Below are 56486 nucleotides of genomic sequence, written 5' to 3' on the forward strand. Positions count from 1 at the left end.
CCGCACCGCTTACGTGCTTGGCGTCACCGCCAGATGGAGGCAGCGCTGCAGCGGCGCATTGAAAAGGAAGTGCGCTCTGGTAAGCGGCGCAAAGAAGCTGCGGCGGAGGCCAGCGAATTTCTGGAGTCCTTCGAATCCGATGTGGATCAGCTCAGTGCAGTGGTAGCAGAAGGCGATGATACGGACTTCGGCGTGGACCTCACCGGTGATTCCTACACCGAGGAGGAACAGGCCTCCCAGGAGGAATCCCAACGCCTCCTTGATGCCATTCTGGAAGATGACAAGCTTACGGATGAACTCATTGATCGCCTCATGAAGCGCTATGACTCCCGCGACTAGCCCGCGGTTCTTTAGCGCGGCGGCTTAGCGCCCAACCGCGCCGCAAACCTGCGGGTCCGTGATATAGCCTTGCTCGCAGCCATATTGGGTCTGGATTTCTCCGGAGCTCTTATTCCGGTTGCCGTTGGCATCGTTGCCATAGCCGCACAGGTAGGCCGGACACTCCGCACTCGGCCCATTGGGCGCTTGTACTGGCGGTTGAGCGTTTGATTCCTTGCACAACGCGGCAAACTCCACCCAGGTGCCGTCCGCGCATTGGTACTGCGCGGTGTTTTCCTGCTGCCGGTTTTCGGTAGGCGGTTGCACGGCTTCCTGATTTTCTGTTTGTGGTTCGGCGTGCTGCGCGGCATCTGTAGTTGCTACTTCCGTGGTCGTTTTTTCTGTGGACGTTTCCTCGGTGCTGGATTCTGTAGAGCTCGTTTCATTGGCCGTTTCCGTAACGGTTTCTTTCACCGTGGAAATGGTGGTGGCGGTCTCGTCGCTGCCGCCGCAACCGGTGGCAAAAAGGGCTAGGGAAAAGAAGGGAATAAGGAATGATTTCTTCATGCCCCATACCGTAGCCAAACAAGGCGGCGGGTGCCGGAGTCTGTGCAGGGCATAGGGGGAAACGGGCTGTGCGAGGGGGAGTGTTTGCATGGTGGCTGGCAGTGAACTGGCATCTAGTTTTCAGGTGTGCGCACTAATCTAGAGACATGAATCTGAAGTATTACTTCTACGAGCTGTGGAGCATCTTCGTTGACCACGGCTTACCGCTTATCGCGCTGCTGCTGATCGGCATTTTGATCCCGCGCATCGGCAGGCTGGCGATCCGCATCATAGAGCGCCGCCTCGATGAAGATGAAGAATCCACCAAGGCGCGCCTGGCGCTGACCGGTGCGCTGGTCTACATCGTGCAGGCCATCGCGTACTTCCTCATCATTTGGGCGGCGCTGACCAATATCGGTGTTCCTGCGGTAGGCGCGGCGGTGCCGGCGACGATAGTTTCGGCCGCCGTGGGTTTTGGCGCCCAGTCCATCATTGCGGATTTCCTCTCCGGCTTTTTCATCCTTTCGGAAAAGCAATTCGGTGTAGGCGATTACGTCAGCTTTGATGGCGTAACCGATGTGGAAGGCACCGTGGTGATGCTGACTTTGCGCACCACCAAGGTGCGTACGCCTACTGGTGAGCTGGTCACCGTGCCCAATAGTTCTGCCGGCGCGGTAACGAACTATTCCCAGGAATGGTCGCGTGCCGTGGTCAACTTCGACGTGCCCGTGCAAGAAGGAGAGACCCTTCCGGAGATCACGCGCCGGGTGCGCACCATCTCCGAGCAGGCCATCCAAGAGCCATCCATCGCCGTGGATGTCAACGGCGAGCTCGAGGTGCTGCCGGCTACCCAGCTGGTTGCCCCGCAGGCCGCCGGCCAGTCGTGGCACGTGACCTACCGCGTGCTGGTCACCGTTAACCCGGCCCGCCAATGGGCGGTGGAACGCGCCATTCGTTCGGCGCTGCTCTCGGAGTTCTGGGATCACTACAACGTGACCGATCTCGATGAACTGCAGCGCCCGCTGACCCCACCGCAGGGAAATACTGCGGCTCAAGAATCCGTGAAAGATGCTTCCACCGCAGGGGAGGGCCACCACCCTGAGACGAAGGTGGAGCGCAGTGCCGCCACCGCGGATGCTGAGGTGGATGGCCCGGCTAGTGACGGCCCCGGAAAACCCGCGCTGTCTGATGCGGACGACCAAGAACCAGAGCCCTCCCAGGGCATCTGGCGTGGCTTGGAGGCCAATAGCAAGTTCCAAAAGATCGCCACATTCGGCGGCCGAGTCCGCGCATCTACCACGGGGCTTATCCTCGCGCTGCTTGTTGTCGGCGCCTTGACCCTGGCTTCGAGTAATCCCGAAAACGCGGACGCGGGCTGGCTCTCGCCCGAGCACTGGCGCGATAGCGGCAAGGAAACCTCCTCCTCACAGCTTTCCGACGCCCCTTCAAACCAACCCACCCCAGCAACCACCGAGACCGGTACACAGTCCGAACCAACGGAAGATAGTGCCGCTCCCACGGAGACCGACTACCCACAGGGCACTAATGACACTGGCGTGACTGATACGCCCGCCGGCGGCAGGCAGGGAACAGGCGCTACTGGTAATGCCTCCCCGGCCCCGAGTGCCCCCAATGGCGCAGACAACGCGGGGACAGATTCCGGGACCGGCGCCGGCACTGCGCCCACTGCGGGAGGCGACGCCGGCGACGGCGCCCAAGCTTCCGGAACGGCCGGTAGCGCAGGCACAGAGATTCCGGCAGAGCCTCGTCAGTAGGATGTGCCCTCCATTTCGACCACTGCTTCCTTTCGTGGTTGGCAAAGCAGGCATGATCGCTCATGTCGTAGCTCTTGACGTGCAGGAATGATTTTGTGTGGCAAAGATGAAATAGTGCGAGCCGGCTGCGCGTTGCACTTGGCATGACTTCACTATTTGAACCTCTGGAACTTGGCCGATACACGATAGATAATCGCGTGACCATGGCGGCGTTGACCCGCCAGCGCGCGGGTGAAAGCGGAATACCTACTGAGCTGCACCAGAAGTACTACTCGCAGCGTGCCACGGCCGGGCTGGTTGTCACGGAGGGCACCTTCCCCGCGTGGACCAACCGCGCATTTCCAGGCCAGGCAGGCATTGCCACCGAGGAGCAGGCGGAAGGCTGGCGTGCGGTAGCAGACCGCGTTCACGAGGCCGACGGCACCTTGTTCATGCAGATCATGCACGGTGGCCGCACCAGCCACCCAGATCTGATTGACGGTGCAGATCCAGAGGCCCCGAGCTCCTTCGATTGGGGCGGAACCGTGCGTGGCTTTTCCGGCAAAATGGATGCGCCGGTCCCGCGGGAGCTGAAGAAGGAAGAGCTGCCGCGCATCGTGGAGGAATTCCGCCAGGGTGCGCGCCGGGCTATCGATGCCGGCGTTGACGGCGTGGAAATCCACGGCGCGAATGGCTACCTGCTGCACGAGTTTATGGCGGCCTCGTCCAATAAGCGCGAGGATGAATTCGGCGGCAGCCCGGAAAATCGCTGGCGCCTGCCGGAGATGGTTATCCGCGCCGTGGCGGAGGAAATCGGCGCCGACCGCGTAGGTGTGCGATTCTCGCCGGCCCACAATGTGCAGGAGGTCATCGAGGATGACCAGGACGATATGCTGGCCACCTACGGCGGACTGCTCGATGCCCTGGCACCGCTGAACCTGGCTTATGTGTCCCTGCTGCACGGTGAGCCGGAAAGCGAGCTTATCGCCACGCTGGCGCAAAAAGCCCGCGCAAATGGCGTGACCAAGGTGCTGATGAATGACGGCTTCCCTACGGTGACTTCTAAGGAAGACGCGCAGCGTGAAATCGAGCTGGACTACGTGGATGCCGCAGTGGTGGGCCGCCAACTCATCGCCAACCCGGACCTAGTGCGCCGCTGGCGTGAGGGCTTGGAGCTCAACGAGCCGGACCAGGATACGTTCTACCTGGGCGGCGAGCGTGGCTACATTGATTATGAATATGCCGCGGACTAGGGAAAAATCCGCGGCATAAAGGGGGGCCGAGAGGCATCAGAGTGATAGGTAGTGAAATTCCCCAGAGAGGGTCTTTCACTATGCCTATCGAAGGTGTACTACCCGTTCGTTAACACCAAGTGCCTGTCATGTGACAGAACTTACAACTACTTGGTATAGCCCTTGCCTGGGCGCCAGGTCATGGTCACAGCCTCGCGCACCGGGGACTTAGCGGACAGCAGGTTATCCACACGCAGCCAGTGCATTTCTGCGGAATCCGGGCGCACGGTTACAAAGCTATAGCCGTGGTGGTCCAAGTCCACGTGGCGGGTGTGCGGGTTGGCACCTAGCAGGTAACGCTCAGCCAGCTTGGAAAGCTCGTTGCCTTCCGGCAGCTTGAGCTGCTCGTTGACATTGGGCGCAGAAACGGAGGCGCAGACCAGCTCGGCGCCAAAGATGCGGCCATCCTTGCTGATATTATGCGCCCACTCGGAATGGATATCGCCGGTGACAAAGAGGGTGTGGGCATCGTGCTTGGAAAGGGCGTCGATAAGCAGGCGGCGCTCTGCAGAGTAGCCATCCCACTGGTCGCCATTGACCGGAATGCCGGTGATGTTGGAAGACAGCGAGGAAGAAACCGGCTTGGTCTTGTCATCCTTTTGCAGGGTAGCCAGGTTCATGGGGGAGAACATGACGGAATTGCCCAGCATATTCCACTTCGCAGAAGAGGTCTCAATCTTATTGAGCAGCCAATTATATTGCTCGGATCCGAGCATCGTGCGGCCTTCTGCGGCCATCTTGTGCGGGCCAAAGCGCACCTGCTCATCGCGGTAGGTGCGCAGGTCCATCATGGTTAGTTCCACCAGGTCACCAAAAGTCAGGCTGCGGTAGAGGTGGCCCTGCTCGGAAGGATTGGTTGCGCGCACCGGCATCCACTCGAAGTAGGCCTGCATTGCGGCCTTGCGGCGGTCGAGGAAGGCGCCCTCCTTGCCCTCGGTGTGGTTTTCGGCGCCCTCGCGCCAGTTATCGTTGGCCACCTCGTGGTCATCCCACACCACAACCCACGGCAGTGCCCCGTGTGCGGCTTGCAGGTTTTCATCGGTGCGGTAGCGGCCGAAGCGAATCCGGTAATCCTCTAACGAGATAATCTCGTGCGCAGGGTGGTGCAGGCGCACCGGGCCATTACCGGCGTACTCGCGCTGCGGGTATTCGTAGATATAGTCGCCCAAGAAGATCATATAATCCAGCTGGTCGGCGCGGCCGCGCTGGGCAATATCGCCATAGGCGTTAAAGAAGCCGGACTCCCAGTTTGCACAGCTAGCCACACCGAAGGTGAGCTCTTCTGGGGAGGCGCTCAGCGCCGGGGCGGTCTTGGTACGGCCAATGGGCGAGTACTTATCCTGCGCCTTAAAGCGGTAAAAGTACACGGTCTCCGGCTCCAAGCCGTGCGGGTCCACGTGCACGGTGTGGTCCTGGTTGGCATCGGTGGTCACTTCGCCCTGCTTGACGACGTCCCCAAAGCCCTCATCCTTGGCAATTTCCCACTCCACCCGGGTGGCCTCGCCCAGGCCGGATCCCGGCATGGCATCGGCATCCGGGGTTACGCGGGTCCACAAAATGACCGAATCCGGAATAGGATCGCCCGAGGCAACGCCGTGGAGGAAGGGGCGCTCGCCCAGTTGGGGCTCTACCATGTGCTGCTCCACGCGCGGGGAGAGGCTGCTTTGGGCATTGGCAGAGTTGGCGGCGGCGGTGGACAAAGCGATGGCGGCGCCGGCGGTGCCGGTGGTTTGCAGGAAGCGGCGGCGATTGACGTTTCCGCGGGCAGAAGCGGACTGATTCTGAGAATTATTAGGCATGATTTAAAGCTTCGTCATGTTTGCCGCCTGTGCAAGCGATCCTAGGCCAATTACATAAAGAGTTCTTTTTGTCTTAACTGGCGGTTAACTTCCTTGCCCCTCGCCCGGCCCTAGAGTGCGGGCCTTGGGCGGGCTTGGCTCAGTAGGCTGGAGGGCATGAGTGAATTTAGCCAGATCAGCCAATGGCCCGCGGATACGGTGGCCGGTGCTTTGCTGCACCGCGGCGAGGTCATAGAAACGGTAGGAGACACCGCCCGCGAGTTTCCAGTGGCATCGGTGACCAAGCTGGTTGCGGCCTATGGCGTGATGCTTGCCGTGGAAGAAGGCGCGGTGGAATTGGGGCAGCCGGCCGGTCCGGAGGGCTCGACCCTGGAACACCTGCTTGCACACGCCTCTGGCATTTCCTTTGACTCCCGAGAGCCGCAGAAGCCGGTAGGCGAACGCCGCATCTATTCCTCGGCCGGTTATGAGTGGGCCGCAGATACCGTGGCCGATGCCACGGGCATGGACTTTGCCGAGTACCTACGCGAGGGTGTACTTACCCCGTCGGGCATGGATTCCACTCGTCTCGAAGGTTCGGCCGGTCACGGCTTGGTCTCCACGGTGAAAGATTTGGCGGCCTTTGCTGCGGAAGTCCAGGATCCGCAGCTGCTGCACCCATCCACCGTGGCCGATATGCGCCGCGTCCATTTTGGTGGCCTGCGCGGCATTGTCCCGGGCTACGGCAATTTTAAAGATTGTACCTGGGGCCTTGGTTTTGAAATCCACGGCGACAAAGAACACTGGATGGGCGCCCTGCCTGCCGACGCCGTCGGTCACTTTGGCATGTCCGGCACCTACCTCTGGGTGGCCGGCGAGTATGCCATGGTGGCGCTCACGGACCGTGACTTTGGCGAATGGTGCAAGCCACTCTGGCACGATACGAATACCTCCATCTGGAACGCCTTGTAGGCGTCCGGACTCGGCGGAGCTAGCGCCTCCAGTGCGCTAGCGCGTGTCTATAACCTTTTATCGGGGAAGCGGCACGGTGGAAGGCTCCCCCGCAGGGTGGGAAAATCGAGGATTTTTGTGCGGTAGGAGCCATAAAACTTGGGATCGCGGCGTGCCTGTAACTAGCCGCTGTTGGAGGTAAGTCAAATAGGGTTTTCGCGCCCATGAGCAGGCCGTCTGGTGGAGAATATAGAACAAGCCTAGGAAGTTCACAGAAAAGGCCAAGTTTCACATTAATAACACTGGTTTCACCTGCAACTTTAGCCCCAGTCTGTACCTGGGGTTGAGGTTTAGCAAACGGGGGTTGAAGTGAAAGTTGAGGGTTGTAGGGGGAGGTGTGACGCAGGAAAATTGTGTGCAGACGCATCAGACAGTTCGTTGGGGAAGACGAAGCTCGTCTTGCATCGCGCCGGGCCGGCAGGCCTCGTGCGGTGGTGATCTATGTCGAGGGAGAATCGGCTATGAATACGTGCGTTAACCCTGCGCCGGTTGAACAGCCGGCCTCCACCTCCGCGTGGCCCTCCGTCAACGGTGGTGCCACCGTGGTTACCGGTGTGCTCAAGATTTCCGGGATGCCGCGCTCGCTGCGCTCGGAGATTGAACGCGCCATGGATCGGTGCATCCGTACCGAGTCGGAATTTATCATTCCGGGCGATGACCCACTGACCGCTCAGTGGTGCACTCGCTGGTTCCGGGATGGGCTTTCTGTCGCGGCGCTTGCTCGAGGCGGCAAAGCCTGTGCCCACTCAGACAGCGGTATTGGCTGCCACCAGGTGCTGACCGGCACCCGCGAAGAGCTAGATGCGCTGGACTGCGTCGTGCGCTACCTTGCACAGCGCCACGGCTTTACTGCTGCCGTGCGCCTGCCGTAGAAAGCACAGGGAGGGTGGACCAACAGCTGCTGGTCCACCCGCCCTTTTCCTTCTGCCATAAGTAGGGCCGGTTGAGGGCGGCCTATTCCTCCTCGGCGAAGGGATCAAAGATTTTGTCCGGCAGCTCGGCCACCGATTTCAGCACGGCAGAAGGGCGGTAGGGGTAGCGAGAAATCTCTCGGTCATCGGAGATGCCGGAGCGCACCAATACAGTGCGCATGCCGGCCTCGAGACCGGCCTTAACGTCTGTATCCATGCGGTCACCAATCATTACGGTGTGCTCCGAGTGGGCACCAATATGATTGAGCGCCGAGCGCATCATGACCGGGTTGGGTTTGCCCACGTAATAAGGCTCGCGGTTGGTAGCGGCGGTAATCAGTGCAGCCACGGCACCGGTGGCCGGCAATACTCCTTCCGGGGCAGGGCCGGTGACATCCGGGTTGGTGGCGATAAAACGAGCACCATTGCGGATGAGGTTAATCGCGTTGGTGATGGCCTCAAAAGAATAGGTGCGGGTCTCACCAAGCACCACAAAATCAGGGTCATCGTTGGTAAGGATCCATCCAGCCTCGTGCATGGCGGTGGTAAGGCCGGATTCACCCACTACATAGGCCTTGCTGGAGCTTACCTGGCTGGAAAGAAAATTCGCGGTGGCGGTGGCGGAGGTCCAGATGCGCTCGGCAGGAATATCCAAGCCGGTATTGCGCAGGCGGGCAGAAAGATCCCGTGGAGTAGACATGGAGTTATTGGTCAGCACCATGTACTCGATGTCATTATCCTTGAGCGCTTGGATAAATTTATCGGCGCCAGGGATCATCTCGCCTTCTTTGATGAGTACGCCGTCCATATCGGATAGATAAGAAATCATTGGTGGTCCTCCACATACTCGGCAATATCGCCGATGGTTTCGCAGTTGAGCATCGTTTCCTCAGAAAAACGCACCTGGAAGGTCTCTTCCGCGCGCACGGTCAGCTCCACTAGATCTAGCGATTCGACGCCAATATCCTTCAGCCGCGTATCCCGGCTCAGATCTTCCTCGGTACCGGTGACCTTGTTTATGAGCGCGAGGAGCTGGCCGAGCGTATCGCGCTCCGGCTCCTTTTCCGGCGCGCTCGCGTTGAACTTTGCCTGTAATTGGGCGCTGAGGTCGTTTGCCATGCCCACCAGTCTAGTATTGATCCCGTTATGGCATTGAGAAAACGTTCTTCCGTTGTGGCGCGTAGTTGGCTCAAGCGCCTGCGCCCCTCGCACCGCGCTGAGCTAGAAAAACTCTATGGCGGATTGCATGATCCCTCCACCGAGCCGGGCCTTACCCAGGTCAGCGCTTCCGGCACTGTGGAACACGATGGCCTAGATATTGCCTGGTACGAGGTGGGGCGCGAAGACGCGCCAGTAACCGTGGTCTTCATTCACGGCTATTGCTTATCCGCGGAAGCCTATTATGACCAGGCCAATTATCTCCGCGGTCGCAATGCGCGTGCACTCTTGGTGGATTTGCGCGGGCACGGCCAGTCCTCCACGGTCGCCCCAGAGGAGTGCACCGTTGATACGGCGGCTGACGACGTCCTCGCCGTCATTCGAGAGCGCGCTCCCCGTGGCAACCTGGTCATCGTCGGCCATTCCCTGGGCGGCATGGTTGCCTTAAACCTCATCCGCCGTGCTCCAGCCGAGGTTTATGAGCGCATCAAGGGCGCGCTGCTAATTTCAACTTCGATGCGCCGCTTTGCAGCAAAGGGCGTAGCGCAGATTCTGCAGTCGAAATCTCTGCATGCGCTCTACCGCCTCTGTCTGCGCCTGCCTGGTCGCGTCGATAGCGCGCGCTTTGAGGCCGCCCGGTTCATTGCGCCACTTTTTGCTGCGACCTTGGCCGGCTTTCCACAAATGGAGAAGCTGCAATTTCACGTTGCCATGCTTCTCGATACCCCCTTGGCCTCCTACTCCGGCTTCTTCGACGACCTTTTGGAACACGCCGAGTACGGCGCCGCCCCACGGCTGGCGAAGCTCAAGGGCGAGGTGGTAGTCGGAACCGCCGATATTGTCACCCCGCGTTCACAATCCGAGGTGCTCTGTAAGCATTGGCCCGCCGCGAACCTGCAGACGGTGGAAGGCTCCGGACACATGGTGATCCTCGAAGACCCCGAGGCTATCTCCGCGGCCCTTGGCCGCGTCCTTGATGCGATATAGACGGGCCGGATGCATAAGCCCGTTTGCTGGGTACGCAAAAGGCGCCGCGGCGCGGAAGCCGGCGGCGCCTTTCTTGTAGCGCGTGGCGCGGGCCTAGCCAGCACCAAAGCGGGGATTAGTCTTCGATGTGGGTGGTCACGGTCGGATCATCCAGCTTGAGATCCTTGGCTGCCTTCTCCACAACGGAGCGCTCAATCTTGCCCTCGCGAGCCAAGCCATCGAGCACTGCGACGACGATGGACTCGGCGTCGATATTGAAGTAGCGGCGAGCGCCCTCGCGCGTATCGGAGAAGCCGAAGCCGTCCGCGCCCAAGGTGATGTAGGTGCCTGGGACATACGGGCGGATTTGCTCCTGCAGCTCGGTGGTGAAGTCAGAGACACCAACGAACGGACCCTCGTAGCCCTTGAGCTGGGAGGTAGCAAAAGCCTCGCTCGGCTCCTCGCCCTTGCGCAGGGCTTCCTTGTTACGGCGGGCGCCGTCGCGGGCCAGCTCGTTCCAGGAGGTGACGGAGAAGATGGAGGCCTTGACATCGAAGTCGTCGGCAAGCATCTGCTGTGCGCGCAGCGCCTCGTGCACGCCTACACCGGAAGCCAGGATATTGGCAGCAATGGAGCCGCCCTCTGCGGTATTGAAGTGGTAGATGCCCTTGTGCAGGCCCTCCACGTCCAAATCCTCCGGCTCGGTCGGCTGGTGTACCGGCTCGTTGTAGACGGTGAGGTAGTACATGATGGCCTCGTTGTCCTTGCCATACATGCGCTCAATACCGCGGGAAACCAAGTGGGCAACCTCGTAGCCGAAGGCCGGGTCATAAGAAACCACGGCCGGGTTGGTCGCAGCCAAGACAGGGGAGTGGCCGTCCATGTGCTGCAGGCCCTCACCGGTCAGGGTGGTGCGGCCGGCGGTTGCGCCAATGATGAAGCCGCGGCCCATCTGGTCGCCGGCTGCCCAGAAGGCATCGCCGGTGCGCTGGAAGCCGAACATCGAGTAGAAGATGTAGAGCGGAATCATGGCCTCGCCTTGGGTAGCGTAGGACGTTGCCGCAGCGGTAAAGGAGGCAGCGGCGCCGGCCTCAGAAATACCCTCGTGCATGATCTGGCCGTCAGTAGCTTCGCGGTAGGAGAGCATGAGGTCATGGTCAACCGGCACATAGTTCTGGCCACGCGGGTTCCAGATCTTCATAGTCGGGAACCAGGAGTCCATACCAAAGGTGCGTGCCTCGTCCGGAATGATCGGCACGACGCGCTTGCCTAGCTCCTTGTTGCGCATAATTTCCTTGAAGGTGCGTACCAAGGCCATGGTGGTGGCTACTTCCTGCTTGCCAGAGCCCTTGCGTACGGAGCGCAGCTTGTCCAACGCCGGTGCCTCGAGAGGGGTGAAGTCCTCGCGGCGCTCCGGCAGGAAGCCGCCCAGTTCTTTGCGGCGCTCCAGCATGTACTTGATCTCCGGGGAGTCCTTGCCTGGGTGGTAGTACGGTGGCAGGTACGGATCCTTTTCCAGCTCCGCATCGGAGAAAGGAATTTCCTGCTTATCGCGGAAGCGCTTCAGGTCATCCAGGGTCAGCTTCTTCATCTGGTGGGTAGCGTTGCGGCCCTCGAAGTTGTGGCCCAAGCCGTAACCCTTAATGGTGTGCGCGAGGATGACGGTTGGCTTGCCGGTGCCCTTGTTCTCCAGCGCGCGAGCGTAGGCGGCGTAGACCTTGCGGTAATCGTGGCCGCCGCGGCGCAGTGCCCAAATCTCATCATCGGACATGTCTTCTACCAGCTTGGCCGTGCGCTCATCGCGGCCGAAGAAGTGCTCGCGCACATAGGCGCCATCGTTGGCCTTGAAGGTCTGGTAGTCACCGTCAGAGGTGGTGTTCATGACGTTGACCAAGGCACCTTCGGTGTCCTTTTCCAGCAGCTTGTCCCAGCCACGACCCCAAATGACCTTGATGACCTCCCAGCCGGCACCGCGGAAGAAGGATTCTAGCTCCTGGATGATCTGGGTGTTGCCGCGCACCGGGCCATCGAGGCGCTGCAGGTTGCAGTTGACCACGAAGGTGAGGTTATCCAGCTCGTAGAGGGAAGCGATCTGCAGCAGGCCGCGAGATTCTGGCTCATCCATCTCGCCATCGCCCAAGAATGCCCACACGTGCTGCTTGGAGGTGTCCTTGATGCCGCGAGTCTCCAGGTACTTATTAAAGCGTGCCTGGTAGATAGCGTTAATCGGGCCCAAGCCCATGGACACGGTGGGGAATTCCCAGAACCATGGCATCAGGCGTGGGTGCGGGTAGGACGGCAGCCCCTCGCCCTCGCCACGGGATACCTCCTGGCGGAAGCTATCAAGGTCCTTTTCAGTCAGGCGGCCTTCCATGAAAGCACGTGCGTACATGCCCGGGGAGGCATGGCCTTGGAAAAAGACTTGGTCGCCGCCCGAAGGATCATCCTTGCCCTTGAAGAAGTGGTTCAAGCCCACCTCATAGAGCGGGGCAGCACCCGCGTAGGTCGAGATGTGGCCACCTACACCAATTCCTGGGCGCTGTGCACGGTGCACCATGATGGCCGCATTCCAGCGGATCCAGCGGCGGTAGCGCTTTTCCAGTTCCTCGTCACCAGGAAACTCTGGCTCCATGGAGGTTGGGATGGTGTTGACGAAGTCCGTGGACGTCAACGAAGGCAGTTCAACGCGCTTAGCGGTAGCGCGCTCGAGCAGGCGCAGCATCAGGTAGCGTGCGCGCTCCGGATCGGAGTGCTCCAGCAGACCATCGAGGGAATCCATCCACTCGCGGGTCTCTTCTGGATCATTATCGTGAAGATACGATGCAACGCCGTCGCGGATGAGCGGGAAGTTGGAGTCGCCCTTGGTGGCGTCCTTCTCGGCCATTTAAACCTCCTGTATAAGGGTCTGCACAGTTTGCTTACTAGGATACGCGCTCACAGATCCACAATGGTTGTGAAGCCCGACTTAAGGGGACGTGCGGTACGTTACATCGCCATAACCAGTATCTTTGCCGGGTTTATTGGGGTAAAAGAGGGTAGTTTGCAAACTCTGCGGAACTGGGCGAAGTGGCGGGAGGGCCTGCAAAATGGGGGAATTGCGCCCCTTAGGCGGGTAAAAGGGGCCGGTGGGCGTTAAAATACTTCTATTAAGCCGCGATTTACCCGCAGGATGCGGGGGATGCGCGGACCGGACATTCACCAAATTAGGAAGGAAATGCATAGTGGCTGACGCTGCAGTCAAGCTCGGAATCAAGGAAGGGCAAATCGCCCTAGAGCTTGGTTGGGACGAGGATTGCGATACCGCGATCTCTGAATCGATCGAAGCCGTGCTCGGCGATGATTTCTTGGAAGAAGAAAATGACGAGCTGTGCGATGTAGTCCTTCTTTGGTGGCGCGACGAGGATGGCGACCTTGTGGATGGACTCGTTGACGCGAGCCGTCCGCTGGCCGATAACGGTGCGGTCTGGCTGCTTACCCCGGGTGCCGGAAAGCCGGGAACCGTCGAGCCTGGGCTCATCTCTGAGTCCGCTCAGCTGGCAGGCCTAGTGCAGACCAAGGCGGAGCGCCTAGGCGAGTGGCAAGGCTCGTGCTTGGTGCAGCGTGGCTACACCAAGAAGTAGGACTTTACCTGCCGATTTGTGTTGCTTCAGCAACCTGCGCTACTGTTTCTAACAGCGCAAGAGCGCATGCGGCTTTAGCTCAGCTGGAAGAGCAATTGGTTTACACCCAATAGGTCGGGGGTTCGATCCCCTCAGGCCGCACCAGGTCAGACCCCCTTTTCGAGAAATCGGAGAGGGGGTCTTACTCAACCCTACGACAAAAACGCTGCATCCGAAGAACTACGCCACACCCCACGACAACCCGTGCAGCCCCTCATCTATACGACCTGCCACCTCATCCAAGTCACCATCAAGCAAATCCGCATACGTATCCAGGGTGAGCATTGCCGACTTGTGCCCCAACTGCTTTTGCACAGCCTTCACCGACGCACCAGACGCCACCATCAACCCCGCCGCCACATGCCGCAAACCATGTGGAGTAAGACTGTCCGAAATCACCCCATCCTGGACACACCGCTTCACCGCATGAGCAAAGAACGACGTATGCCCCAACGGACGTAAACACCCGCCAGAAGGCCGCTCCCACACAAACTCATCTGGCCCCTTACCCTCAATAGCTTTCACAATTAGAGGCATAATCGACGCAGCAACCGCCACCGTCCGCTGCTCCCACGACTTAGGCTCCATCGGCACCCACTCACCAGAATCATCACGAGCAATCGCCTGCGCCACCGTCAAACAACGCCGAAGAACATTCACATCCCTCACCCGCAGACCAGCCAACTCACCCCACCGCAATAATGTCACCACGCGGGCCGCTTTCCCGCACCAAGGCGTTAAGCTGCTCCTGCGTGGGATACACCGTCACCGGGCCGGGCTTCTTCGATAGTTTGACCCCCTTAGCGGGATTTTTACGTAGTAGCCCGTCGTTGACTGCGACTTCGAGAATCTGCATGAGTACCGCATGAGAGTTCAGGATTAGGGTTGCTGATGGTGTGGTGTCATGCTCGCGCCCATGGCGCCGCTTTTCTATCGACCCCACCCACGCCTGCACTTCTGATGGTTTGATGCTGTTTACTTTCCTGTGCCCCCCAGTGGGGTTTAACGTGGTGCTCCCACGCGGAATTAAGTTGACGGCGATAGTTGGGTTTGCGTGGTGTGAGGGGTGCCCACTATGCGGGGTGAAGTTCCCCCACGGTTACTTTGCCAGCATTAGGGTCAATTCAGTCGCCAGTGCGGATGGTGGTGGCATTCTTGTCTGCCCAGGCTTGTGCCTCGTTTGGTTCGGAAGCCTTGTTTGTGCGGTTCTTACCATGGGGAAGCGGGGCCAGGCCCGTTAGGTTTTGAGCGTAGTTGAGAATATTTCATTGTTCGGTGATTTTGTGGCGTAGTGTATGGGTATGAGTAAGTTTAGTGAGCGTTTAACTGCTGGTGTTCTTGGTGGGTTTATGTCGTTTGCTGGTGTGTCACATTTGACTCATCAGCGTGAGGAGTTTCAGGCTCAGGTTCCTGATTGGTTTCCTGGTTCCAAGGATGCTGTTGTTGTGGCGTCTGGTGTAGCGGAGATTGTGTTGGGTGTAGGTTTGTTGATTTCGCGTCGCCGTCGTACTGCTTTTGGTGTTGCGTTGGCGGCTTTTTATACCGCTATCTTCCCTGGAAATATTGCTCAGTATGCGGAGCGGCATAATGGGTTCGGGTTGGATACTGATATTAAGCGTTTTGTGCGTTTGTTGTTTCAGCCGGTGTTGATTGCAGGGGCTTTGCATGCGGCGGGGCTACCAGCTAAGAAGTAGCGGTTTTGCTGGCCTTGGTGTCTTCCAAGGCCTTTTATTTTTGGGCTAGAATCATGCCTTGCTCGTTCATCGCATTTTAGATTTGAAGCTCTGTTTAGCCCACCAGGCCCTGAAGAAGTTGAAGCGGGCTATGAGTCTGTCTCGGTCACCTGGGCGTAACGCACCACGAGGCAGGAGTTCTTAATCCTTAAGTCAACAAATACTCCGACGCGTGTTGAGGGTATAGCTTGTCGTCGCGCAGATTATTGCACGGTCGTGACATGTGTCTACCTAACGGGGCTAGGTCCCGTCGTCAATGCCCCGCACGTCGGTGAGGTGCAACGCCATCGAGTTGTACCTTTGGTTGTTGTGCCGTTTTTCTTCATCCACTAAGACAACGCGCACGCCTACCACAGACTCTGCATTGGAACGTGGATTGACCGTTCCGGGGACGTTTATATCGCTTTGAAGATTATAAACGCCCCAGTTTTACCCCCCTTCATCTGCGTGGACCCCACCCGCACAGACGAACTTTCCGTCGCATATCCTGGCAGGGTTGGGGGGCAAGGCCTCGAGAGCCAACTTGTGGACGCGTTATGCCCCAAGAGGAGAGGGCATAACGCATTAACGTGGCTGTTCCTTGGGGCCTAGGCGGATGTTCAGGCAAAGGCCTAGGCAGAGAGTGGCTAGTAGCGCTCGCGGCGGCGCTTGTTTAGCTTGGCGTAGTGATCTGGTTTGGAGTCGCCGTAGCGCGAGCGATTGCGGCGGCCGGCGGCATGCGAGGAGGACGCGGCGGGAACGGCCGTGGCGGCATCGGTGGCGTCGTCAGTGACCGCGTGGACATCGTGCTGGGAGGTCGCAGGGGACGGGGCTTTTACGGGTGCGGAGCCTGAAGCGGAGGCGTCCTCGGGCTCGGATGGGGTTGAGGCATCGGCATCGAGGGCGGCCAAGGCCTCTTCCTCCTCGCGCAGGCGGCGGCGCTCACGGATTTCGGACCATACGAAGTAGCCCAAACCCAGCGGGGCCATGATGCCGAAGGCAATCCACTGGTAGCCGTAGGAGAGGTGGTTGCCGCGGTCGAGCTGCGGGATAGGCATGGCGTTGAGCACGCCGGGCTGGTCGGCGGAGAGTTGGATGTAGTCGTGGGCCAAGGGGGCGTCGATAATCGAGGCAACCTGCTCCGTATGGATGGAGTAGACCTGCTGGTAGCCCTCCTGCTTAATGGGGGCGGACTGGTGCTGAGCCTCATCGGCGCGGATCATTCCGGTCAAAGTCGTTTCGCCAGAAGGGGCGGCGGGAATATCCGGCACGGCGTTGGCCTCGCCGGCCTTGACCCAGCCGCGGTTAACCAGGATGGTCAGGCCGGAATCGGTGTGGAAGGGAACCAGAGATTGGTAGGACGGACCGGAATCGACCGGGCGCAGGCGCAGCAGCACTTCATCCTGCGGCAGGTAGCGGCCGTGCAAGGTGGCGCGGGACCACTCATCGTTTTTGATAGCACCGTGGTCATCCACGAGGTCTTCTACCGGCTGGGGATCTGCCTCATAGGCGTGGGTGATGAGCTCGTTGCGTTCCACAATGTCATCGTCCTTGCCCAGTTGCCACGGGGCAAGGACGGTAAAAGCGAGGTAGGAAAAGGCCACGACGAACAGCAGCAGTAGAACCCAACCTGGCTTAAGGAACGTCTTTAGCATGGGGCCTAGTTTAGTCGTGGTGAGCGCGAATCCAATCCAGCAGGCCAGGTACGGCGGCCTCGATATTGTTGCGGGTGGTTTCGAAATCGGCGGCAGAACCGTAATACGGGTCTGCTACGTCCGCGTCTTCCGGGGAGCTGGGATCGAAGCTGCGCATCAAGCGGATCTTGTCCGGGTCGATGCTGCGCTCAATAAGGGCGTCGCGGTGGCCTTTGTCCATGGCGATGAAGAGATCAGCATCCATGTGCTCGGGCCCCAGCTTGGCCGCGCGGTGGGAACCACCATCGTGGCCGCCGCGGCGCAGCTCGGCAATGGCGCGCGGATCCGCTCCTTGGCCCACATGCCAGCCGCCGAGGCCGCAGGAGTCCACGGTGGCGACAAGGTCAAGCATGTCCTTTTCCATCTCATCGCGCGCGATGATTTCTGCCATGGGGGAGCGGCAGATATCTCCGGTGCAAACAAAGACGAGGTAGAGGCCGGAGCGGGCAGCGGATTCGGTCATGCGGAAAACCCCTTCGCGCGAATAGTACTGTGGTGCGGAAGATAGGATATAGCAGTAGTAACTATTCCATGAAACGAGCATAAAGGAGTACCTCCATGTCCGCTGTGAGCGTGGGCGATGTCCGCCGCGTACTCGATGAGGCCTACCCGCCGCACCTGGCGGAAAAGTGGGACGCCGTGGGGCTTATCTGCGGTGATCCGACCGCGGAGGTCAAGCGCGTGGCTTTTGCCTTGGACTGCACCCAAGCGGTAGCGGAGCGGGCGGTTGAACTCGGCGCGGATATGCTCGTGGTCCACCATCCATTGCTCTTGCGCGGGGTGGAGTCCGTGGCGGCCGATACGCCCAAGGGCAAGGTCATACACACGCTGCTGAGCAATGGTGTTGCGCTTTTTGCGGCCCATACCAATGCCGATAAGGCGCGGCCGGGCGTCAACGACAAGCTCGCGGAGCTGGTGGGCATTAACCCAGGCCGGCCCATCGTGCCGGAGCCCCAGGGCGTGGATAAGTGGGGCGTGCACGTGCCGGTTGCCGCGGCCGAGGAGGTGAAGCAGGCGCTTTTCGACGCCGGCGCGGGCCACATCGGCGCCTACTCTCACTGCTCCTTCGATATCGCCGGCACGGGCCAATTCCAGCCGGAAGAGGGAGCAGACCCGGCGGAGGGAGAAATTGGCGCCCTGCACCGCGGCGAGGAAATCCGCGTCGAGTTTGTCGCGCCGGCCGCGCTTCGCTCCGCCTTGTTGCAGGCCCTGCACGCCGCGCACCCTTATGAAGTACCGGCCTATGACATTACGGAAACCGCTGGCCACCAAGACCTGGATAAGGCGCTCGGCCTCGGACGCGTAGGAGAGCTGCCACAGGAGATGACCCTGCGCGAGTTTACCCAGCAGGTGGCCAATGCCCTCCCCGAGACCGCCTGGGGCATCCGCGCCGCCGGGGATCCGGAACAAAAGGTGCGTACCGTAGCGGTTTCTTCCGGCTCGGGAGATTCCTTCCTCTCCGCGGCCGCGAAGCTAGGCGTAGACGTGTATGTCACGTCGGATCTGCGCCACCACCCGGTGGATGAGCACTTGCGTGCCGGCGGGCCGGCCGTCATCGATACCGCCCACTGGGCCAGCGAATTTCCGTGGACGGCCCAAGCGCGCGATATCGTAGAGAATGCTTTAGAACTGGATACGGAAATTATCAGCCTGCGCACCGACCCGTGGACTATCTCTGCGCACCCAAAGGAGTCATAAGTGAAACTATCGCAAGAACTACAGCCGGTATTGCTGGAGCTGGCCAACCTGGAACGCTCGCAGGGCCATGGCGCGAAGAAGGAAATCCCGGAACAAGCCGAGTATGACAAGGCTAAAGAAGAACACAAGCGCCTACTGGATGCATCCGGCTCCGCGCAGATGGCCGTCGATGACATGGAGACCGAAATCTTGCGCATCCAGGCCGATGAGCGCAAGCTGCGCCAGCGCGAGCGCGATGATAAGCGCCAGCTAGGTGCTGCCGTAGATCCAGAAACGCGCAAGGACCTAGAGCACGATCTCTACGCCGCCAAGTCCCGCATCGCAGATCTCATGAGCGAGCTACAAGAAGCACATAATGAGGTGCACGCGCTGCGTTCTAACCTGGACGTGCACGGTGCGCGCGTTTCTGAGTCCGAGCGCAAGCTGGAAAAGCTGCGTCGCGCGGCCGAGGCGGCACAGGAGGCGGCTGCCAACCAGGAAGACCCGGCCGTGCGCATCGGCGAGTTGCGCCATCAGCTGCCTGCCGGGGTACTGAGCGAGTACGATACCCAGCGCGAGGAAAACGGCGTGGGCGCCGCCCAGTTCAAGGCCAACCGCGCTTGTGGCGGCTGCTTCATTGTCCTGCCGCCGGCGGAGCAAAACGCGGTGCGCAATGCCCCGGCCGATGAATTGCCGCAGTGCGGCGATTGCGGCTCCTACCTGGTGCGTTTGGTCTAATGAAGGTCATTATCTATGCCGATGGCGGCTCCCGCGGCAACCCTGGTGTGGCCGGTTCCGGCACCGTTATTTATGACGGCAGCGGGCAGCGCATCCTGCGCGAAATCGTCTACGTAGTAGGTACCAAGTCCACCAATAACGTCGCTGAGTACAACGGCTTATTGCGCGGCCTGGAAGCCGCCACCGAAATGGGCGCTACCGAAGTGGAGTTCCACATGGATTCCAAGCTGGTGGTAGAGCAAATCAACGGCCGCTGGAAGATAAAGCACCCGGACATGCAGAAGCTGGCCCTGCGCGCCCGCGACTACATCAACGGCTTTTCTTCCTTCAGCTTGGACTGGGTGCCGCGCGCTAAGAATAAGGTGGCAGACGCCCTATCCAATGACGCCATGGACGCCGCGGCCGCCGGACATCCTGAAGGCATCGTTGCCGGGGAGGAAGATACTGCCGAACCGGCACAGGCTACGGAACACGACACCACCGCGCCGCATCCCACCGATTGGCTTGGGGACCGCGGACCTACCACTCGCTTTATCCTGCTGCGCCACGGGCAGACGGACATGTCGGCCGCTAAGCAGTACTCCGGGCGCGCCAACCCGGGGCTTACGCAGCTCGGGCAAAAGCAGGCGCTGGCCGCAGCCCAAGCGCTTGCCAACGCCCACTTTGATGCCATCGTCTGCTCGCCCCTTCGCCGCTGCCAAGAGACAGCGGCGGCCGTGGCCAATGGCCGCGATATCGAGGTAGAGACCGTGGAAGGACTCATCGAGGTGGACTTCGGCGCATGGGAAGGCAAGACTGCCGCCGAGGCCCACCAGCGCGATCCGGAACTGCACGAGGAATGGCTGCATGACGCGAGCGTCGCCTGTCCGGGCGGGGAATCGCTGCAGGCGCTAAACCGCCGCGTGCGCACTACCCGCAAGGAGCTACAAGAGCGCTTTGCGGGCAAAACCGTGCTGGTAGTAAGCCACGTCAATCCGATTAAGTCCTTTATCCGCCAGGCGCTTGATGCCGGGCCGGCTACCTTTGGTCATCTCTTTTTAGACCTGGCTGCCATTTCCCAGGTGGAATTCTGGGAAGGCGGCTCTATGGTGCACGGATTTAACGATGTGGGCCACCTGGCAGGCCTGCGCTAGAATAAGGAACGCGAATGAGCCGGCCGGGTGATCGCGTCGCTTCATACGGGCAGCGAGCTGCTGCCGCGTGGGCGCCGAGGAAAGTCCGGACTCCATAGAGCACGGTGGTTGCTAACGGCAACCCGGGGAAACCCGCGGGCAAGTGCAACAGAAAGTAGACCGCCTTGTGCCTCCGCTTGAGCTTCGGCCCAAGTTGGAGCAACAAGGTAAGGGTGAAACGGTGCGTTAAGAGCGCACCAGCACCGTCAGTGATGGCGGTGGCTGGGTAAACCCCACCGGGAGCAAGGCATCACGGCCCCGCCACGTTGCGGGGCCCGATCAGGCGTTTTAAGGCTGCTCGCTCGAGCCTGAAGGTAGCTGCTGGAACCAACTGGCAACGGTTGGTCTAGATGGATGTTCACCGCACGGTGCTCCCTTGGGAGTGCCGCGATTAGACAGAATCCGGCTTATAGGCCGACTCATTCGCCCCAAGACGTTTATGGTGGTGGACATGAAGCTCTACGCCGCCCCGCTCGATTTCCGCGCCATTGCCGCAGAATTTTCGGTAGCCACCGATTTTCCGGCTGCGGTCACCCACCAGGCCGCCCACGCGCAAGACCGGTATGCCGACTCGCGCCGCGACGCCCGCGATATTCCCTTCGTAACCCTCGATCCCGCCGGCTCCATGGACTTGGATCAGGCGGTTTACCTGGAAAGGCGCGATGGTGGCTACCGCGTCTTTTATGCCATTGCGGATGTCGCCGCCTTTATTGAGCCCGGCAGCGAGCTGGAGCGCGAGTCCTTCCGCCGCGGCCAGACTATTTATCTTCCCGATGCGCCAGCTCGCCTGCACCCGCCCGAGCTTTCCGAAGACCGTGCCTCACTGCTGCCTAAAACCGATAAACCGGCCGTGCTGTGGACCTTTGATCTAGATGACGCCGGTGAGGTGGAGTCTTTCCACGTCGAGCGCGCGCTCATCTACTCCCAGGCCCGCCTGGACTATGAGGGCGCGCACGCGGACTTGGCGGCCGGTAACCTGCACCCGTCTATTGCATTGCTGCCGGAGGTGGGACGATTGCGCCAGGAGTCCTCCCTGCGCCGCGAGGCCATTTCCTTGCGCCTGCCCTCCCAGCGCGTAGTGGAAAATTCTGATGGCACCTTTGAGCTCATTATCGAGCCTCGCTATGAGGTCATGGACTATAACTCGGAGATCTCTCTGCTTGCCGGCATGTGCGCGGGACGCCTCATGCAGGAAGCGGGCGTGGGTTTTCTGCGTACTTTGCCCGCCGCCGAACCGGAGCACGAGCGCCAATTTCGCGCCGAGGCCCAAGCCCTGGGCTTTGCGCTTGGCGATGCCCCCATTCCCCAGTTTCTCCTCACCGTCGACGCCGATTCCCCACGCGGCATGGCAGTCATGCGCGAGGCCCAAAGCCTCCTGCGAGGCGCCGATTATGCGTGGCTTGGAGAACAGGAAGCGCAGGTGCATGCCGGGATAGGCGGCTACTACGCACACGTGACCGCGCCGCTGCGGCGCCTGTCCGATAGGTTTGCAACCGAGGTCTGCCTAGCCCTCTGCGGCGATTACGAGGTCCCCGGCTGGGTGGGGGAGCGCGCCACGGAGGTCATTGGCGCAATGCGTTCTACCTCGCAGCTTGCCTCCCAAGTGGATAAGGCCTGCCTCAACCTCACCGAGGCCACCGTGCTGCGCCCCTGGCTCGGCACTAATTTCCCGGCCACCGTCGTAAGCGGCGATGCAAAGCGGGACAAAGCTCGGATTTTTGTGCCGGAGCCACCCGTCTTCGCTCAATCTGTAGGCGCGCCAGAAACCGGCAGCGAAACCACAGTCTCGCTGGTGACAGCGGATACCGATTCGCGCGAGGTACTCTTTGCGTGGCCTGCTGACTAGCTGGTGAGGCTACTAGCTCTCGCCGCGTGCGGCCTCGCCCGGCTGTAATTCGACTACGAGCAGGCCATCGTCTGCCAAGTCGGCCGCAAAATTATGCGCGCTCTTCGCCGGGACGTAGGCAATAACTGCGTTCGATGTGCCCGCGTGTGCCGAACGCCCCGCTACGGCACCGCGGACCGTGACTAGCTCGGCGAGTTTTTCTGCCGAGTCCAAGCCGTAGATATTGGCTAGGGAGGACTGTGATTGCAAAAGGATGGGGAAGAGCTCCGCGCCGCGATGCGAGCGCAGGAAGCGGGTGAACTTTTCTACCCGCTGGGTTTCTTCCTCATAAAAGGCCATCCACTCGGTGGCGGCGCTGATGCTCGGGTGGCCTTCCTCGCCGTAGACCTTGTGGACGGCCTTGAGCCAATCGAGGACGCGCTGTTGGGCGTCTGGAAGCAAGCGCAGCGAATCGGTGCCAAAGGAATGGCAGGCATCATCAATAAAGCGCTGTCGCTGGCGGATATCGGCGATGGCCTTTTCTTCCTGCGCGGAAAAATCTTCCGGCACCGCCACCGCGAACGCAGCTATCTCGCGACCAACAAGGTGCGGTGCGTGGGTGACAGAACCGTCGGCGTAATCCATGATGCATACGCCCTCACCCGTGCTGCGCAGAGCCGCGCTATGGCGGGCACGCAAAGGCGGCCGCGCACCAAAGGTAGTAACGGCCTGGGTGCATACATCTGCCACCCGAGCCCTTAGCGGCGCATCCAGGTCCGCATCCGCCCCCATGAGTGCCAGCGCTACCGCGACGTTCGCAGCGGCATCCGCACCCAAACCAGCACCTTCCGGAATATCGGAGGCGATAGTGATATCCGCGCCGGCTGTCTCACGAGAGAGCAACTGGCGGTTAATCATCGTGTGGACAATGCCACCCACGCGGGCAGCCAGCCCTCCCTCTGGAGCCGGCGGAATGATTGGCTGGCCCTCTGCATCTGTGGTGGGTTGTTGCGCTGTTGCCAGCTCTGCGAGCGCTTGCAGGCTTATCGAATCATGGGCAGGCTCACCTTCTGCCGGGTGGAAATGTACCGTTACCACGCCATCGGTGCGCGAGCTTACTGCCGCAGCGGCGCGTAGCTTGTCCACGCACATGGCAACAATGCCGCCGAAGTGGTCAATGTGTTCACCAATAAGGGACCACGTTGCCGGCGCGCTAGCGGTATGAGTTGGAGCGCTGCCCGTGAGATCAGTATGTGCTTGGGCGGCGCGCTCGGCTACAGGCTCTGCAGGCGTTGACCACAGTGGCATGGGTGCTAAAGCTCCTTTTCCAGGTTCTGGGACCAGTAGTCTTCGTTGCCACTCGCACGCGGCGGTGCGCTTAAAGCAACGAATGCCCGCCACCTTTTGGTGCGGCGGCGGGGAATACGACATGGAATCGTATAAAAGAAATGTGCTGCCCCACATTCTAGCGGGCATCGCTTAGACGGCGTGGGTAGTGTGGACACAAACCATACCAGCGGCAGCGATCAGCCGGTGCCGCTGGCGCTACGACTGAGAGGATAGTTTTATGAGCGATGCAGACCAGAAGTGGTTCTTCGATCCAGCCACCAAGGAAGTCAGCCAAGGCAAGACCTCTGGCTGGGAAAACCGAATGGGCCCGTATGACACCCGTGAAGAAGCAGAAAACGCTATCGAAATTGCCCACGCCCGCAACGATGCGGCAGATGCCGCAGACAAAGAAGATGACTGGAAGTAAATAACCTCCAGCCATCTTTTTCTACGCCGTGTTTCCCGGTAACTGCCTGGGAAGCGCGGCTACTTTAGTTTCTTACGCAGCGGCTTAAACGCCGCCTTGATGTCTTTGAAAGACTCGGCGTAATCATCCAGCGCCTTCAGCCCGATGGTGCGCTCGCGTTGATAGAGCAGGCCATAGCCAAAGGTATTTTCGCCACGGCGGCGAGCGGAATCTGCCAGTTCGAGCAGCTTATCGCGCGAGGTCACGGAATCTTGGAAATCACCGAGCACCGACTGCATCTGCTTGCAGGCCTTATAGAGACGCTTGGTCTTAAGGTTGGTGGCAGAACCAGCTGCTTCTGCTGCATAACGCAGCTTCTTTGCAGCCTTACGCATATCGTGGAAATAGTCCTCGCGCTCGTGCAGGGACAGCTCCGGGTTATCCCAATTCTCTACGGCCTTCTTATGGCGCTTGACCAGCTTGTTATAGGCCTTTTCAAGGTGCTGCGCCATCACAGTGTCCATGTCCGCGGACTTGTCCTTGGACTTCTTCTCTGGCTTCTTTTTGGCCTTCTCTGCAGCAGCCGCGTTATCCTCGCGGGACTCGGAAGAAGCAGCGCCTTCCTCCGTAGAGGACTGTTCTTCCGTCTGCTCCGCATCATCATTTACCGGAGCGGATTCTTGTTGCTTATCGGCCGTTGGCGGATCCGCGAGCAAGCGGTCGAGCGACTCTAGCAGCTCGAGGTAACGCTCGGAATCAAGGGCGGCGATAACGCGACGGTGCGCACGGCGGTAGGCGGTGCCCATATCCTGCGCAATGTGCTCGCGGGTGGAATCATCCAAGGTGTCAGAATCTTCGGACTCCAACAGCTTCTGCCAGCGCTCTTCAACAACCTCCGCATCGCGAGCAACCCCCAAAATGCCAGCGAGCTCCTTCAGATCGGCTTCAATTTTTTCGATTTCTGGTCCGACCACGATGCCATGGAAGGTCTGAAGGTGGCTGCGCAGCTCGCGGGTAGCTACACGCATCTGATGCACCGAGTCCCACTCATCGCGGCGAACACGTGGATCATAATCAACCAGCTTGTCGCGGTTAGCTTGCAGTGCGGTGATCACGGCGGCGGCAGGGGAATCCGGGTCCACGTCCGGCGATACCAGGGCCGGGGGAAGCGGGGCGTTGGCATAAGAATCACCCAAGGCCGATTTCAGCTTGGATGGGGAAGAAGATACGCGTGCACCGGCACCGATGAGAAGAGAGGTAGCACGGCGAATGAACTGCGTTCCTTCCTCGGTACCAGGTAGCTCACCTGCGAGCTCTACTTCCCATTCGCGCCACGACTGTTGCTCGCCGCCGGGAAGGAAGGAAAAGGCGGTGACATGGTCATCGCAAAACTCTGCCACTGGCTTATTATCGGCATCTGCCAAGACCATCTCGGTGCGCTTGTTGTCTACCTGAGCAATTGGGGTGAGCTCGTTGTGGCGGACAATGGAGCGAACCTGATGGAGCAGCTCGCTAGGAACTTCATAGCGGCCATCGACAGGCTCTCCCAATTCTGCGTGGATTTCGGTACGGCCAGCCTCGCTAGGGATCTTGATATGCCAGCCATTATCATTTCCTCCGGTGCGGCGGCGGAGGGTGACCTTAGCGTGGGTGAGGCGGAGGTCTTCAGTGTCGTAGTAGATGGCCGAAAGTGCGTGGTGGCGCGTGTCTGCGACGTGGTCAACTCTCTCAAGGCGGGTCAGTTCAGGGAGCTGAGTGGACTCGGCTACGGAGAATTTCGCTTCAACTTCGAGAAAAGACTGTGTAGACATTCACGTACCTTCTACTTTCTAGACCTAATCAATCTCATCGGTGATCTTACCTGTAATGACCTCGTTGCGGTGCCATACTCTGCCCCCGTTCGCTAGCAGGGAACGGGGGCCAGGAACCGTATCAAACAGGGGAAATTACCGTGTAATTTCTGGAACTGAACCGAGCCCTGAGGCGTCACCTCCCAAGTGAGATTTATCGGCAGCGGCAATGCCATCGTTGATGCCGTGCAGACTGTTCATTGATAGCGACATCTCTGTGAGATTGGGGAAGAGGCGGTTGCGGGTATCGATGGCGTGATCGGTGCGTGCTTGCAAAGCGGGAAGGGTTTGGGTGGCTACAGCCTCTGCATGGTGAGAGCAATACTGAGACTCACGCAGGTTTTCAGCAATTCCGTCCTCATTAGCTTGGGTGAGCAATTCACCGATGCGGGCAGCATAAGACAGGCGGAAGCTGCGGCGATATGCGGCAGTGGAATTGGTAGCGCGGGCGATTTCCGCGCCATCGCCGTTACGCATAAACCAGTCGCATTGGCGGTTGAGGGAGGCAAAGAGGTCGGCGCAATGGGCGGCGTCGGCAGGAGCACCAATCACACAGGCTAGGCCTTTGTCATGGATGAGGAGCGTGGTGCATCCATTGGCGTCAGAAATGGTGCTGAGTAGGGAAGCCTGGTGCTTGATATAGGGCGGGTGGATGTGCACGCGGTGGGAAATGAGATTGGGGAGCTCGGAAGTAAGTAGATCCTCGATGCGATACTTCTGTTGCAAGGACTGCGCCTTAGAAATCAGAACCTCGGCCTCGTCTTCAAAACTGGTGGACTCAGCCTTGCGTAAAAGGCCTAGGACCTTTGCGCGAATTTTGCGCTGTTTATCGCTAAGCCCGTCTTCTCGCAAGGATTCGCCAGAGGCCAAAAGTTCAGTATCGCGCAGCCTAGGAAGCTGAATTAGCTCTTTCATAATGGCGCGCAGCTTATCGCGCGGAATGAAATTTTCGTCCGGCGGTGCCATTTGTAGCCAAGCCTTGCGTAAGGCAGGGGAGGTAATTCGTGCCGGCACATGGGGGCTAGCACGGTAGATAATGGGGTAAGCATGCGGGCCTAAGACGTGCTCTAAATCCGCCGGTGCCCAACCATGTTGCGCGGCGGTGATGAGGCGTTCGATTACGTGAGCAGAAAGGTCATCGCAGTGGGTGGTCATAAAGATTCGTCCTTTAAGAGGTGTACGTGTGTTCGCTTGCCCACCTAGCAAAGCATGCGCTGAAGCTGGCTCCTGGAGGAAAGGCCCCCGCTAGCCACCCCCTGGATACTCTTGCGACCTGCACATTTCGCCTTGGAAAATCTGTCGCCTGAACTGCACATACCTCGGGGGAGAGCCGGTAAGGTCTAAAGCATGAATAGCCAACACGAATTTGTTCTGCGCACCGTTGAGGAACGCGATATCCGCTTTATCCGCCTGTGGTTTACGGATATTCTGGGCGCCCTCAAATCCGTGGTCATGAGCCCGTCCGAGCTGGAATCGGCCTTTGAAGAAGGTGTTGGCTTCGATGGTTCTTCCGTAGAGGGCTTTTCTCGCATCTCTGAGTCTGACACCATCGCCCTGCCAGATCCCTCCACCTTCCAAATTTTGCCCTTTGATATGGATGAGCCGGACCTGCAGTCGGCCCGCATGTTTTGCGATATCGCCCAGCCAGATGGCCAGCCCTCCATGGTGGACCCGCGCCATATCCTGCGCCGCCAGGTCACTGAGGCCGCCAACGATGGATTTACCTGCATGGCCTCGCCAGAAATCGAGTTCTATCTTTTCGAGCGTGGCCGCGAACTTACAGACTTGGTGCCCACAGACAACGGCGGTTACTTCGACCAAGCAACGCACGATACCGCCCCGCTTTTCCGCAGGAAGGCAATGCTAGCGCTGGAATCGCTGGGAATTGCCACGGAGTTTAGCCACCACGAAACCGCGCCGGGCCAGCAAGAAATTGATCTGCGCCATGCGGACGTGCTCACCATGGCCGATAACATCATGACCTTCCGGCACGTGATCAAGCAGGTGGCCACCAATTCCAACGTGCGCGCTACCTTCATGCCTAAGCCTTTCGAACATTTGCCGGGCTCTGGCATGCACACCCACTTGAGCCTTTTTGAAGGCCAATCCAACGCTTTCCACGATCCGGATGATGAATTCTCTTTGTCCCAGACCGGCCGCCAGTTCATCGCCGGCACCTTGGAGCACTCCACGGAGATGTCCGCGATTGTGAATCAGTGGACCAATTCTTATAAGCGCCTGATGTTCGGCAACGAGGCGCCGGGCGCAGCCACTTGGGGAGTATCGAATCGCTCCGCGCTGGTCCGCGTTCCCACCTACCGGCTTACCAAGGAAGAATCGCGCCGGGTAGAAATCCGCTCCATTGATGCCTCGATGAACCCCTACCTGGGGTATGCGGTGCTATTGGCAGCAGGTCTGCGAGGCATCCGCGAGGGCTACGAGCTCGATGATCCAGCTGAGGACGATGTCCACCAGCTCACCCGCCGCGAGCGCCGGGCAATGGGCTATAAGGATCTACCCACCAGCTTGGATCAGGCCTTGCGAGAATTTGAAAAATCCGAGTTCATGGCAGAAGTCTTGGGCGAGCACGTCTTTGAGTTCTTCCTGCGCTCCAAGTGGGATGAGTGGCACCACTATCAGAGCCAAATCACCACCTTTGAGCTGCGCAATAACCTGAACTTCTAGGAGAAAAATGCGTCCTGCTGCTGTGCCTTCACCGGCCACACTAGGTCTTACCCGCCCGCATGCTGCGCAAGATATTGAGCAGCTGGGGTGGAAGAATCCGGAATCAGCGGATCTGTTGTGGACCCTCGCTGCCGTGGGTGACCCAGACCTGGCTCTCAATAATCTGATCCGCATCTATGAACAAGCCCCAGAGCTAGATGATGCCGTGCGGTCCAATGAAACTTTGCGCGTGCGCCTCTTCGCACTACTGGGGGCGTCGACCGCCTTTGGCGATCATCTCGCGGCGCACCCTGAACTGTGGCGAGAATTAGAAAAACCCCTTCCACAGCCCGAAGAGATGCTGCAAAACCTGCTTGGTGCTATCGATGCCCAGCCTGCGGACTTTGTTCACGACGTGGACCGGCCTGATCCGGCGTGCGAGGACTTGAGCGCGGCGGGCACTTACCGCGCCGGTGAGGGGGAGCATAAGCAGGCGCTGCGCACGACCTACCGCACTTTGATGATGCGCATTGCCGCCTGCGATGTGGCGGGCAGCTTCCATTCCCGCAAGGGCCAGACACGGCCGCAGCCGGAGGTAGGATTCCGTCAGATTGCGGCGCTGACCACCGCGCTTGCCGATGCCGCCTTAACCGCCTCCCTTGCCTGCGCCGTGCGCACCATCTACGGCGATGAACCCTTGGATGCACAGCTGGCAGTCATGGCGATGGGCAAATGTGGCGCAGGCGAGCTGAACTATATCTCCGATGTGGACGTCATCTTCGTCGGCAGCGAGGCAACCCCTAGGGCCACGCGGCTAGCGGCGGAGTTTAATCGCATTGGAACCACCACTTTTTTCGAGGTGGATGCGAACCTGCGCCCCGAGGGAAAGTCGGGCGCATTGGTGCGCACTTTGGAATCTCACGTGGCCTACTACAAACGGTGGGCGGAGACGTGGGAATTCCAGGCGCTCCTCAAAGCCCGCGCTATGACGGGCTACCTCCCGCTAGGCCAGGACTATTTGGACCAGATTCGCCCGATGGTGTGGACGGCGTCGCAGCGCGCGTCTTTCGTCGAAGATATCCAGGCCATGCGCCGCAGGGTACTGGCCAATGTTCCTGCAGAGCTCAAGCACCGTGAGCTCAAGCTCGGCGTGGGTGGCCTGCGCGATATCGAATTTGCCGTCCAGCTCTTGCAGTTGGTCCATGGTCGCTCCGATGAGACGCTGCGCGCGCTTTCCACGGTGGAGGCGCTGGAGGCGCTGATTTCAGCGGGGTACGTCGGCCGCGAGGATGGCACCCAGCTCATTGAAGCCTATGAGTTTCTGCGCCTGCTTGAGCACCGTTTGCAATTGGAGCGCTTCCGCCGCACGCACACGCTGCCGGAAAAGGACGACGAAGAGGGGATGAAGTGGCTGGCGCGCATCGCCGGCTTTTATCCGCAGGGCACCAAGTCGGCGGCCGAGCGCATGCTGTCGCACCTGCGCCGGATCCGCCTGCGGATCTCCGAGCTGCACTCGCGCCTGTTTTACCGGCCGCTGCTCAATTCCGTGGTCACCATGTCCGCCGATGAGCTCAAGCTTTCGCCGGAGGCCGCCAAGCTGCAGCTGGCCGCGTTGGGCTATAACCACCCCGACCGCGCATTCGAGCACCTGACCTCCTTGGCGGCGGGAACCTCGCGCAAGGCACGCATCCAGGCGATTTTGCTGCCCACCTTGATGGAATGGCTGGCTGATACCGCAGACCCCGATATGGGCCTGTTGAACTATCGCAAGCTCTCGGAGGCCGCGAACGATAGGTCGTGGTTCTTGCGCATGCTGCGCGATGAAGGAATTGTGGGCCAGCGGCTCATGCACATTCTAGGTACCTCGCCGTTTACCTCTGATCTGATTATTAGCGCCCCAGATTCGGTCAAGCAGCTTTCCGACGGCGCCACTGGCCCCAAACTGCTAGAAACCAAGCCCGAACAGGTTTCCAAGGCGCTGGTCAATTCCAGCAAGCGCCACGCCGACCCGGATAAAGCGGTGGCGGTGGCGCGCTCGTTGCGCCGAGTGGAGCTGGCCCGCATCGCCAGTGCGGATTTGCTGGGCTTCATGCCGGTCAAGCAGGTGTGTTATGAGCTCTCTACCATTTGGGATGCCGTGCTGGAAGCTGCCCTTCGCGCCGAGGTGCGGGCATGGCGCCTAGCCAACGAGGATGCGGAGCCACCAGCGCGCATTGCCGTCATTGGCATGGGCCGGCTGGGAGGCATGGAGCTGGGCTTCGGCTCAGATGCGGACGTGCTCGTTGTAGCAGAACCCGCCGAACAGGATGCTGGCTCTGCTGCGGAAGGGGAGGCAGTAAAGTGGGCCATCGGGATCGTCGATAAGCTCCGGCGCCGCTTGTCTAAACCCTCGGGAGACCCGCCACTGGATGTCGACTTAGGCCTGCGTCCCGAAGGCCGCTCCGGTGCGGTGGCACGCACTATCTCATCCTATGAGCGTTACTACCGCGAATGGGGCGAGTCCTGGGAGCTACAGGCTTTATTGCGCGCGGCCTTCGTTGCTGGGGATAAAGAGGTAGGCGAGCGCTTTATGTCCATGGTGGATAGCTTCCGCTATCCAGAAGGCGGCGCCAGCGCATCTACCATTCGCGATATTCGGCGCATGAAGGCACGTGTGGACAATGAGCGCCTACCGCGCGGCGCGGACCGCAATACTCACACCAAGCTTGGCCGCGGTGCGCTAACCGATATTGAATGGACCGTTCAGCTACTGACGATGATGCATGCCCACGAGTACGCCGAACTCCATGATCCGTCTACGCTGCGCGTGCTTGATGCTTTGGAAGAAACCGCTATCCTTTCCGCCGGGCAGGTATCTGACCTGCGCGAAGCCTGGCTAATGGCTACCGACGCGCGTAATGCGCTAGTGCTTGTGCGCGGCAAGCGCGTGGACCAACTGCCTGGACCTGGCCCGCAGCTGGCCCAAGTAGCCGGTGCCGCCGGATGGGCACCGGAAGATAACCAGGAGTTTTTGGAACACTATTTGAAACTAACCCGGCATGCCCGCAAGGTAGTCGATGAAGTCTTTTGGGGCGAGGAGGAATCCTTCGAGCATTCTTAGAGTTGCCCTTGAAAATCCCCGGTGTGAGCACTACGGCCTTACTTTTTGCACTGCCGGACTCTAGAGTGGGATGGGAAAGAGGAAGGACTGGCTAGTTATGTCTTTTAAGCTGCAACTTGATGTGAATAACGCTACGGTGGGCGAGCTATCCGCATTGCTTTCCGCTGCGCGTGCCGCGGGCGTGCGCGACGGCGACGCCCTCCACCTTGATGGCACCACAGTGACCATTGAGGTCTCCACGCCTCGGGAGCACAAGCCCACACCGCCGAGCCCGGAATCAACGCCGCAAAATTCCCGCCAAACCCCTCGCTCATGGGGCCGCGCCGACCGCATAGGGGAGGCCACCATTCGCTCCATCATTGATGCCCTCAATGATCGCGGCGAAAACCCGCGCGGCAATGACTACGGTTCTTTTAGCGATGGCGCTGGTTTCCATGGCTAAAATCAGTGGGGTACACCGCCGCAAACTCATCTATCTATGGGTCTTTGTGGCCGTGGCCGTCATCGTGGCCATCGCAGTAGGGGTATGGGCAACCAACCGCGACAATCCACCCAAAGGGACAATGACCGTGGGCGAGGCCGTGGCCGGTGGCGTAGTCCAAGAAGACGTTCCTGCGCAGGTCAATGGTGCCATTAAGGATGATAATTCCACCGATGCTAACCGGGTGACCTCCCTAGCTAAGGCATTGGGCATTCCCCTAAACTCCGTCCCGCGAGATATTACCCAGACCGAAAACGGTAAGTCTGATGTGCGCGTGTACCTTGAGCGCGAGCTGAGCAGTGCAGTGGAAGCCGGTGACATCAGCGAATCTGATGAAAAGGCGGTCCTCGTGGCCTTTGAACGAGGACTTGTAATGCCGGCTAGCGACGGCATCGTCGCAGAAAGCTACCCGGCGAACTAGCCGGGCTTAACTGCGAACTGGGGATGAAAATTCAGGCAACCCGCAGCTGGGCGGCATGGCCTTGGCAGTAACTCTTCCTAAGGTAAAACATCACAAATTGGTAACGAGCATAGTGCTCGGTGCCGAAGCCTTTGGAGGAGACTATGACTTTCAAGTCCACGCTATCGACCGCGGTGGGAGTAATCGCCGCCATCGCCATCCCCATCACCGGTGGGGTAGGAGTGGCCTATGCCGTCAATACCGTGCCGGCCGATACCATCGCCCAATCACTTCCCACTGGTGAACTGGCTGGCCACCTGAAAAACTTTGGTGCGGAAGCTACACGTGAAGACGCGCTGCGCATATTGGATGAGCTGAATTAGTCTAGAGACCATGCTGATTGATGCCCTAAGCCTGAAATTTAAGCCCGATGACTACAGGGCAAAGCTGCCGGTTTTCGATTACTTGGCCGACCTAGGAAGCTTTAAGCTGCGGAGGCCGGTAACCGTCTTCGTGGGGGAAAACGGCATTGGTAAATCTAGTTTGCTCGCCGGTGTGGCCAGTGATTTGGGCTGCTCTCCCGAAGGCGGACGGATGGACGATCCCGATGAAATCGTTCCCCGCAGCCCCATTCGCTGCGTCACGGATAAAGTCATCCAACGCGCCTATTTCCTACGCGCTGAAAAACACGAGTATCTGATTGCACGCGGAGATTCATCAGACGAACGCGCAGGCCGCTCCACCTTGTCCCAGAATGTAGATTTATCTCGCCGCTCGCACGGACAATCCGTCTTCGACATGCTCTATGAGCACATCAATGGCCAAGGCGTATATGTCCTTGATGAGCCAGAATCGGGACTTTCCGTTATCCGGCAGCTGGCCCTAGTGGGGGAAATAGCCCAAGCGGTTGACCGCGGCGCGCAGATAATCATCGCCACGCACTCGCCAATTCTTTTGGCCTGCCCGGGGGCAGACATTGTGGAACTAAACGATACTGGCTTTGAACGCATCGCCTTCGATGAGGCGGAAGCCGTGGCGGCTACCCGTGAGCTTTTAGCGGATCCTGAAGGAACCATCCGCTTTATTGTCAACCCCGAGTAACCAAGCTCTGGCCTTTAAGAAACCTCCACGATGGTAACAGAAGGCCCATCCTCGCCAGCGCGGCGCCGCAGGAAGTGGGTGACTACCACACCAATCATGCCGACCACCCACACGGCTAGCACCGCCGCGGAGGCTGCAGTGAAATCCGGCATGGAGTAGTTAGGGGCAGCAGAGGAATGGTCCAGCACCATGCCGAAGAGCTGAGCGCCCAGCATGCCGGAGGTAAACCCGCCCATATTGCCCAGGCCCGTAGCAGTGGCCACCACGGATCGATCCATGCGCTCGCGCACGATATCGAAGCCATAGTTAGCCGTCGGCGTGCAGAGCGCGGTAACGAAGGACACCACTAAAATCGCGGCCAGACCACTGTCGGTGCCGAAGGTAAAGAAAATGAGCCAGGTCAGAACGTGGACTGCTACAAAACCCAGGCTGAGCCACGGGCGAATATGCTGTGCGCGGGAGGAAATCTTGCCGTGCAATGGGCCGACGAGGACCAAAAATACCGCCAACAAGGTAAGCACCAGGCTGGACTTCGCCTTGGATAGCTCCATTCCTTGGGTCATCATGGGCATTCCCCAGAGCATGACAAAGACGATGAGCGGGAGCATACCGATGTAGTGAATGAAGTAGGCCTGCCATGCCACTGGGGAGCGGAATACTTTCTTCAGGCGCGCCGGGATGCTGGTGGCCTGAGAGTTGGGCGGTTCTTTTTCCGTGGGGATAATGCCCAGCTTTTCCGGTGAATCTGCCACCGCCACAATCGCGGCGATGGCCACGAGAATGCCCACCGCACCAAGGGTAACGAAGGCGGCGGTCCAGCCGGCTGCGCCCAGCAACCACAAGAAAGGCACCGCGGAGATGAACTGGCCCATCTGCCCGAGCGACGAGGTCACCTGGGTAAACATTGGCGTGCGGTGCAGCGGGAACCAATAGGGAAGGATGCGCATCACGGAGAGAAACGCCGTGGCATCGCCCGCGCCAATAAGTATGCGGGCAGCGATGGCTACGCCGTAGCTCGTGGTAAAACCCAGCACAACCTGACCGATGCCCATGATGACGGCGCCGACTACCAGGAGCAGGCGTGGGCCAAATTTATCGATCAATATGCCGGTAGGAATTTGGGCTAGGGCATACACGCCCAGCTGCACGGAGGTAAAGACCGCGATACGGCCGGCATCAACATCGAAGCGCTCAATAGCGTCCAGGCCGGCCACGCCAAAAGAGGTACGGCCAGTAATCGCTACGAGGTAGACCGCCATGGCGGCCACCCAAATGCCTAAAGCTTGAGTGGTAATGACTTCTCTGGGATTCGGCTGCGACATGGCTGATACCTTACGCCTTAACTACTAAGATTCTTTTGTGTGAAGTATATTTCGACCCGCGATACCGCCCGTCAGCCCGCATCTTTTACGGATATTCTCCTTGGCGGGCTTGCCCCCGATGGAGGTTTGTACCTGCCAGAGAGCTACCCGCAGTTGGATTTCGCCACTTTAAATTCATGGCGCACGCTCCTTGCGGATGAAGGCTATGCGGCACTCGCGGCCGAGGTGCTCAAGCTTTTCATTAACGATATTCCGGCGCAAGATATCGAGGATATCGCTGCCCGGGCCTATACCAGCCCCAAGTTTGCAGACCCAGAGATCGTCCCCGTTACCGAACTGGGAGAGGGCCTTTTTATCGGGCACCTTTCTGAAGGACCTACTGCGGCATTTAAAGACATGGCCATGCAGCTTTTGGGGGAGCTTTTTGAATATGAGCTCGCCCGCCGCGGCGAGACGCTGAATATTTTGGGCGCCACCTCTGGTGATACGGGTTCTTCAGCAGAGTATGCGATGCGAGGTCGCCAGGGCATTCGCGTTTTTATGCTCACCCCGGCCGGCCGCATGACGGCCTTCCAGCAGGCACAGATGTTTGGCCTGGATGACCCGAATATCTTCAATATCGCCCTTGATGGCGTCTTTGATGATTGCCAGGATGTGGTCAAGGCGGTCTCGGGAGATGCCGACTTTAAGTCCACCTACCGTATCGGTGCGGTCAATTCCATTAACTGGGCGCGGCTTATGGCCCAGGTGGTCTACTACATCTCCTGCTGGCTGAAGGTCACCGACAATGCCGAGCAGAAGGTTTCCTTCAGCGTTCCTACCGGCAACTTTGGCGATATCTGCGCCGGCCACATCGCCCGCCAGATGGGGCTTCCCATCGATCGCCTCATCGTGGCTACCAATGAAAATGACGTGCTAGATGAGTTTTTCCGCACAGGAAACTACCGTCCGCGCCCTGCCGCAGAAACCGTGGCTACGTCTTCGCCGTCGATGGATATCTCGCGTGCCTCTAATTTTGAGCGGTTTGTGTTCGACTTGTTCGGCCGCGATGCAGCCCAAGCAGCGGAGCTTTTTGGCACGAAGGTCAAAGAGGGCGGTTTCAGCCTCAACCAAGAGAAGATCGCCGCCGCCGGTCAAGAGTACGGATTCCTATCCGGCTCCTCCACCCACGCCGATCGCCTCGCCACCATCAAAGACGTGCACGAGCGTTTCAACTACCTGGTGGATCCGCACACGGCCGATGGCATTAAGGTCGCCCGCGGGGCGCAGCGCGAAGGCTTGGAGACGCCCATCGTATGCTTGGAGACTGCACTGCCGGTGAAGTTTGCAGAGACCATCACAGAGGCCATTGGCTCTGCCCCCGAGCCGCCTGAGCGTTTTGCTGGCATTCTCGATACTGAGCGGCATGTTAAGGACTTGCCCAATGATGCTGCGGTGGTCAAGGATTACATCACCACGTCGATTCAGAAAACGGAGGTTTAGCTCATGGCCCTAGAAAATTTTGCCGGCCCGGAACACTACACCGAGTTTGACCCAGAAAAGTTCATCCGCGATCTCAAGGCCCAGGCGGAGATGGCTAAGGATGAAGACGCTAAGGACGACGCTGGGGATGCGGGCGCGGATAGCAACTAGCGTTGGTGCAGTCTGCACGGCCGTGCTCCTCGCGGCCTGCAGCCCGATTCGGGGTGGGGAAGAACCAAGTTTTTCTGCCCTGTCTTATAAAAACCTCATTCCTAATGAGGTCTATTCCCCGGCCGTGGCGCCTATCGCGCCGGGCACGGCTCTTGAGCTCTCCGGCGATGACCCGCAGCCGGGTGCTTATTTCCAGTACCACTCTTGTACGGCGGCATGGTCATTTACGCTTGCCGACGCCCGCACCATCGCCGTTACCGCCGGCCATTGCGGCAAACCTCACGATAAGGTCTGGGCTGGCTCTGCCGACGGTGAGTTCAAATATCCCGCCGAGCCCATTGGTGAGGTCATTTATTCTGATATCTACGCCGAAAAGAGTTATGACCTCGACGTAGCTTTTATCGAAATCACCGGCAGTGCTGATTACTATATCCCCGGGGAAGTAGACAATACCGTCGCCACCTCCCTGGCTCATCTGCCGCAGAAGGTGTGCAAGCTGGGCGTGGTTACTAATGAGACGTGTGGATCGCTATCCCATGATGCGGAAATTGCGCAGCTTACCTGGCAGGACCGCCAGTGGGATTCGCTTGCTGCACGGGCACATGTGTGCAGTACCAATGGCGATTCGGGCGGGCCGGTCTATGGCGAGGTAGAAGGCAAACAGACCATCGTGGGCGTGGTCTCCGGAACGACGCAATCCCTCGAAGAAGGGCGCTCCTGCGAGAACACACAGACGGATATGGAGCTGACTTTCACCTTGGCTACCGATATTCAACGGCTTGCCAAAAAGGTGTTGGGCCCGATGGCCTAGATCGGCGGCACTGGTCTACCCTAGGTGGCATGCCGACTCCAGATTTCATTGTTCAGCTGCGCGAAAAGATTGGTCACGATCAGATCTTCGTGCCGGCCTGTAGCGCCATTCTCCTCCGCGATGTACCCGCAGATGCCGCATTGTGGGAGGTTCCTTCCGTGCTCCTAGTCAAGCGCTCCGATAATGGTGTGTGGACACCGGTGGAAGGAATCTGTGAGCCGGGCGAGGAAATTACCACCACTGCGCTGCGAGAGGTCAAAGAAGAAGTCGGACTCGAGGCCAAGGTGGAAGCGCTTTTGGGCGTAGGGCAAACCGGCCCAGTGACCTATCCCAATGGCGATGAGTGCACCTTCATGGGAACGGCGCTGCGTGTATCGGTAGCAGAGGGCGCAGAGCCGGTCATCAGTGATGAAGAAAATACCGAGGCGGATTGGTTCTCGGTGGCGAAGCTTCCCGATAGCGTTTCGCGCCGCCACCGCCTCATGATTGCTGACGCAGTAGCCCAGATGAAACATCCCCGCGGCTTTGTTCCACGTATGGGCTGGATGAAGCGCAGCGAGCAACCAGGGCTTTAGGTCGGCTTTGTTGCGGCGTCGGCAAGCAGCTTGCACAGATGCTGCGGATTGCGGGCGGCGATGAGGTCTTGTGCAATGCAGTCGCGCGCCGTGGCGATGTCTTCTTTATCGCCGCAGGCAATCACCGCAGTATTAATGGTGATGAGGACCTTGCCCTGTCGCGCCAACTCATAGAAAAGCGTGCAATCATCTGCACTCCAGCGCCATGCTGTGGCGTAGAAGTCCCGTGCGCCTTGGCCCAGCCACGACGTCTCCAAGAGCAGGTGCTCGCCGTAGAGATAGATGCCGTTTCGCTGCACGCCGGCGAGTACCTGTCTTACTGCAGTCAGGTCCGCGCATTCCCAAGCGATGAAGGTGATGGGGGAGGAACTATACATCAGCGGCGACCGTTGCGGCGCTTCCCACCTTCAAAGCTGGCATCTCGCATAGCGGTTGCTCCTTTTATTGGCCTGTAGTGATAAGTGGCTCTTCAGGGCCTGTTTGCTTTTTGCCTTCCCATACCCAGCTCAGGAAGCGGGTGGAGCACAGCATCCAGTGCGCGGTGAGGAGAACCGGGATGGTGAGCGCAATGGCGTCGATAAGCTCGGAGCCATTGACCAATGCCAGCTGGTGGCCGCCCATGCTGACGGTTCCCGGCGGGAAGGTGCACGACCACCAGGCAGGGGAATAGGGGACCCACCGAGCTACATTGGGATAGAAGGTAAACATCGCGTAGATGGATAGCGGAATGGCGATGATGAGGGCAGTCAGGCCGTAATAAATGGATACCGGGCCGGGGAAAAGAATCTGCATAGCCGTGGTGGACTGGCCTACCACGCCTAGTGGTACCCAGGCAGTGGCTGATTTCGCGCCGGTAAAATCCACCTTCCCGTGCCATGCGGCCCAGTACACGCGAGCAAAGGTCGGCACCGCCGTTACCAGGGACATGAAGAAATATATCATGCCCATTACGTGGTAGAACTGGCCGTAATCGTGAGCCAGCCAACCAGAAACCGAGGCCGAAATCATGGGGCCAACCAGTGGCAGGCCCCAGGTGAACTTCGGCTCGCCATCAAAGCGTGTGAGCTGGATAGCCCACGTGATAACCGTAATTGGGCCACCGATCCAAAAGCCTATGAGGCGGAAAGTAGGAATGTCCGTGAGCCCGGAAAGCGCGGCGCCGAGCGCCAAGATTCCGATGAAAAACATCGACCATTCCGCCATCGTGGTGCGCTCGAAGCTGGGATGGCGGTAGCGCAAGAAACCCGCGGTGAGGACGACAAAGATGACGCACGCAATGGCGGCAAAAATGCCGGCCAGGATCATCATGCCTTCTTCCACGAGTAGGCGCGAAACGATGGAGGTGCCCATGAGGCTGCCTCCCCACGCGGGGCCAGGGGCTGGGAGTTGGCGGAATCTATCAGTCACACCCACATGTTAATTTCTTTCGGTCGGGTTATCAGAATTTTGCTCTCGTTTGGGCTGGTGAGAACTCTCGCTAAGTATGGATTTAGGGGCGGGGGTCAAGCCTAGATCATCTTGTGGCATCGATCGCATCTCGCGGGGTCGGCTTAGAAAAAGCAAGTCCCGAGACCCACTGAAGGTCTCGGGACTGAGCTTTGTAGGCGCGTGCCCTTTCGTCCCCTATAGGACGCTGGCTAGCTCAGCTTTAGCAATCGAAATACATCTCAAATTCCTGCGGGGTTGGGCGCAGGCGAACGGGGTTAATCTCGTTCTCGTATTTGTAGTTGATGTAGGTCTCGATGAGATCCTCGGTGAAAACATCGCCTTCGGTGAGGAAGTCCATGTCCTCCTGCAGGGCCTTGAGGGAAGCCTCGAGGGAGGTCGGGGCCTGCGGGATGGATTCAGCTTCTGCAGGCGGCAGCTCGTAGAGGTCCTTATCTACCGGAGCGTGTGGCTCGATGCGGTTCTTTACGCCGTCGATGCCGGCCATCATCATGGCGGCAAAGCCCAAGTACGGGTTGCCGGATGGGTCCGGAGCGCGGAATTCGATGCGCTTAGCCTTCGGGTTGGAACCGGTAATCGGGATACGGATTGCAGCGGAGCGATTGCGCTGGGAGTAGACCAGGTTAATCGGAGCCTCGAAGCCTGGGACCAGACGGTGATAGGAGTTCAGCGTTGGGTTGGTGAACGCAAGCACAGCACCAGCGTGGTGGAGGATGCCGCCAATATAGTAGCGGGCGATATCGGAAAGACCTGCGTAGCCGGCTTCATCGTGGAACAGCGGCTTGCCGTCCTTCCACAGGGACATGTGGGCGTGCATGCCGGAACCATTATCGCCAGCCAACGGCTTGGGCATGAAGGTGGCGGTCTTGCCCCACTGCGCTGCGGTCTGCTTGACCACGTACTTGAAGGTCTGAATGTCATCGCCCGCGTGCAACATGGAATTGAAGCGGTAGTTGATTTCGTTCTGGCCGGCGCCCACCTCGTGGTGGAAGCGCTCGATGTGGAAGCCTACCTTTTGCAGGTTTTCCACCATGGCGTCGCGCACTTCACCGTGCTTGTCATACGGCGCGGTGGGGAAGTAGCCGCCCTTCAGGCGGGTCTTGTAGCCGGTGTTCGGGGTGCCGTCGAAGTTGGTTTCGCTATCGCGGTTCCACCAACCTTCATCGGAATCAACCTCGTAAAAGCCGTGCTGGACGTCGGTGCCAAAGCGTACGGAGTCAAAGAGGTAGAACTCGGCCTCAGCGCCAAAGTTGCAGGTATCGGCGATGCCGGTGGACTGCAGGTACTCTTCCGCCTTGCGCGCGATGTTGCGCGGGTCGCGGGAGAACGGTTCAAAGGTAAATGGGTCGTGGACGAAGAACTTGATATTCAGGGTCTTGGCCGTGCGGAACGGATCAATATGCGCGGTGGCTGGATCCGGCAGCAGGGTCATATCGGACTCATCGATGGTGGTGAATCCGCGGATAGAGGAGCCGTCGAAAGCGAGGCCGCTTTCGGCATCTTCTACGGTGAACTCTTCTGCTGGGATGGAAAAGTGGTGCTCGGTGCCTGGGACGTCCGTAAAACGGATATCGACGAATTTTACGTCCTCGTCCTGAATAAATTGGACGATGTCCTGCACTGTCTCGAAAGACACGTTTGTCTCCTCGTTGTTGACCGGTGAATTGTCTCTCTATAGCCTACTAGGTTCTCGCCTTAGGCATCGCGATTCCCCTCGTTTCACATCTCACTTTCCGCCCGCTAGATTGGTGAGCATGGCAGATAAGCGTACGTGGCTCGACGGCCCAAATATTCCGGGCGAATACGATGATATGGAAGGCCCCGGTCGCTGGCCGGGAGAAAAGCTGGGTCTTCCGGAGTCCGGACCGGGGTCACTAGCTTCCGTTGGCCGCCGCGCCGGCGCTGTGGCGATTGACTGGATCGTGTGCATGCTCATCGCCAACCTGATCCACATGTTCACCACGGAATTCGGCGGTGTGGCTTTCTTGGGCTACGCGCTGTGGGTAGTCATGGGAATCGCATGTGGTTGGCTCTTTGCTCGCACACCCGGCATGTTGCTTTTAGGCATGGGTGTTGCCCGGCTTGACGTTCCCGGTGCCCGCGTGGGCCTATGGCGCGCGGCGCTGCGCACGGTGCTCACCGGTGTGCTGTTCCCAGCAGCCATGGTTGATGCGGATGGACGCGGAATGCATGACCGCGCCACCGGTACCATCGTTATTCGCTCCTAAGTCGCCCGGATTTTCCGGGCAAGAGAAAATCCCTGCCACACCTCATATGGTGCGGCAGGGATTCGCTTTAGGCGCCCTACTTATTCTTTTTGCGCTGCTGGGCGCGGCGCATGCGGCGGTTCATGCCGGCCATGTTCTGCGCCTGGTGGGGCATTGGACCCTTGGGCATGCCCGGGGTGGTGCCCGGCATGGAATCCATGGCTTCGATTCGGCGGATGTTTTCATAGGTCTCGTTCTTATTGAAGTTGCGCGGCAGCTTCATGACCTTATTGCGCAGCTTGGATACGGGGACCTCGTCCTCGCCGTTGCCTACGAAGATCTCGTAGATGGGAACGCCGCCGGCGATCTTGTCTACGCGCTTCTTAAGCTGGTTGAGGGTAGGGCGCACGCGGTTCTTATTGCCCTCGCACACGAAGATGACGCCGACATTGCCGATGACGCGGTGGATAAGATCCTGCTGGCGGGTGGCGGCCACGCCGGTTTTGACGGACCAGACGATGCCCACGGTATTGCGCAGCTGCTGCTCGAGTGCCCAGCCCGCAGCACCCGGCTGGTCTTCCACGCGCTTGTACATATCGCGCTCAAGGCGGCGGGTAAATAGGAACATTGCGAGCAGCGCGCCGATGCCCAAGCCCAGGATGAGCATGAACCACTGGCCGTTGAAAAGCGAGCCGATCAGGAAGAAGAGCAAGCCCATGCCCAGGAAGGCGCCCAGCATGATGGGGATAAGCGCCTTATCCTGCTTGCGCTGCATATTAAATGCTTGCCACATTTGGGACCAGGTTTGCTTACGCTGCTGGCGCTTGGCCGCGCGTTCTTGCTTCTTTGCAGCCTTTAGTGCTGCCTTGTCATCTTTCGCCATGGCTCCTACTTTAAAGGTCAATGGGCATGAATGTTAAAACGGCCCACGCGGAAAGCGCAGGCCGTTATGAAAACGTGTGGTTTAGCGGACGGTGGCCGCCGCCGAATTCGCATTAGCCGGAGCCTTGGCCATGCGGGTGGTCACGGGTGTTTCTTCCGATGGGCCGTATTTCTCCAGCAGGGTGGAGGCCTCTTGGGCGGTAGCACCCTGGGAGGTTTCCGCCAAGTGCTTGAGGTTTTCCGGCAGCTCGAAGCCGCGCTTTTCCATGGCCTGCACGTAGAGACGGCCGGCGCGGTAGGACGAGCGCACCAGTGGGCCGGACATGACGCCGCCGAATCCGAGCTCCTTTGCCAGCTTGGAGTGAGCCACAAACTCCTCTGAGCGCACCCAGCGCTCAATCGGGTGGAAGCGCGGGCCGGGGCGCAGGTACTGGGTGATGGTGATGATATCGCAGCCAGCAGAGCGCAGGTCACGCAAAGCTTCCTCGACCTCTTCCTCGGTCTCGCCCATGCCCAAAATCAGGTTGGACTTGGTAATGAGGCCATAATCATGTGCCTGGCGGATGACGTCCAAGGAGCGCTCGTAGCGGAAGGCCGGGCGGATGCGCTTAAAGATGCGCGGCACGGTCTCCAGGTTGTGCGCGAAGACCTCCGGCTTGGCCTCGAAGACCTCCTCCAGCAGGTCTGGCTTGCCAGAGAAATCCGGGGTGAGGTTTTCCACGCCGGTGTGGGGGTTAAGCTCGTGAATCTTGCGCACGACCTCGGCGTAGAGCCATGCACCCTCATCGGGGAGATCATCGCGGGTAACACCGGTAATGGTGGTGTAGTTAAGGTCCATTTCCCGGATATTTTCGGCTACGCGGCGCGGTTCATCGCGGTCTAGTTCTTCCGGCTTGCCGGTGGCAATATCGCAGAAGTCGCAGCGGCGGGTGCACTTATCGCCACCGATGAGGAAGGTAGCCTCGCGGGATTCCCAGCACTCGTGGATATTCGGGCAACCTGCCTCCTGGCACACGGTGTGCAGGGAGGCCCCAGCCACGCGGGACTTCATGTCCTCATAGCCCGGGCCAGTGCGAACCTGGTTGCGGATCCAGCGTGGCTTTTGTTCGATGGGTGACTCCGCATTCTTCTTTTCAATGCGGAGCATCTTGCGTCCTTCAGGCTTAACAGTCACAAAAACTCACTTTATCGGTTGATGGTGGTGATGGCTAATAGCTCTTCTAGGTATAAGTCGCCGCGGTCACATCCTATTCCGCGCCAGCCCCAAACTAGGGTTCTTGCCGCGCTTGCCGACGCCTCTGTCTAGCCCTTTCATTCGCTAACTTCGTGGGATCAGGGGCTGAGCCAAAGGTGTGGTCGGCGACAATGAGGCGGCCCGAGAGGGCGTCATCAAGCGCCTGCAAAAGCGGTTGGGTGGCATCCTCGAGGCTGACCTGGCGTCCGAGCTCCAGCGATAGGGTGGTGACATCGGCGTCATCGATGCCACATGCCACGATGTGGTCGTAGTATTCCAGCGTATTGCAGCAGTTAAGCGCCAAACCGTGCATGGTCACCCCGCGAGTAATGCGGATTCCAAGAGCGGAAATCTTGCGGTCACGCTTCGGAGCGGAGGGATCCTTGGCTTCGGTAGTGGAAGGAACCCACACGCCCGAGCGGCCATCGATGCGCCCGGCGGTGGTTACCCCCATCTGGCGGACCGTCTGGATGGTGGCCTCCTCGAGGCGGCGGACATAGTCGACGACGTCGACGGGCTCGGCCAATTTGATAATGGGGTAGATGACCAGCTGGCCTTCGCCATGCCAGGTGATGCGCCCGCCACGGTCAACGGTGATAACGGGCAGGCCGTTATCTGGCATATCTTCCGGTTGGGTGCGCTTGCCGGCGGTATAGATATTGGGGTGTTCGACTACGAGCACCACATCGTCTTGTTCCCCCTTGGCGCGCGCGGCTGCTACCTCGGCCTGGTAGTCCCAGGCCTCCTGGTAGTCCATCCGGCCCAAGAAACGGACCTCTAGTGGTTTATCGGAGGCGCGGATAGAACGCTCGGCGGGGAAGAAAGGATCGCGTGGTGCAGTCATAGACTCAAAGTTTCCTCTGGTGCGGTGGGCAAAGCAAAGCGGGAGGGTGCGCGTGGCACACCCTCCCGCGTGGGGTCGAATTAATCTAGGCCGTTGGCGGATGCATAAGCGGCAGCATCCATGAGCTCGCCGGCCTCATCAACCTCAACCTCGAAAAGCCAGCCCTCGCCGAGCGGGTCGTTGTTGATGACAGCGTAGTCATCGTGCACATCCTCGTTAACGGCCTTTACGGTGCCGGTGACAGGGGAGTAGAGGTCAGAGACGGACTTCGTGGATTCGACCTCGCCACAAGACTCGCCGGCGGTAACGGTATCGCCTACCTCCGGCAGTTCGGCGAAGACGACCTCACCGAGGCGGTCAGCAGCCACGGAAGTAATGCCGATGCGCACGGTAGCGCCAGCAACGGCATCGGCGGCAGCGTTGACCCACTCGTGGTCTTCGGAGTAGGAAAAATCTTGAGGAAGGTTAGCCATGGTGATGTAGTCCTTTCGGGCTGGTTGAAAAGATGCTTACTTGTCGCGCTTATAGAACGGCAACGCGGTTACTTCAAAAGGATAGCGCTTACCGCGAATCTCCACCTCTACAGCGGAGCCGGGCTCGAGGTTCGCGCCGGTATTCAGCAGCGCGATGGCCACTGGGTGTCCCAGAGTGGGGGAAGGCTGGCCGGAGGTGACCGTGCCTACCTTCTCATCGCCCACGAAAACCTCGGCACCGGCGCGGGCTGCGCGGCGCTGCTCGGAGGTGAGACCGGTGATCGCTACCTGCGGGCCTTCGGCGGCGCGTTGGCGGACGACCTCGGAGCCGACGAAATCGGCCTCCTTTTTGGCAAAGGCACGGGCCATGCCCGCCTCTACCGGGGTGATGTCGCGGGAGAGCTCGTTGCCGTAAAGAGGCATGCCGGCCTCGAGGCGTAGGGAATCGCGGGCGGCGAGGCCGCACGGCTTGAGGTCGTATTCTGCACCGGCCTTGAGCAGCTCTTCCCACAGCTGCGCGGCATCGGAGTTGTACACAATGAGCTCGAAGCCATCCTCACCGGTGTAGCCGGTGCGCGCGATGATGGCAAAGGTGCGCGCCACCTTACCCATGGTGGCGGCGTAATAGCCGAGGTTGTAGACCTCGTCCTGCTTATTGTCTTCCACCAACGGGACGAGGATTTCTGCGGCCTTAGGGCCCTGGACGGCGATCATGGCCACGTCACGGGACTCGTTCTTCAAGGTGACATCGAAGCTCTCGGCGCGCTTGTTGAGCTCGTCCCACACGGTATCGGCGTTGCCGGCATTCGGGACGACGAGGAATTTATCTTCCTCAAAGCGGTAGGTAATGAGGTCATCGATGATGCCGCCGTCCTCGGCGGTGATCATGGAGTACTTGGCCTTGCCCACCTTGAGGGGCTCAAAGTTGGAGATGAACGCATAGGACAAGAACTTGCCGGCGTCGGCGCCGTTGACCCAGATTTCGCCCATATGAGACAGGTCAAATAGACCGGCGCTGTTGCGTACGGCGCGGTGCTCGTCTAGCTCGTTCTGGTACTTCAGCGGCATGTTCGATGGGCCGAAGGCCGTAAAGGTGGCGCCGAGCTTCTCGTGCTCGGCATTGAGTGGGGAGGTAAGTAGTTCGGTCATGTTTACTCCTCAGAATCGTCGATATCGAATGCTTCCGGCGGCGGGCAGCTGCAGACCAAGTTGCGATCACCATAGGCCTCGTCGATGCGGCGCACCGGCGGGAAGTACTTGTAGCTGTGGCGCAGGGATTTCACTGGCCAAGCGGCCCTTTCTCGGCTGAAGACAAAGTCCCACGTTTCGGCGCTAACGGACTCCGCGGTAAACGGAGCATGGTGGATGACGGAGCCTTCGTAGGACACCTGGCCGTCGATGATTTCTTGGATCTCGGCGCGGATGGTGCGCATTGCCTCGATGAAACGATCCAGCTCGCCCAAGTCCTCGGACTCGGTGGGCTCCACCATGAGGGTGCCGGCCACCGGGAAAGCCAGGGTCGGGGCGTGGAAGCCAAAGTCTACGAGGCGCTTGGCGACGTCCGCGGCGGTGACCCCAGAGGCGTCGGTAAGCGCGCGCAGATCCAGGATGCATTCATGGGCCACCAAGCCAGCATTGCCGGTGTAGAGCACAGGGAAGGAATCTTCCAGGGACTTGGCCAGGTAATTTGCGCCCAAAATTGCGTGGGCGGAGGCTTGAGCAAGTCCCTGCGCGCCGCTCATAGCTAGGTATGCCCAGGAAATCGGCAGCACACCGGCCGAGCCGTACTCGGTACTGGTAATAGGCACGCCTTGCCCAACCGGGGTAGCAGTGGTTGCATCCAGCTGCGGATCCGCGGCATTGGTGGGCAGGAACGGGATAAGGTGCTCGGCCACTGCTACTGGACCCACGCCTGGGCCGCCACCGCCATGCGGAATGGTAAAGGTCTTGTGCAGGTTGAGGTGGGACACATCGCCGCCGAACTGCCCTGGGCGGGCCCAACCGGTCAGTGCGTTCATATTCGCACCGTCAATGTAGACCTGGCCGCCCACCGCGTGGACTTTATCGCAAACATCGCGAACCTCTGGGTCAAAGACCCCGTGGGTGGACGGGTAGGTCACCATGATGCCGGCGATGTGGTTGCCATGCTTGGCAATCTTTTCATCCAAATCCGCCAGATCAATAGAGCCGTCGTCCGCGGTCTTTACCACCACAACGCGCAGGTTAGCCAGCGTAGCCGAGGCCGCATTCGTGCCGTGTGCGGAAGCCGGGATAAGTACTACATCGCGCTCGTTATCGCCATTGGCTACGTGGTAGCGGCGGATGGCCAAAAGGCCGGCCAGCTCTCCCTGGGATCCGGCGTTGGGCTGGATAGAGACCTTGGCATATCCGGTGATCTCGGCCAACCAACCTTCAATCTCCTCGACCAGTGCGCGCCAGCCGGCGGTTGTCTCTTCCGGCGCGTAGGGGTGGATGCCAGCAAACTCCGGCCAGGAAATCGGCTCCATGGCGGCGGTGGGGTTGAGCTTCATGGTGCAAGACCCCAGCGGGATCATGGTGCGGTCAAGCGCCAAGTCCTTATCCGCCAGCTTGCGCAAGTAGCGCAACATCTGGGTTTCGGAGTGGATGCGGTTGAAGACCTCGTGCTGGAGTGGCTCCTGGCTGCGCTGCAGGCTCTTAGGCAGGTCGAAGTCAGCCTCAGTCGCCTCAGCACCGAAGGCTTGGGTGAGCTTGGCGACGTCCTCCTTAGTCGCCGACTCACCGAAGGACACCGATACCTTGTCCTCACCGATCGAGCGCACGAGGTATCCCTCCTTCTGGAGGTTTTCCTTGATGCTGGTGGCATCGACGCCGGCGACGGTGACGGTATCGAAGAAGTCTTCAGATACCAGCTGCTTTCCGGCATCCTTGACGGATTGGGCGAAGCTGGAGGCAAGCCCATGCACGCGCTGTGCGATAGCCTTGAGGCCTTGCGGACCGTGGTAGACGGCGTACATGGAGGCGACATTAGCTAGCAAAGCCTGCGCAGTACAGATATTAGAGGTGGCGCGCTCGCGGCGAATGTGCTGCTCGCGAGTCTGCAGTGCCAAGCGGTAGGCCGGGCGACCATCCGCGTCCTTAGAAACACCGACGATGCGGCCAGGCATCTGCCGTTTGAGTTTTTCTGTAACCGCCATATAAGCAGCGTGCGGGCCACCGAAGAAGAGCGGCACGCCGAAGCGCTGGGAGGAACCGAGTACAATATCGGCGCCCAGTGAGCCAGGGCCTTCCAAGAGAAGCAGGGAAAGCGGGTCGGTGACCACAACGGCTAGCGCGCCGCGGGTATGCAGCTCTTCGATGAGGGAAGAGGGATCAAAAATGTCGCCCTCGGTGCCGGTGTAGGCAATGACGGCGCCAATGAGGTCCTCGCCTACGAGGCCTTCGCGCAGGTCGACGATTTCCACCTCGAGGTCAATCGCGCGGGCACGCTCCGCGGCGACGGTAAGCACCTGCGGGTGCAGGCGGGAATCGAGCACTACACGGCGGCCCTTCTTTACCGCACGGGACATAAGGCCCACGGCCTCAGCCGCAGCAGAAGCCTCATCCAAGAGAGAGGCATTCGCAATCGGTAGTCCAGTGAGGGATTCAATCATGGTCTGGAAATTCAGCAGCGCTTCCAGACGCCCCTGGGAAATCTCCGGCTGGTACGGCGTATAAGCGGTATACCAACCAGCATCTTCTAGCAGACCGCGGCGGATGACCGCTGGGGTGAGGGTATCTGAAAAGCCCTGACCATAGAAAGGCTTTAGCACAGTGTTCTGGTTGGCGTACTCCCGCAACGTAGCCTGTGCTTCATCCTCCGAGAGTGCCTCAGGAAGCTGAGGCAATTCTGCGGCGCGGATCTTGGAGGGAATGGCGGCATCGACCAGCGCGTCCACGCTGTCGTAGCCTACCTTCGCAAGCATGGTGGCCTGCTCCGTAGAATCCGGCCCTAGGTGGCGGGAGATGAATTCCATGTCAGTGAGACTCCTTAGTGGGGGACAATGGCTATAACCGCCCTAATTATATGTTTAATAATGGGTGAGCCGATCCCCCTTGAGAAACTTTTATGCACCGCATCACTGTCTAGGGTGGCTCCAAAGGCGCTCACCACGGGCTTAGGGGGAACGACCGCGAAAAGCCTCGAATAAAACGGGATGGATGGTTCAGCTAAAGGCGGATCTATCACCCCCACTTGGCACCCCAGACATGGCAAAAGCCTCCCAGACCCGCAGTGGGGCTGGGAGGCTTTAAGCGGCGATAGAACTTTAGACTTCGAGGTCTGCCTGGAAGTCCGCGGTCTGCAGGCGATCCTTGATGGTGGTGATGAAGCGGCCTGCGTCCGCACCGTCAACCACCTGGTGATCGTAGGTGAATGGCAGGTAGCACATCTGGCGGATGGCGATGGCGTCTTGGCCGTTTTCGTTGACAACCACCGGACGCTTCTCAATGGCTGCGGTACCCAGAATGCCGGCCTGTGGCGGAACCAAGATCGGGGTATCGAGCATGGCGCCCTCGGAACCGATGTTGGTCACGGTGAAGGTAGCACCGGTCAGATCGTTCGGCTTCAGCTTGTTATTGCGGGCCTTATCAGCCAGCTCCGCAATCTGCTGCGCGATCTGCGGCAGGGTCATGTCCTGTGCCTTGTGGATGACCGGGGTGAGCAGACCCTTCGGAGTATCAACAGCGATAGCGATGTTGACGTCCGCGTGGTAGGTCATCTCCTTGGTCTCTGGGTTATAAGACGCATTGACGTTCGGGTGGGAGACTAGGGCCTCAGCGGTAGCCTTCACGATGAATGGCAGGAAGGACAGGTTGGCACCGTGCTTGTCGATGAAAGCCTGCTTGTTCTTCTTGCGCATATCCCAGATGGCAGTCATGTCGACTTCCTGCACGTGGGTAAGCTGTGCGGAAATCTGCAGCGCCTCTACCATCTTGGAAGCGGTGATTTCGCGAATGCGGTTAACCTTCTGGGTGGTGCCGATAAGCTCCTGCTTGGCCGGATCCACAGACTTGGTGGACCAACGAGCGCGTGGGGAGTTATCGGATTGCGCACCGGACTTGGCAGGTGCGTCTCCCTCGCCAGCGGCAGCAAGCACGTCCTGCTTGCGGATACGGCCACCGACGCCGGTGCCCTCAACGTTGTTGAGGTCTACGCCGTGCTTGTCAGCCAGCTTGCGTACCAGTGGGGTGACATAAGGAACGTTGTCGCCGTTGTTGACCTTCGCGGAGGTATTGAGAGAAGAATCCTGCTGGGTTTCCTTCTTGTCCTCTGCCTTTGGCTCCGGCTTCTTATCTTCCTCTGCCTTTGGCTCTTCCTTCTTTTCCTCTTCCTTCTTTTCTTCGGCCTGTGGTTCTGGCTTGGAGTCGGAGGAGGATGCGGTGGCGTTTTCGTCGCCGATGCGGGCGATGACTGCGCCTACCTCGATGGTGTCATCTTCGTCGGCGAGGATTTCTACCAGGGTGCCTGCTACTGGGGATGGAATTTCGGTGTCGACCTTGTCGGTGGAGACCTCGAGCAGTGGCTCGTCTACTTCGACGGTGTCGCCGACGGACTTGAGCCACTGGGTGATGGTGCCTTCGGTGACGGACTCGCCAAGTTCTGGCATTTCCACGTCGGATGCGTCGCCGGAGCCGCCGTTAGAAGAGTCAGCCTTTGGCTCTACCTGAGCTTCTTCTGCTTCTTCCTCGTCCTTGTCAGCGGAGGAGTCGTTGGATGCGGAGCCTGCCTCATCCTCGTCACCGATGATGGCAATGACCTCGCCAACCTCGATGGTGTCATCCTCGTCAGCCTTAATTTCAATAATGGTGCCGGCTACGGGGGAGGGGATTTCGGTATCGACCTTGTCGGTGGAGACCTCGAGCAAAGGCTCGTCTACTTCGACGGTGTCGCCGACGGACTTGAGCCACTGCGTGATGGTGCCTTCGGTTACGGATTCGCCCAGCTCGGGCATCTCAACGGAGTTCGCCATGAGTTATAAGACTCCTCGAAAGTTGGAAGTGTTCTATCGCTACCCGACAATCTTACAGCGTGATGCTCACCCTCGTGCAGATGTGGGGTTAGTAACTACCCTCCTTCCGGGTAAGCTAGGGAATTATGTTCAACCCCTTCCGCCGCAACAAGTCCAGATCGTCACTGCGACCACCCCGCGGACCGGGGGAGACCATCCGCCCAGAAGACGCGCAGGATTTGCAACAGTGGGCCGCCGGAAGAATGTATGTAGAGGCCTTTGTGGAGCCGGAAACAGTGGTCAACGAGATGTCGGTTGTCGTTGTCGATGAAAACGGCGAGTTCATCCGCCGTCGCATCGGCGGGCCAAGGGGTATCGACGCGGTGGCCGCATTATTGAGCTGCGATATTTATGACGTGGAAGAAACCGGCTACCCGCAGCGCATGCGTGAACGCCTGGAGCGAAACCGCATTCTGCGTAAAAGGGAAGAACAAAGAAAACGCCGCGCCCGGTTCGAGCGCGGCGAGAACCCCGATACGGGGACTGAATTAAGCTAGATCGCTCTCTTCACGTAGGTAGACCTGGGAGCCGCGGCGGCGGAATTCGGCAGACTTTTCTTGCATGCCTTTCTCCGGTGCAGTGCCGTCGACGGCCTCGCGGACTTGCTCACCTAGCGTTGGCATGCCTAGCTCGGCCATCTGCCCGCCAAACATATCCCGAATGTCTTGGCTGATGCGCATAGAGCAGAACTTGGGGCCACACATGGAACAAAAGTGGGCGGTCTTTGCTGGCTCGGCAGGCAAGGTTTCGTCATGGTAAGCCTGCGCGGTTTCCGGATCGAGGGAAAGCGCAAACTGATCATTCCAGCGGAATTCAAAGCGGGCCTTGCTCATCGCGTCATCCCAGGCACGGGCGCCAGGGTGACCTTTGGCCACGTCCGCGGAGTGCGCGGCAATCTTATAGGTAATGACACCAGTTTTTACGTCATCTCGGTTGGGTAGGCCCAAGTGCTCTTTCGGAGTCACGTAGCACAGCATCGCCGTGCCACCCATAGCGATATGGGCGGCGCCGATGGCAGAAGTGATGTGGTCATAGCCGGGAGCGATATCGGTAACTAGCGGGCCGAGAGTATAAAAGGGCGCGTCAGAGGCCCAATCTTGCTCGAGCTCGTTATTTTCTTGAATCATGTTGAGCGGGACATGCCCGGGGCCTTCCACCATGACTTGGACGTCATACTCCCAAGCCCGGCGGGTAAGTTCACCAATCGTTTTAAGCTCAGCGAACTGGGCTGCGTCGTTCGCATCGGCTAGGCTGCCGGGCCGCAGGCCGTCGCCAAGCGAAAATGCAACATCGTACTGCGCAAAAATCTCGCATAACTCATCAAAGTGCTCGTAAAGGAAAGATTCTTTATGGTGGGCCAAGCACCAGCCCGCCATAATCGAGCCGCCGCGGCTTACAATGCCAGTCACGCGATTGCTAGCTAGAGGCACATAGGCCAAAAGCACACCAGCGTGAATCGTCATATAGTCCACGCCCTGCTCGCATTGCTCGATGACGGTATCACGGAAGATTTCCCACGTGAGGTCCTCCGCTACGCCATTGACCTTTTCCAATGCTTGGTAAATCGGGACGGTGCCGATGGGAACCGGAGAGTTGCGCAAGATCCACTCGCGAGTGGTGTGGATATCGTCACCCGTAGACAAGTCCATGACGGTATCCGCACCCCATTGGGTAGCCCAGCGCAGTTTGGATACTTCCTCATCGATGGAGGAGGATACTGCTGAGTTGCCGATATTGGCGTTAATCTTGGTAAGAAATTTGCGGCCAATGATCATGGGCTCGGACTCGGGGTGGTTGACATTATTGGGAATAATCGCGCGGCCGCGAGCGACCTCCTGACGTACGAATTCCGCATCGCAATGCTCGCGCAGAGCTACAAATTCCATTTCTCGGGTAATGATGCCCTGGCGGGCATAATGCATCTGCGTAACGCGTTGGCCTGCCTTCGCCTTAAGTGGCAGGCGCTTAGAGCCCTTCCATTCTTGGGAGGCAGCACCGCGGCGCTGTGCGGCGCGGCCGTCGTCAGCGAGCTCTCGGTTGCGGCCTTGGTATTTTTCGGTATCCGCGCGTTTTTGAATCCACTCGGTGCGTAATGCCGGAAGCCCCTGCTCCGGTGCGCATTCGGGACCACGCGTGCGGTAAACGCGGAAGGGCTCGTTAGGGGCATGAGGGGAATCGTCCAAGTGGATTTCGGTCTCTGGGACCTCTAAACCGTTGTGTCGAATGGGGGAATAGGAATGCTTGGGGTGGTTTTCTGGGGCAGCCGTCATGGCAGGCTCTCCTCTCTTCCTTCGTAGGTATTAACCAAACAGGTTCGAACGGTAGATACGCAGCTGTAGCGCACTCTCAGCCCGTGCTCGGGCACCCGTGGGGACGCAGATCACCCTATAACAATCGCCTCACCCAGCGCAGGGTTTTCCGCATTTGGTCTAGGCCTAGTGATGCGTGGTGGGAGGGTGAAGGAATGTGGTTGTTAGGTCAACAGGAAACTTTCAGGATTCTTCCACCGGTATCCAATATCGGTAACCCATACTAAGTTCATGCGTTTGAGAGAGCGCATGCGAGAGAGATAGAGAGAACCCCTCATGTTTCCAGAGGGCGGTTGTTTTAGCCGATACATGGAAACACCTTGTAGAGAGACGCTTGCGGCCCTCGGACCACTTTCGGTTCGAGGGCCGCAGGCGTTTTCTTTTGCCTAGCAGATCGTGGCGCCGGCAGCGGCTAACTCTTGCAACGCCGCCTCACCGCGAGATTCATCTACCGGGGAACAATAGTCACGCAGAACGCGGACGGCAAAGCCCTCATTAAGGGCATCAGCAGTGGTGGCACGAACGCAATGATCGGTGGCAATGCCCACGATGTCTACGGCATCGATGTGGTGCTCGCGCAACCAGTCAGCAAGCAGGGTGCCGTTAGCAGCACCCTCAAATCCGGAATAGGCGGCGGTGTATTCGCCCTTGCGGAAGTAGGCTTGGGCCGGCCCGATAGCCTCATGCATGGCCGCTCCGTGGGATTCGGCTACACAGTGCACGGGCCAGGAATCAACAAAATCCGGGCTCTGGGAAAAGTGAGAGCCCGGATCTATATGCCAATCCTGCGTGGCTACGACGGTGTCATAATCCTGTTGCAGGGTAGCGATCTTGGCAGCGACTTCATTGCCTCGTTCGGTACCCAAGGCGCCGCCGGGGCAAAAGTCATATTGAACGTCAACGATAATCAGAGCAGGCTTCATGCCTTTAGGAGTTTAATCGCATAAAGCCTGCTGTGGTGCTACTTTAATTCAGCAATTTCGCGCAGGGCTGCTACCACCGTGCGGGTGGGCACGCCGGTGCCCATCTTTGGGGTGTATCCATAAGCGCCAGTGGTGTTGAAGGAAGGGCCGGCCACATCGATATGGGCCCATTCGATTCCTTCACCCACAAAGTGTTGGAGGTAGGTGCCGGCATATTCCATGCCGCCCTCACGCTTAGCGTTGATATTACGGATATCGGCGCTGGCGGATTTTACCGATTCCTCGTGTTCCTCCAGTAGCGGCATGGCCCAAGCCTTCTCGCCCACCTCGCGGCCGATTTCGGCCATGCGGTCACGGAATTCCTCGGAACCCATAACGCCGGCGGTCCGCTCACCTAGAGCAACCATCTGGGCGCCGGTGAGAGTAGCCGTTTCAATGAGGTAGTCAGGGTTGTCCTCGCTGGCGCGCGCAATGGCATCAGCAAGCACGAGGCGACCTTCCGCATCGGTGTTGAGCACCTCGGAGGTAATGCCGCCGTAGTGGGTGATGACGTCACCTGGGCGGGTGGCATCGCTGCCTGGCATGTTTTCTGCCAGTGGCAGGGTAGCGGTGATACCCACCTTGAGGTTCAGCTTTGCCGCAGCGATGATGGCAGCGGCCATTGCGGCGGAACCGCCCATATCGGAAATCATGTCCCACATCTTGGCGCCTGGCTTCAAGGAAATGCCGCCGGTATCAAAGGTAATGCCCTTGCCCACCAGCGCGACGTGGCGCTTGGCCTTCTTCGGGCGCCAGCTCAAGCGGACCAAACGCGGCGGACGTGCAGAGCCACGGCCGACCGCCAGGATGCCGCCAAAGCCCTGCTTTTCTAGGGCCTTTTCATCCAAGACCTCTACCTCAAGGCCCGCCTCTGCTGCTTGGGCGGAAAGGAAAGCGGCGTAGCTTTCTGGGTAGAGCAGGTTGGATGGAGTATTGACCAGATCGCGGGCGAGAAGAACGGATTCAGCGGTAATCTTCGCGTTTTCAAATTCCTCTTGGGCTGACTTCTCGGCCACTACGGTAAAGGTGGTGGGCACCGTAGATGGCTCGCTGCGTAGGCCGGAGTACTTATAGCCGCCGAGGATGAGGCCTTCTACCACTGGGGCGATGCCAAAATCGCCCAGAGAGGTAGCTACCTGTTCAATCTTGGTAATGGAGCGGGCGGCCTGGCCTGCAGCGCGGCGCAGCGTTTCATCGTCTACTTCTTCTGCTTCGCCCAATCCCACGGCGATGATGGAGGCTACGCCAGCCTTAGCTGGAGCCGGTACTCGCGTGACCTCGCCGGCGGTGCCGGAAGCCCCTACGGCCACCAGTGCTTCGTAGGTGGAGCGCAGTGCGGCAGCCCCTAGCAACTCGGTGCCCGGCAGTTCTAGCCCGCCTTCGCCCTCGAACGCAGCAATTAGTAGTGCGTCCGCCTTCTTTGGAACCTTCTTCCCCAGCTTTAGCTTGGGAAAGTGACCGCGTGCGGGCAATTCGTTTGGTGCCATAGTGTCCTCCTTTATAAAAAGGCTTATCAATCTTCCCTCTACTGTACCGCGCAGCGGTGAACTTATTCCTGCCTCGCTATAGATAAAGGGGTAGATTGTGGGCATGCTTGATTACACGATTACTCGGACCGATAATCCCACGTCTGCGGAGGAATTGAGCGAAATCCTCGCCAACCCCGGCTTTGGCAAGCACTTTACGGACCACATGGTCACCATTGATTGGACCGAAGAAAAGGGCTGGCACAATGCTCAGGTAAGACCGTACGGGCCGATGACAATGGAACCGGCAAGCAACGTATTCCACTACGGGCAGGCAATCTTTGAAGGCATCAAGGCCTATCGTCAGCCCGATGATTCCATTGCCACCTTCCGTCCAGACCATAATGCCCAGCGGTTTATCAACTCTGCTGAACGCTTGGCTATGCCGGAGCTGCCGCAGGAGGAGTTTATTGAGTCTTTGCGCCAATTGGTGGAAGTAGATAAGAACTGGGTACCGGAAGCCGGTGGAGAAGCGGCGTTGTATCTGCGTCCCTTTATGATCTCCACCGAGGTTTCCTTGGGGGTTCACCCGGCCAAGTCCTACCGCTACGTGCTAATAGCCTCCCCAGCGGGTTCCTACTTCAGTGGTGGCATCAAACCGGTATCCGTCTGGCTGTCCACCGACTACGTGCGCGCAGCGCCCGGCGGCACCGGCGCGGCCAAGTTTGCGGGCAACTATGCGGGCTCGCTAT

At 59.3% G+C, this 56486-nt stretch carries 52 protein-coding genes, 1 tRNA gene, 1 other RNA gene and 1 pseudogene (2 of these 55 cut by a window edge); 28 read left to right on the forward strand and 27 right to left on the reverse strand.

Features of this window, described 5'->3' with window-relative positions; genetic code table 11:
- Positions 1-339 carry the 3' portion of a trimeric intracellular cation channel family protein gene (locus WMP96_RS00265; protein WP_034655891.1) on the forward strand. Its footprint begins 717 nt before the window's first position, so only the last 339 of its 1056 coding nucleotides appear in the window; its start codon lies beyond the left edge, outside the window; its stop codon occupies positions 337-339.
- Positions 340-363: 24 nt separating this feature from the next.
- Here WMP96_RS00265 and WMP96_RS00270 read toward each other — a convergent pair whose 3' ends face one another.
- Positions 364-885 carry a hypothetical protein gene (locus WMP96_RS00270; RefSeq protein WP_232212601.1) on the reverse strand — a complete coding sequence of 174 codons (522 nt, stop codon included), beginning with the start codon at positions 883-885 and terminating at the stop codon, positions 364-366.
- A 146-nt stretch (positions 886-1031) separates the two neighbouring features.
- Here WMP96_RS00270 and WMP96_RS00275 point away from each other — a divergent pair, with 146 nt between their 5' ends.
- Both WMP96_RS00275 and WMP96_RS00280 read left to right on the forward strand, forming a co-directional pair.
- Complete coding sequence (locus WMP96_RS00275) at positions 1032-2639, forward strand: mechanosensitive ion channel domain-containing protein (RefSeq protein WP_301716652.1); 1608 nt, start codon at positions 1032-1034, stop codon at positions 2637-2639.
- Positions 2640-2782: 143 nt separating this feature from the next.
- Positions 2783-3871 (forward strand): alkene reductase, encoded by a 1089-nt coding sequence (locus WMP96_RS00280; protein WP_301716653.1) that lies wholly within the window; start codon positions 2783-2785, stop codon positions 3869-3871.
- A gap of 146 nt (positions 3872-4017) precedes the next feature.
- Here WMP96_RS00280 and WMP96_RS00285 read toward each other — a convergent pair whose 3' ends face one another.
- Entirely contained in the window at positions 4018-5709 is a 1692-nt protein-coding gene (locus WMP96_RS00285) for an alkaline phosphatase D family protein (protein WP_239207494.1), read from the reverse strand.
- Between the two features lie 156 nt (positions 5710-5865).
- Here WMP96_RS00285 and WMP96_RS00290 point away from each other — a divergent pair, with 156 nt between their 5' ends.
- Together WMP96_RS00290 and WMP96_RS00295 are read left to right on the forward strand one after the other, a co-directional pair.
- A complete protein-coding gene (locus tag WMP96_RS00290) occupies positions 5866-6660 on the forward strand; it encodes a serine hydrolase domain-containing protein (RefSeq protein WP_023021124.1) in 795 nt (264 codons plus the stop codon).
- 500 nt (positions 6661-7160) lie between these two features.
- Positions 7161-7571, forward strand: coding sequence for a hypothetical protein (locus WMP96_RS00295; protein WP_051138330.1), 411 nt, complete (start codon positions 7161-7163; stop codon positions 7569-7571).
- An 82-nt stretch (positions 7572-7653) separates the two neighbouring features.
- Here WMP96_RS00295 and WMP96_RS00300 read toward each other — a convergent pair whose 3' ends face one another.
- Both WMP96_RS00300 and WMP96_RS00305 read right to left on the reverse strand, forming a co-directional pair.
- Positions 7654-8439 (reverse strand): HAD-IIA family hydrolase, encoded by a 786-nt coding sequence (locus WMP96_RS00300; RefSeq protein WP_023021126.1) that lies wholly within the window; start codon positions 8437-8439, stop codon positions 7654-7656.
- Positions 8436-8729: an acyl carrier protein gene (locus tag WMP96_RS00305; protein ID WP_239204490.1), complete on the reverse strand. Its 294-nt coding sequence runs from the start codon at positions 8727-8729 to the stop codon at positions 8436-8438. The genes WMP96_RS00300 and WMP96_RS00305 overlap by 4 nt, the downstream gene beginning before the upstream one ends.
- A gap of 27 nt (positions 8730-8756) precedes the next feature.
- Between WMP96_RS00305 and WMP96_RS00310 the strand changes: the two genes are divergently transcribed.
- Positions 8757-9755 (forward strand): alpha/beta fold hydrolase, encoded by a 999-nt coding sequence (locus WMP96_RS00310; RefSeq protein ID WP_023021128.1) that lies wholly within the window; start codon positions 8757-8759, stop codon positions 9753-9755.
- Between the two features lie 115 nt (positions 9756-9870).
- Here WMP96_RS00310 and aceE read toward each other — a convergent pair whose 3' ends face one another.
- The gene (gene aceE, locus WMP96_RS00315) at positions 9871-12618 is read right to left on the reverse strand and encodes a pyruvate dehydrogenase (acetyl-transferring), homodimeric type (RefSeq protein WP_301716654.1); all 2748 of its coding nucleotides are present in this window, start codon (positions 12616-12618) and stop codon (positions 9871-9873) included.
- A 337-nt stretch (positions 12619-12955) separates the two neighbouring features.
- Between aceE and WMP96_RS00320 the strand changes: the two genes are divergently transcribed.
- Together WMP96_RS00320 and WMP96_RS00325 are read left to right on the forward strand one after the other, a co-directional pair.
- Positions 12956-13354 (forward strand): DUF3052 domain-containing protein, encoded by a 399-nt coding sequence (locus tag WMP96_RS00320; protein ID WP_023021130.1) that lies wholly within the window; start codon positions 12956-12958, stop codon positions 13352-13354.
- 68 nt (positions 13355-13422) lie between these two features.
- Positions 13423-13498: transfer RNA gene (locus tag WMP96_RS00325), tRNA-Val, on the forward strand.
- 75 nt (positions 13499-13573) lie between these two features.
- On the opposite strand, the gene WMP96_RS00330 is transcribed toward WMP96_RS00325, so the two are convergent.
- Together WMP96_RS00330 and WMP96_RS00335 are read right to left on the reverse strand one after the other, a co-directional pair.
- Entirely contained in the window at positions 13574-14104 is a 531-nt protein-coding gene (locus WMP96_RS00330; RefSeq protein WP_301716655.1) for a tyrosine-type recombinase/integrase, read from the reverse strand.
- Complete coding sequence (locus WMP96_RS00335) at positions 14079-14249, reverse strand: hypothetical protein (protein ID WP_301716656.1); 171 nt, start codon at positions 14247-14249, stop codon at positions 14079-14081. The genes WMP96_RS00330 and WMP96_RS00335 overlap by 26 nt, the downstream gene beginning before the upstream one ends.
- 439 nt (positions 14250-14688) lie before the next feature.
- Here WMP96_RS00335 and WMP96_RS00340 point away from each other — a divergent pair, with 439 nt between their 5' ends.
- Positions 14689-15087 carry a DoxX family protein gene (locus tag WMP96_RS00340; RefSeq protein ID WP_239204475.1) on the forward strand — a complete coding sequence of 133 codons (399 nt, stop codon included), beginning with the start codon at positions 14689-14691 and terminating at the stop codon, positions 15085-15087.
- Positions 15088-15374: 287 nt separating this feature from the next.
- On the opposite strand, the pseudogene WMP96_RS11715 reads toward WMP96_RS00340, so the two are convergent.
- The 3 genes and pseudogenes from WMP96_RS11715 to WMP96_RS00350 all read right to left on the reverse strand — a co-directional run.
- Positions 15375-15452, reverse strand: a pseudogene (locus WMP96_RS11715) (IS1/IS1595 family N-terminal zinc-binding domain-containing protein); the annotation flags it as partial.
- Positions 15453-15752: 300 nt separating this feature from the next.
- Entirely contained in the window at positions 15753-16760 is a 1008-nt protein-coding gene (locus WMP96_RS00345) for an SURF1 family cytochrome oxidase biogenesis protein (RefSeq protein WP_301716657.1), read from the reverse strand.
- Between the two features lie 10 nt (positions 16761-16770).
- Complete coding sequence (locus WMP96_RS00350; protein WP_340431785.1) at positions 16771-17262, reverse strand: low molecular weight protein-tyrosine-phosphatase; 492 nt, start codon at positions 17260-17262, stop codon at positions 16771-16773.
- A gap of 95 nt (positions 17263-17357) precedes the next feature.
- Between WMP96_RS00350 and WMP96_RS00355 the strand changes: the two genes are divergently transcribed.
- The 5 genes from WMP96_RS00355 to WMP96_RS00375 all read left to right on the forward strand — a co-directional run bounded on the left by WMP96_RS00355 (position 17358) and on the right by WMP96_RS00375 (position 22232).
- Positions 17358-18497: a Nif3-like dinuclear metal center hexameric protein gene (locus WMP96_RS00355; protein WP_023021133.1), complete on the forward strand. Its 1140-nt coding sequence runs from the start codon at positions 17358-17360 to the stop codon at positions 18495-18497.
- Positions 18498-19214, forward strand: coding sequence for a zinc ribbon domain-containing protein (locus WMP96_RS00360; protein ID WP_023021134.1), 717 nt, complete (start codon positions 18498-18500; stop codon positions 19212-19214).
- The gene (locus WMP96_RS00365) at positions 19214-20347 is read left to right on the forward strand and encodes a bifunctional RNase H/acid phosphatase (RefSeq protein ID WP_340431787.1); all 1134 of its coding nucleotides are present in this window, start codon (positions 19214-19216) and stop codon (positions 20345-20347) included. The genes WMP96_RS00360 and WMP96_RS00365 overlap by 1 nt, the downstream gene beginning before the upstream one ends.
- A 15-nt stretch (positions 20348-20362) precedes the next feature.
- An RNA gene (rnpB, locus tag WMP96_RS00370) (RNase P RNA component class A) lies at positions 20363-20812 on the forward strand.
- 25 nt (positions 20813-20837) lie between these two features.
- Positions 20838-22232 carry a ribonuclease catalytic domain-containing protein gene (locus WMP96_RS00375; RefSeq protein ID WP_301716661.1) on the forward strand — a complete coding sequence of 465 codons (1395 nt, stop codon included), beginning with the start codon at positions 20838-20840 and terminating at the stop codon, positions 22230-22232.
- Between the two features lie 12 nt (positions 22233-22244).
- Here the strand turns inward: WMP96_RS00375 and WMP96_RS00380 are convergent, their stop codons facing one another.
- Positions 22245-23519: a galactokinase family protein gene (locus WMP96_RS00380; protein WP_301716662.1), complete on the reverse strand. Its 1275-nt coding sequence runs from the start codon at positions 23517-23519 to the stop codon at positions 22245-22247.
- Positions 23520-23778: 259 nt separating this feature from the next.
- On the opposite strand from WMP96_RS00380, the gene WMP96_RS00385 reads away from it, so the two are divergent.
- The gene (locus WMP96_RS00385) at positions 23779-23967 is read left to right on the forward strand and encodes a hypothetical protein (protein WP_049361312.1); all 189 of its coding nucleotides are present in this window, start codon (positions 23779-23781) and stop codon (positions 23965-23967) included.
- 59 nt (positions 23968-24026) lie between these two features.
- Here the strand turns inward: WMP96_RS00385 and WMP96_RS00390 are convergent, their stop codons facing one another.
- Together WMP96_RS00390 and WMP96_RS00395 are read right to left on the reverse strand one after the other, a co-directional pair.
- Positions 24027-25757, reverse strand: coding sequence for a CYTH and CHAD domain-containing protein (locus tag WMP96_RS00390; protein WP_340431789.1), 1731 nt, complete (start codon positions 25755-25757; stop codon positions 24027-24029).
- A gap of 135 nt (positions 25758-25892) precedes the next feature.
- A complete protein-coding gene (locus tag WMP96_RS00395) occupies positions 25893-26951 on the reverse strand; it encodes a DUF2786 domain-containing protein (RefSeq protein ID WP_301716664.1) in 1059 nt (352 codons plus the stop codon).
- A 192-nt stretch (positions 26952-27143) separates the two neighbouring features.
- Between WMP96_RS00395 and WMP96_RS00400 the strand changes: the two genes are divergently transcribed.
- From WMP96_RS00400 to WMP96_RS00425, 6 genes are all read left to right on the forward strand, one after another.
- Complete coding sequence (locus WMP96_RS00400) at positions 27144-28481, forward strand: glutamine synthetase family protein (RefSeq protein WP_340431790.1); 1338 nt, start codon at positions 27144-27146, stop codon at positions 28479-28481.
- Between the two features lie 7 nt (positions 28482-28488).
- Positions 28489-31560: a bifunctional [glutamine synthetase] adenylyltransferase/[glutamine synthetase]-adenylyl-L-tyrosine phosphorylase gene (locus tag WMP96_RS00405; protein WP_340431791.1), complete on the forward strand. Its 3072-nt coding sequence runs from the start codon at positions 28489-28491 to the stop codon at positions 31558-31560.
- A gap of 97 nt (positions 31561-31657) precedes the next feature.
- The gene (locus WMP96_RS00410) at positions 31658-32002 is read left to right on the forward strand and encodes a hypothetical protein (RefSeq protein WP_239204435.1); all 345 of its coding nucleotides are present in this window, start codon (positions 31658-31660) and stop codon (positions 32000-32002) included.
- The gene (locus WMP96_RS00415) at positions 31995-32462 is read left to right on the forward strand and encodes a hypothetical protein (RefSeq protein ID WP_239204433.1); all 468 of its coding nucleotides are present in this window, start codon (positions 31995-31997) and stop codon (positions 32460-32462) included. The genes WMP96_RS00410 and WMP96_RS00415 overlap by 8 nt, the downstream gene beginning before the upstream one ends.
- A gap of 143 nt (positions 32463-32605) precedes the next feature.
- Positions 32606-32824 (forward strand): hypothetical protein, encoded by a 219-nt coding sequence (locus tag WMP96_RS00420; protein WP_023021145.1) that lies wholly within the window; start codon positions 32606-32608, stop codon positions 32822-32824.
- Positions 32825-32834: 10 nt separating this feature from the next.
- Entirely contained in the window at positions 32835-33542 is a 708-nt protein-coding gene (locus WMP96_RS00425) for an AAA family ATPase (RefSeq protein WP_340431793.1), read from the forward strand.
- Positions 33543-33556: 14 nt separating this feature from the next.
- Here WMP96_RS00425 and WMP96_RS00430 read toward each other — a convergent pair whose 3' ends face one another.
- Entirely contained in the window at positions 33557-34864 is a 1308-nt protein-coding gene (locus WMP96_RS00430; protein ID WP_049361303.1) for an MFS transporter, read from the reverse strand.
- Positions 34865-34903: 39 nt separating this feature from the next.
- Between WMP96_RS00430 and thrC the strand changes: the two genes are divergently transcribed.
- From thrC to WMP96_RS00450, 4 genes are read left to right on the forward strand one after another with little or no spacing between them, the layout of a single operon-like run.
- Positions 34904-36346, forward strand: coding sequence for a threonine synthase (gene thrC, locus WMP96_RS00435; RefSeq protein WP_340431795.1), 1443 nt, complete (start codon positions 34904-34906; stop codon positions 36344-36346).
- A 3-nt stretch (positions 36347-36349) separates the two neighbouring features.
- On the forward strand, positions 36350-36496 hold the full coding sequence (locus WMP96_RS00440) for a hypothetical protein (RefSeq protein WP_023021149.1): 147 nt from the start codon (positions 36350-36352) through the stop codon (positions 36494-36496).
- A 22-nt stretch (positions 36497-36518) separates the two neighbouring features.
- On the forward strand, positions 36519-37307 hold the full coding sequence (locus tag WMP96_RS00445; protein ID WP_239204427.1) for a trypsin-like serine protease: 789 nt from the start codon (positions 36519-36521) through the stop codon (positions 37305-37307).
- A 29-nt stretch (positions 37308-37336) separates the two neighbouring features.
- Positions 37337-37882 carry an NUDIX hydrolase gene (locus WMP96_RS00450; RefSeq protein ID WP_239204425.1) on the forward strand — a complete coding sequence of 182 codons (546 nt, stop codon included), beginning with the start codon at positions 37337-37339 and terminating at the stop codon, positions 37880-37882.
- On the opposite strand, the gene WMP96_RS00455 is transcribed toward WMP96_RS00450, so the two are convergent.
- The 3 genes from WMP96_RS00455 to glnA all read right to left on the reverse strand — a co-directional run bounded on the left by WMP96_RS00455 (position 37879) and on the right by glnA (position 40964).
- The gene (locus WMP96_RS00455) at positions 37879-38259 is read right to left on the reverse strand and encodes a hypothetical protein (protein ID WP_301716669.1); all 381 of its coding nucleotides are present in this window, start codon (positions 38257-38259) and stop codon (positions 37879-37881) included. The two genes, WMP96_RS00450 and WMP96_RS00455, sit on opposite strands and share 4 nt — an antisense overlap.
- 64 nt (positions 38260-38323) lie before the next feature.
- Positions 38324-39289, reverse strand: coding sequence for a TDT family transporter (locus WMP96_RS00460; protein WP_340431802.1), 966 nt, complete (start codon positions 39287-39289; stop codon positions 38324-38326).
- A gap of 241 nt (positions 39290-39530) precedes the next feature.
- A complete protein-coding gene (gene glnA, locus WMP96_RS00465; protein ID WP_023021154.1) occupies positions 39531-40964 on the reverse strand; it encodes a type I glutamate--ammonia ligase in 1434 nt (477 codons plus the stop codon).
- 118 nt (positions 40965-41082) lie between these two features.
- Between glnA and WMP96_RS00470 the strand changes: the two genes are divergently transcribed.
- Positions 41083-41556, forward strand: coding sequence for an RDD family protein (locus tag WMP96_RS00470; protein WP_200288845.1), 474 nt, complete (start codon positions 41083-41085; stop codon positions 41554-41556).
- Between the two features lie 76 nt (positions 41557-41632).
- Here WMP96_RS00470 and WMP96_RS00475 read toward each other — a convergent pair whose 3' ends face one another.
- The 7 genes from WMP96_RS00475 to sucB form a co-directional block, all read right to left on the reverse strand.
- Positions 41633-42418, reverse strand: coding sequence for a DUF4191 domain-containing protein (locus WMP96_RS00475; protein WP_301716671.1), 786 nt, complete (start codon positions 42416-42418; stop codon positions 41633-41635).
- An 81-nt stretch (positions 42419-42499) separates the two neighbouring features.
- Positions 42500-43564 (reverse strand): lipoyl synthase, encoded by a 1065-nt coding sequence (gene lipA / locus WMP96_RS00480; protein ID WP_340432005.1) that lies wholly within the window; start codon positions 43562-43564, stop codon positions 42500-42502.
- A gap of 121 nt (positions 43565-43685) precedes the next feature.
- Positions 43686-44495, reverse strand: a complete 810-nt coding sequence (gene lipB / locus WMP96_RS00485; protein ID WP_340431805.1) for a lipoyl(octanoyl) transferase LipB — start codon at positions 44493-44495, stop codon at positions 43686-43688.
- A gap of 80 nt (positions 44496-44575) precedes the next feature.
- Positions 44576-44968, reverse strand: a complete 393-nt coding sequence (gcvH, locus tag WMP96_RS00490) for a glycine cleavage system protein GcvH (protein WP_340431807.1) — start codon at positions 44966-44968, stop codon at positions 44576-44578.
- A gap of 36 nt (positions 44969-45004) precedes the next feature.
- Positions 45005-46117: a glycine cleavage system aminomethyltransferase GcvT gene (gene gcvT / locus WMP96_RS00495; RefSeq protein WP_301716673.1), complete on the reverse strand. Its 1113-nt coding sequence runs from the start codon at positions 46115-46117 to the stop codon at positions 45005-45007.
- A gap of 2 nt (positions 46118-46119) precedes the next feature.
- Positions 46120-48963, reverse strand: coding sequence for an aminomethyl-transferring glycine dehydrogenase (gcvP, locus tag WMP96_RS00500; protein ID WP_340431809.1), 2844 nt, complete (start codon positions 48961-48963; stop codon positions 46120-46122).
- Between the two features lie 291 nt (positions 48964-49254).
- Positions 49255-50958, reverse strand: coding sequence for a 2-oxoglutarate dehydrogenase, E2 component, dihydrolipoamide succinyltransferase (sucB, locus tag WMP96_RS00505; RefSeq protein WP_308767020.1), 1704 nt, complete (start codon positions 50956-50958; stop codon positions 49255-49257).
- A 125-nt stretch (positions 50959-51083) separates the two neighbouring features.
- Between sucB and WMP96_RS00510 the strand changes: the two genes are divergently transcribed.
- Positions 51084-51494 (forward strand): oxidoreductase, encoded by a 411-nt coding sequence (locus WMP96_RS00510; RefSeq protein WP_301715585.1) that lies wholly within the window; start codon positions 51084-51086, stop codon positions 51492-51494.
- On the opposite strand, the gene thiC is transcribed toward WMP96_RS00510, so the two are convergent.
- The 3 genes from thiC to WMP96_RS00525 form a co-directional block, all read right to left on the reverse strand.
- A complete protein-coding gene (gene thiC / locus WMP96_RS00515) occupies positions 51486-53267 on the reverse strand; it encodes a phosphomethylpyrimidine synthase ThiC (protein ID WP_301715586.1) in 1782 nt (593 codons plus the stop codon). The genes WMP96_RS00510 and thiC overlap by 9 nt on opposite strands.
- Positions 53268-53692: 425 nt before the next feature.
- Positions 53693-54229 (reverse strand): isochorismatase family protein, encoded by a 537-nt coding sequence (locus tag WMP96_RS00520; protein ID WP_301715587.1) that lies wholly within the window; start codon positions 54227-54229, stop codon positions 53693-53695.
- A gap of 38 nt (positions 54230-54267) precedes the next feature.
- A complete protein-coding gene (locus WMP96_RS00525) occupies positions 54268-55755 on the reverse strand; it encodes a leucyl aminopeptidase (RefSeq protein ID WP_340431817.1) in 1488 nt (495 codons plus the stop codon).
- Between the two features lie 103 nt (positions 55756-55858).
- On the opposite strand from WMP96_RS00525, the gene WMP96_RS00530 reads away from it, so the two are divergent.
- Positions 55859-56486, forward strand: the 5' portion of a protein-coding gene (locus tag WMP96_RS00530) for a branched-chain amino acid aminotransferase (protein WP_445292936.1). Its footprint extends 470 nt past the window's final position; only the first 628 of its 1098 coding nucleotides appear in the window; it begins with the start codon at positions 55859-55861; its stop codon lies off the right edge, out of view.

Origin of the sequence: Corynebacterium sp. KPL4035, from assembly GCF_037908325.1 — a bacterium.
Classification (GTDB): domain Bacteria; phylum Actinomycetota; class Actinomycetes; order Mycobacteriales; family Mycobacteriaceae; genus Corynebacterium; species Corynebacterium kefirresidentii.

Bases quoted from the DNA above. Each gene is read 5' to 3' on its own strand.
- WMP96_RS00270 (WP_232212601.1), bottom strand. From the start codon at position 885: ATGAAGAAATCATTCCTTATTCCCTTCTTTTCCCTAGCCCTTTTTGCC.
- WMP96_RS00275 (WP_301716652.1), top strand. From the start codon at position 1,032: ATGAATCTGAAGTATTACTTCTACGAGCTGTGGAGCATCTTCGTTGAC.
- WMP96_RS00280 (WP_301716653.1), top strand. From the start codon at position 2,783: ATGACTTCACTATTTGAACCTCTGGAACTTGGCCGATACACGATAGAT.
- WMP96_RS00285 (WP_239207494.1), bottom strand. From the start codon at position 5,709: ATGCCTAATAATTCTCAGAATCAGTCCGCTTCTGCCCGCGGAAACGTC.
- WMP96_RS00290 (WP_023021124.1), top strand. From the start codon at position 5,866: ATGAGTGAATTTAGCCAGATCAGCCAATGGCCCGCGGATACGGTGGCC.
- WMP96_RS00295 (WP_051138330.1), top strand. From the start codon at position 7,161: ATGAATACGTGCGTTAACCCTGCGCCGGTTGAACAGCCGGCCTCCACC.
- WMP96_RS00300 (WP_023021126.1), bottom strand. From the start codon at position 8,439: ATGATTTCTTATCTATCCGATATGGACGGCGTACTCATCAAAGAAGGC.
- WMP96_RS00305 (WP_239204490.1), bottom strand. From the start codon at position 8,729: ATGGCAAACGACCTCAGCGCCCAATTACAGGCAAAGTTCAACGCGAGC.
- WMP96_RS00310 (WP_023021128.1), top strand. From the start codon at position 8,757: ATGGCATTGAGAAAACGTTCTTCCGTTGTGGCGCGTAGTTGGCTCAAG.
- aceE (WP_301716654.1), bottom strand. From the start codon at position 12,618: ATGGCCGAGAAGGACGCCACCAAGGGCGACTCCAACTTCCCGCTCATC.
- WMP96_RS00335 (WP_301716656.1), bottom strand. From the start codon at position 14,249: ATGCAGATTCTCGAAGTCGCAGTCAACGACGGGCTACTACGTAAAAAT.
- WMP96_RS00340 (WP_239204475.1), top strand. From the start codon at position 14,689: ATGGGTATGAGTAAGTTTAGTGAGCGTTTAACTGCTGGTGTTCTTGGT.
- WMP96_RS00345 (WP_301716657.1), bottom strand. From the start codon at position 16,760: ATGCTAAAGACGTTCCTTAAGCCAGGTTGGGTTCTACTGCTGCTGTTC.
- WMP96_RS00350 (WP_340431785.1), bottom strand. From the start codon at position 17,262: ATGACCGAATCCGCTGCCCGCTCCGGCCTCTACCTCGTCTTTGTTTGC.
- WMP96_RS00355 (WP_023021133.1), top strand. From the start codon at position 17,358: ATGTCCGCTGTGAGCGTGGGCGATGTCCGCCGCGTACTCGATGAGGCC.
- WMP96_RS00365 (WP_340431787.1), top strand. From the start codon at position 19,214: ATGAAGGTCATTATCTATGCCGATGGCGGCTCCCGCGGCAACCCTGGT.
- WMP96_RS00375 (WP_301716661.1), top strand. From the start codon at position 20,838: ATGAAGCTCTACGCCGCCCCGCTCGATTTCCGCGCCATTGCCGCAGAA.
- WMP96_RS00380 (WP_301716662.1), bottom strand. From the start codon at position 23,519: ATGCCACTGTGGTCAACGCCTGCAGAGCCTGTAGCCGAGCGCGCCGCC.
- WMP96_RS00385 (WP_049361312.1), top strand. From the start codon at position 23,779: ATGAGCGATGCAGACCAGAAGTGGTTCTTCGATCCAGCCACCAAGGAA.
- WMP96_RS00390 (WP_340431789.1), bottom strand. From the start codon at position 25,757: ATGTCTACACAGTCTTTTCTCGAAGTTGAAGCGAAATTCTCCGTAGCC.
- WMP96_RS00395 (WP_301716664.1), bottom strand. From the start codon at position 26,951: ATGACCACCCACTGCGATGACCTTTCTGCTCACGTAATCGAACGCCTC.
- WMP96_RS00400 (WP_340431790.1), top strand. From the start codon at position 27,144: ATGAATAGCCAACACGAATTTGTTCTGCGCACCGTTGAGGAACGCGAT.
- WMP96_RS00405 (WP_340431791.1), top strand. From the start codon at position 28,489: ATGCGTCCTGCTGCTGTGCCTTCACCGGCCACACTAGGTCTTACCCGC.
- WMP96_RS00410 (WP_239204435.1), top strand. From the start codon at position 31,658: ATGTCTTTTAAGCTGCAACTTGATGTGAATAACGCTACGGTGGGCGAG.
- WMP96_RS00415 (WP_239204433.1), top strand. From the start codon at position 31,995: ATGGCTAAAATCAGTGGGGTACACCGCCGCAAACTCATCTATCTATGG.
- WMP96_RS00420 (WP_023021145.1), top strand. From the start codon at position 32,606: ATGACTTTCAAGTCCACGCTATCGACCGCGGTGGGAGTAATCGCCGCC.
- WMP96_RS00425 (WP_340431793.1), top strand. From the start codon at position 32,835: ATGCTGATTGATGCCCTAAGCCTGAAATTTAAGCCCGATGACTACAGG.
- WMP96_RS00430 (WP_049361303.1), bottom strand. From the start codon at position 34,864: ATGTCGCAGCCGAATCCCAGAGAAGTCATTACCACTCAAGCTTTAGGC.
- WMP96_RS00440 (WP_023021149.1), top strand. From the start codon at position 36,350: ATGGCCCTAGAAAATTTTGCCGGCCCGGAACACTACACCGAGTTTGAC.
- WMP96_RS00450 (WP_239204425.1), top strand. From the start codon at position 37,337: ATGCCGACTCCAGATTTCATTGTTCAGCTGCGCGAAAAGATTGGTCAC.
- WMP96_RS00455 (WP_301716669.1), bottom strand. From the start codon at position 38,259: ATGTATAGTTCCTCCCCCATCACCTTCATCGCTTGGGAATGCGCGGAC.
- WMP96_RS00470 (WP_200288845.1), top strand. From the start codon at position 41,083: ATGGCAGATAAGCGTACGTGGCTCGACGGCCCAAATATTCCGGGCGAA.
- WMP96_RS00475 (WP_301716671.1), bottom strand. From the start codon at position 42,418: ATGGCGAAAGATGACAAGGCAGCACTAAAGGCTGCAAAGAAGCAAGAA.
- lipA (WP_340432005.1), bottom strand. From the start codon at position 43,564: ATGCTCCGCATTGAAAAGAAGAATGCGGAGTCACCCATCGAACAAAAG.
- lipB (WP_340431805.1), bottom strand. From the start codon at position 44,495: ATGACTGCACCACGCGATCCTTTCTTCCCCGCCGAGCGTTCTATCCGC.
- gcvH (WP_340431807.1), bottom strand. From the start codon at position 44,968: ATGGCTAACCTTCCTCAAGATTTTTCCTACTCCGAAGACCACGAGTGG.
- gcvT (WP_301716673.1), bottom strand. From the start codon at position 46,117: ATGACCGAACTACTTACCTCCCCACTCAATGCCGAGCACGAGAAGCTC.
- gcvP (WP_340431809.1), bottom strand. From the start codon at position 48,963: ATGGAATTCATCTCCCGCCACCTAGGGCCGGATTCTACGGAGCAGGCC.
- sucB (WP_308767020.1), bottom strand. From the start codon at position 50,958: ATGGCGAACTCCGTTGAGATGCCCGAGCTGGGCGAATCCGTAACCGAA.
- WMP96_RS00510 (WP_301715585.1), top strand. From the start codon at position 51,084: ATGTTCAACCCCTTCCGCCGCAACAAGTCCAGATCGTCACTGCGACCA.
- thiC (WP_301715586.1), bottom strand. From the start codon at position 53,267: ATGACGGCTGCCCCAGAAAACCACCCCAAGCATTCCTATTCCCCCATT.
- WMP96_RS00520 (WP_301715587.1), bottom strand. From the start codon at position 54,229: ATGAAGCCTGCTCTGATTATCGTTGACGTTCAATATGACTTTTGCCCC.
- WMP96_RS00525 (WP_340431817.1), bottom strand. From the start codon at position 55,755: ATGGCACCAAACGAATTGCCCGCACGCGGTCACTTTCCCAAGCTAAAG.